The sequence below is a fragment of the Kerstersia sp. genome, assembly GCF_052103615.1.
In the GTDB taxonomy this organism is placed as follows: Bacteria; Pseudomonadota; Gammaproteobacteria; order Burkholderiales; family Burkholderiaceae_B; genus Kerstersia.
Window position 1 is genome coordinate 1 of record NZ_JBQEKA010000002.1, and the last position, 56,326, is coordinate 56,326.

Here is a 56,326-nt window from a genome sequence, read left to right on the forward strand (position 1 = left end):
TGGCCGTCACCGACTATTGGCTAGGCCTGGAAGATGCCCGCCAGAAGGGGCATGAGGCGGGGGTGACATCAGGCCGGGAAACGGGCTTGCGCGAGGTTTTGCGGCGTATGCTGACGCGTAAGTTCGGGGAGGTGTCGGCGGAAAGCCAGCGGTGCCTGGCAGGCGCCGATGCGCTCAAGCTGGAACAGTGGGCAGAGCAAGTGCTGGATGCCGCGACCGAGGGAGAGGTATTTCGTTAAGGCCTGGCGAGCGAGTCTGCCAGGGCAGGGCAGCCCTGGCAGGATTGTCTGCTGTCAGACCAGGAAAATAGTCGCCAGGCCCAGAAAGATGAAAAAGCCCAGGCTATCGGTCGCGAAGGTCAGGAGCACGGAAGACCCCAGGGCAGGGTCTTTGCCGAAGCGGGCGCGGACCATGGGAACGAGGACGCCGACGCCGGCGCCGACGAGCATATTGCAGACCATGGCGCCCATCATCACCAGGGCAATGGAAATTTCACCGGAAATGAACCAGGCGAAGCCGCCGGCGACCAGGCTGCCGCACAGGCCGACAAGCAGGGTGACGCTGAGTTCTTTCTTGATGAGCCGCCAGACGTTGTCAGGCGTGACGCGCCCGACCGCCAGCGCCCGGATGATCATGGTCATGGTCTGATTGCCCGAATTGCCGCCGATCCCGGCGACGATGGACATCAGGAAGGCCAGAATGACGATATGGCTGACAGTGTCTTCAAAGCGCGAGGCCACGATGGAAGCGATGGCGGCGGTACAGAGGTTCAGAAGCAGCCATGGGGCGCGGTTGCGCATGGCGGCGCGCATGGGCGCGAAGATATCTTCTTCCTGCATCCCGGCGCGTGACAAAGCCTGTTCATCGGAGTCTTCGCGGATGACGTCCACGACATCTGCGATGGTGACGCGGCCAATGAGCCTGCCCTGGTCATCCGTCACCGGGGCCGATACCAAGTCATAGCGTTCAAAGGCGCCGGCCGCTTCGGCATCGGAATCGGTCGGGCTGAGCGCGAGGAAATCTGGGCTCATGACGTCGCGCACATCGGTCTCGGGTTCTGAAACCAGCAGCCGGGTGAGCGGCAGCGTGCCTTGCAGTCTGTCCTGGCGGTCAACGACGAAGATTTGATCGGTGTGATCCGGCAGTTCCCCCAGGCGGCGCAGGTAGCGCAGGACGACCTCCAGCGTGACGTCCTCGCGCACGCGCACCATTTCGAAGTCCATGATCGCCCCGACGCTGTCCTCGGGGTAGCCCATGGCGGTCAGCAGGCGGGCGCGCTCTTCATCGGTCAGGCCCTTCTGGACTTCAGCAACGACATCCGGCGGCAGGTCGGGAGCAATGTCCGCCAGTTCGTCGGCGTCCATGTCGCTGGTCGCCGCCACGAGGTCCTGGCGGTCCATCGCTTCGATCAGCGATTCTCGTACCCAGTCGTCCACTTCCAGCAGCACGTCAGCGTCGTGGCTGTGGTCCACCAGGCTCCAGATGATCTGGCGTTCATCCTTGGGCAAGGATTCGAGGATGAAGGCGATATCAGCCGGATGCAGCTCATCAACCAGCTGCTTGATTTCCGCATCATGCTGCCGATGCAGCAGATTTTCCATCAAGCCGGCCCGGTCATTCTCCGCATATTGGCGGTGGGCCAGTTCGGACACCAGCTGCTGCCGGCGCAACAAGTCCTGTACCTGGCGCAGGGCAAGCTGTGCATCCTCCGGATCCAGGCGGCGCGGCGCGGGGGGCATACTGGGGGCTGTCGTCATTAAGAGGGTTCCTGCTACGCGGGTTCAGGCCGTGGGCAGCTTGCGCTTTTTGCCAGCTTCGTCCATGGCGACATAGGTTAACGTCGCTTCCGTGACCTTGACGATATCGCCGATGAGACGCCGTTGTGCGAAAACATCGACGCATACCGTCACGGAAGTGCTGCCGATACGAGTGATCTCGGCATAGAAGGCAAGCAGGTCGCCGACCCCCACAGGCTGGCGGAACTGCATGGCGTTCACGGCCACGGTTCCGACCCGTCCCTGCGCCAGTTGCGCCGCGACAATCGCGCCCGCCACGTCGATATGGGACATGATCCAGCCGCCGAAGACGTCGCCATGGTAATTGGCGTCTGCCGGCATGGGGACGACGCGCAGCGTGGCGTGCTTGCCTTCAGGCCAGTCGGGCAGCGTTTCCACGCCAGGGTTGGGGGCTGCCGGTTGCTGGGAGGGGGTAATGCTCATGATGCCAGAGATCCTTCTCGACTCGTTTGAAAAAATGGCGCTTGGGCGGCAAGGGGCATAGGCCGTCCGCGCCGTCCCAAGGCCTGGGACAGGGCGCGCGGCATGCGCCCGTGATTCGCGCCCGCGATTAGCCTGGCCAGTATGGTCACGCCATGGCAGGCGCCGCTATCCTATTTGCCTGCAGGAAGTGGCAGCCTTGCGGGAAAACCATGATGATAGCCCCCATGGGCGTTCAGGGGCGAGAGGAACCGTGATTCCTGCAGGTGTGACAGTCTTGAGTGACGGGCAGGCGTCAGCCGGCAGCGGCGGGCGTCAGCCGCTGTTGCGCCAGCGCGACCCAGGCCGACGCCCCGACGGGGATGAGATCATCATTGAAATCATAGCTGTCGTTGTGCAACAGGCAGGGGCCTTCGCCGTGACCGTCGCTGCGGTGGCTGCCGTCGCCCGCGCCGAGCCAGAAGTAACAGCCCGGGCGCGCCCGCAGCATATAGGCAAAATCTTCAGAGGCCATGGAGGGGCGTACCGCGTCATTCACGCTGGCTGCCCCCGCGACGCTCTTGAGCGCCTGAGCGCAGAAGGCGGTTTCCGCCGCGTCGTTGATCGTGGCCGGGTAGGTGCGGTGAAATTTCAGCCGGCCAGCGCAGCCGAAAGCGGCTGCGATCTGCTGGGTGATGGCCTGCATGCGTTGCTCCACCATATCCGTCATGCTATCGGCATAGGTGCGCACAGTACCGCTGATCATGGCATGCGTGGGAATGATGTTGTCGGCGCTGCCTGTGTGAATCTGCGTAATGCTGAGCACGGCGGTATCCAGCGGATTGCGGTTGCGCGAGATGATGGTTTGCAGCGCCTGGGCAATTTGCACGGCCGGCATGATGGGATCTACCCCCAGATGCGGCATGGCGGCGTGGGTGCCCTTGCCGTCGATATGTATCTGGAACTCGGCACAGGAGGCCATAATGGGCCCGGCGCACAGGCCGAATTCACCGGCAGGCAGGCCGGGCCAGTTGTGCATGCCGAAGACGGCTTCGACCGGGAAACGCTCGAACAGGCCGTCTTCGATCATGCGGCGCGCGCCGGCGCCGCCTTCTTCCGCCGGCTGGAAGATGACATGGACGACGCCGTCGAAATTGCGGGTGTGCGCCAGATAGCGCGTGGCCGCAAGCAACATGGTGGTATGGCCGTCATGGCCGCAGGCGTGCATACGGCCAGGGTGGCTGCTGGCATGGGCGAAGCTATTGGCTTCCTGCATGGGCAGCGCGTCGATATCCGCGCGCAGGCCGATGGCCCGCGTGCTATTGCCGAGTTTGCCGCGGATGGTGCCGACCACGCCGGTAGCGGCCAGGCCGCTGGTGGTTTCCACGCCCCACTGCTGTAGCAAGGACTGGATCAATGCCGAGGTGCGCGTTTCTTCGTAGCTCAATTCCGGGTGAGCATGGATATCTTGCCGGATGGCACGGAATTCGTCGTGCCAGGTTTGCAGCTCGGGAATGATGTTCATGGCTGAACCTGGTGGTAAGCGCCAGGGCCGGATGCCGGCTTGGCGTGGTCAAGGTGAGGCGCAATGAGTGCTTGCAGGCTGCCGGCGACGGCCTTGTTGCCGGCAACGATATTGCCGCTGCGGGCCCAGGGCTCTTGGCCGTACATATCGTTTGCCAGCCCGCCTGCCTCGCGCACCAGCAAGGTACCGGCAGCGACGTCCCAGGGGGCCAGGCCCATCTCCCAGTAACCATCGAAACGGCCGCAAGCCGTCCAGGCCAGGTCCAGCGCGGCTGCGCCGATGCGGCGGATGCCGCGTGTGGTGTGGATGGCGTCGTGCAGCATGGGCATGTACTGCGCTTCGAAGGAAAAATCGCGGAACGGAAAGCCAGTGGCCAGCACCGACTGATCCAGGGAAGGAGAGCGCGAGACATTGATGCGCCGCCCATTGAGCCAGGCGCCTATCCCTTGCACGGCGGTGAACAGCTCTTCGCGGTTGGGGTCATAAACGACGGCAACAATAGGATTTTCCTGGGTGCCGGTGGCGGTGTCGCTATGGGCGATCAGGGCAATGGAAACGGCGTAGTGGGGAATGCCGTGCAGATAATTGGTCGTGCCATCCAGCGGGTCTATGCACCAGGTGGCCGTGCCTTCCGGGCGGCCGCCGGTTTCTTCGGCCACGATACCGAAATCGGGGGTACGCTCGCGCAGCACGCTGATAATGGCCGCTTCGGCTTCGCGGTCGGCTTGCGATACCAGATCGTTCTGGGCTTTATGGTCGATGACCAGATCGCTGCGGCGGTGCGAGTAGGCCTGCAGGATCGCTGCGCCTGCGTGCGCGGCGCTGACGGCAGTATCTATGGCTTCGCTCAGGGCGCGCAGCGAGAGGAGATCCGGCAGGTCGGGAAAGGAGGTCTTCATGCTTCGCTCATCCAGGAAAGGCGGCCGGCGCAGTGGCTGGCAGTAATATTCATTATTCCATGCGGAAGTCTATCTCTTTTACATGTCTTCTTCGTATCAAGCATTAAAGCCGGCGCAGCCAGACCTGGATTCCTCAGGTCTGCCCTATAGCACCGACTATGGCGATATCTATCACGCAGCGCAAGGGTCGCTGGCCCAGGCGCGGCATGTCTTTCTGTCGGGCAACCGCCTGCCGCAGCGCTGGGCCGGGCGTGAGCGCTTTGTCGTGTGCGAAACCGGGTTTGGGCTGGGGGGCAATTTTCTGGCGCTGTGGCAGGCATGGCGCGCAGACCCGGAGCGCTGCCGGCGTTTGCATGTCGTATCGCTCGAAGCCCATCCTTTCACGCGTGCAGGCTTGGCAAGCATGTGGCGCGCCAGTTTGGCGCTGGAACTGAGGGCCCTGGCCGATACCTTGCTGGCGCAATGGCCAGAACCTCTGCCGGGATTGCATCGCCTGGAGTTCGAGGGTGGGGCACTGACCTTGACGCTGGGCTTCGGCGAGGCGCTGACATTGGCGCCCAGGCTGGAAGCGCGGGTGGATGCCTATTTCTTTGATGGCTTTGCGCCTGCGCGTAACCCGGAAATGTGGTCTGCGCACTTGTTCCGCCGGCTGGCGCGCATGGCGGCGCCAGATGCGACGCTGGCGACCTGGTGCAGCGCCGGGCATGTCCGCCGGGCCATGGAAGATGCGGGCTTTCTGGTCGAACGCTGGCCGGGGCTGAATGGCAAACGGCATATGGTGGCAGGGGTACGGCGCGCTTTGCGCACCCCTGGCAAGGCCGTGTTGCCGCAGGCGTATCCGGGGCCGCGCACGGCTCTGATTATTGGCGGCGGCCCGGCGGGCGCCGGCATGGCGCAAGCCCTGACGCTGCGCGGCTGGCAGGCAGTGGTCGTGGACCCGGCGCCGGTGCGGGCGGGCGGGGTGCATCAAGGGCACGCAGCTGCCGCTTCCGTGCCCTTGATTGCCCGGGATGACAATCCGCGTGCCCGCCTGGCGCGTGCCGGGAATCTGCGCAGCTGGGCCCGCTGGTCCGGGCTGGCTGGCGATGCCGCGCCGTTGCGCTGCGGAGCGCTGCAAATGCAGCGGCCCGACGGGCGGGCTGGCGATCCCAGGGAAGCGCTGGCTGAACTGGCTTTTCCGTCAAGCTGGGTGCGTTGGATGGATCGAGACGAGGCCAGCCAGCATGCGGGTCTGAGTTTGAGCCAGGGCGGCGTGTATTTTTCTTCCGGCATGCTGGTCAAGCCCCCGGAACTGCTGGGCGCTTTGCTGCGCACGCCGGGCGTCACCCATATTCAGGCCAGCGTGGCGGGTTTGCGGCATGGCGCGGCAGGCTGGCAGGCACTGGGGCATGACGGGCAGATATTGGCGGAAGGGGCGGTGCTGGTGATGGCAGGGGCGGGCGCTTCGTGGCCATTGTTGCAGCAGGCGGGCTTGGATGGGCGCGAAGTGCCCCGCCTGGCCGCGCTGCAAGCGACAGGCGGCGCGATCGCCAGTTGGCCCGCCGCGCGGCTGCATGGGGGGCCGGCCTGCGTACTGGGGGCCGAGGGCTATTTGCTGCCTGCATTGGCTGGCCGCTGTGTAGTCGGCAGTACCTATGAAGAAGGGGGGGAGGCTTGGGATACCCAGGCCAGGCGCTGCGCCATGGCTGAAAAAATGCCGGCCATGCTGGCGGATGCCGCCCTGGGCAGGGCCAATGGCACGGAGGCCTGGTGGGGCGGGGATTGGTCAGGTTGGCGGGCAGTCGTGCCGGGACGCTTGCCGGTATTCGGCCCTTTGCCGCAATTGCCCGATGCCTGGGTTGCGACAGCCTTCGGTTCGCGCGGATTTTCATGGGCGGCGCTGGCTGGCGATGTGCTGGCAGCCACTCTGGAAGGCGAGCCCTTGCCCTTGGAAAGGGATTTGCTGGAAATCGTCAAACCCTGAATAGGCGGTCTTTCTATTTGGCCAGGGCAACAACGGCCATGTCTCAAGCGGCCAGGGCGTGCCGGGAGCAGAAGAGACATGGTGGAGGGGAGGCACTGCGGGGGAAAGGCAGGAAAACGGCTTTATCGCCTCATTGAAAGTAACTAATTGTATCTTTTGTGAATGAGGGGCGTGACGCGTGGGCCGATCACGCTTAGTGCCGGAGATAATGGGCTTTTCCTGGGAGGACAGGACGAAAAAAGCGCTAGCCGGACTGAAAAAAGGCCAGGATTTTAGTTCGAAAATATCGAGGTGAGTTTATTTCGCCGCGCAAATCCGTCAGAATAGTGACTTTTGAAGCTATTTAGGCCTTCGGGCGAATGGTCGGGCGCGCGGAATCCCTCCCGGGAAGCAGCGTCTGGCCGTTTGCGCGTGGCCGGGGGATGCTCAGTGCCGTCAACGTACGACTCCGTCCATACGATACAACTGGATCATCTCGAAACCAGTCAGTCCTCCGCCAACCGCATCGAATTCGATGCGGGGGCGGGGCATGTGCTGGTGATCGAGCCGCATGCGCCAGGCGTTTTTCGTCTGCGTGCCGGGCCGCAGGAAAAGATCGCCAGCGATAAACCTCGTACCCAGCGTGCGCGCGCCGTCGCGGAAATGCTGCTGGCGCGCGAGGAAGCTGTTGGTGAAATGGAAGTCCAGACCGACAGCGATGCCGGTATTTGGCGCCTGCAGCAAGGCGAGGTCGAGCTGGAAGTGGCTCACCACCCGTGGCGGCTGGTGCTGCGCCGTGGCGACCGTGTTCTGCTGAGCGCGGATTCCGCGCAGCAAGGCAGCTGGCATGGCGCTGCCGGCGAAGATGAGCCGTACTGGGCGCTGGCCTTCGGGCTGGAAGCCGGTGAGGCCGTATATGGTCTGGGTGAAACCGCAGGCGACCTGGATCGCCGCGGTGAAACCATCGTGTCCGATGATCCGTCTCACCGTGCGCTGCCGCTGGCCTGGAGCGTGCGCGGCTGGGGGGTGTATATCAATAGCGCCGAACGCGTTGTGCACGCGGTCGGCGACAGCGAATTCCCCGATGACTATCGTATCGGCATCGACAACGGCGTGCTGGACCTGTTCCTGTTCGCTGGTGAGCCGAGTGAAATACTTAACCAATACACACAGCTGACGGGCCGTGCAGGCCAGCCCAGCCTGTGGGCCATGGGTACCTGGCTGCAAACGCCGGACACCCTGTCCGTGACCGAAGCCGCCGAACTCGCGGCAGCGTTCCGTGAGCACGGCATGGGCCTGGATGTCGTGCAACTGCCTGAACCGGCAGCGTGTCTGGTGCGCGAAGGCAAGCTCAATCTGGAATGGGATGCGCAGCGCTTCCCCGATCCCAAGCAGGCCTTGGCGCTTTTCAAACAGCGTGACCTGCATGTCAGCGCCAGCGTTTTTCCTGGCGTGCTGGCGGGATCCGAAGCCTTCACGGAGCTGGAAGACCGCGGCTGGCTGCTGGCCGAAGAGTCTGGCGATGCCAAGGTCTTCCCCGGGGTTGCTGCGACTGGCGGGCAAGCCTATGCCCTGCTGGATCTGACCAACAAGGACGTTTACGCTCAATGGCGTGACCGTCATCATCAACTGTTTCAGGACGGTCTGGAAGCGCCTTATTGCAGCGTGCCCGCCCACCTGGAAGACGGTCTGGTCTCGCGTGGTGATGACAGCGGCGCAGCTTTGCGCACGCTGTACCCGCTGCTGGCGCGCCGTTCCCTGTTTGATGCGGTTGCCGGTCACAAAATTCCGCCTGAAGGCGTGGCGCCAGGCACCGACCTGTTCCCGGCGGCGCAGCGCCTGCCTTGGCAGGCGGCGCCCGAAGTGCCCAATAACTGGGCCGGCTTGGCTTTCAGCCTGCGCACGGCGCTGGCGCTGGGTGGCAGTGCCGTGCCCTTGCAAATGCACGCGCTGGGCAACGTCCGCGCGCCGCTGGACGCTGTGACGCCGGAGCTCTATGTGCGCTGGCTCACGGCGCTGACCTTCTCCGGCAATTTCATCTTCCAGGGTGTGCAAGGGCTGTTGCCCTGGCAATTCGGCGAAGAGGTTGAAGCGGCGGCGCAGGTCTGGATGCGCTGGCGTTACCGGCTCATCCCCTACGTGCTGGGTGCCATCGAAGATGCGGCGCGTACCGGGCTGCCGGTGCAGCGCTCCATGGCTTTGTCTTTCCCGAATGATGAACGTGCCCAGCAATGGCAGACCCAATATCTTCTGGGTCCTGCGCTGCTGGTCGCGCCCATCCTCGAACCGGGCAAAACACAGACCATCTACCTGCCTGAAGGCGAAGCCTGGTGGGATCTGAACACCGGCTGGCGCTATGAAGGCGGCACCGTCCTGACCATGGAATGCGGCTTGGACCAATACCCGGTATTTGGCCGTGAAGGCCACATGCTCTGTTTGGGGCCGGCAACCTTGCACACCGGGGAATTCAACTCCGCCCGTCTGCTGGACGAAGTGTGGATGTTCGGAATGCCGGTCAACAACCCTGTCGTCATGCGCAACAAAATCCGTGTCATGCAAATGCAGGGGTCGAGCTACATCAAGGGCCTGGAAGGCCTGCGCATCCTGCCCTCGCAAGGCCTGGAAGTTAAACGCCGCGGCGCGGAAGTACGCATCTCGCGAGCCCGTTAAGGTCAGCTTGCTTGGGCAAGCTTGGCTTGTCCGCAAGGCCTGGTTCAGGTGCTGCTGAGCATGGCCTGGGGCAGGAAAAAAGGGCGCCATAACCGGCGCTCTTTTTTTCAGCGTTTTTTTGACACACAGCATTATTTGCGTCATAATCACTTTCTTCACCATTTCTATATTTTTGGTGAAGCCCAGCAGTTAAAGGGTCTTTAGCTCAGCCGGTAGAGCAGCGGACTTTTAATCCGTTGGTCGCGGGTTCGAATCCCGCAGGACCCACCAATATTTTCAAGCACTTAGGCCAATCCTTCGGGGTTGGCCTTTTGCTTTTCTGGGTCTGTGTAAGCAGTTTGTAAACACTTTTGGCGAGACATGGCAGGTCGTCTGATGACGCGTCCCGGGCGTATGCGTGTCTGGCCGGATTATCGGGCGTTGATGATATGGCCTGTTGGCGGTGACGAGCGATCACTTTCGACGGTTTCCGTTTCCAGTTCTCCTCGTTCCCACATGGTGGCGATTGCCACGATATGCTGTTGAACTCCAGGGCCTTGGAGGCTACGCCAGGCTTGGTGACCAAGTAGGCGGGAGATCAGCAGCATGCGAATGAAGGGGGATAGTTCCATGGCGGCATGGTCAGCCAGTTCTACCAGCTCTCTTTTCAGTCGTGTGGGTAAGTACAGTTTGATTGCGCAAAGATTCTTGCCCAAGCCACGGAGAACTTGATAAGGCACCACTGGTTGGGGTGCGACGCTGTAGCGAACGCCAGAGGTTTGATACAGCCCTGTTTGCAGCGTCCTCATCCTCATCAGTTCATGCTCCCCGAAAGTATAGGCAACAAAATACTCCCGAAGCCAGCAGGCCATGGTCATTTCATGGGCTTTGCGGGTTTCGTCTAGCGCGGTCTTGCAGGTCTCTGGCAGCCAGAACCTTAGTTCGTCATCATTGACGTGCAGATACGTCAGATCACCATAGTCGATCAATTGCGTGAAGGTGGGGAGAGCGGGCCGAGAGGCTGTGCCGGAAGATGTGTCTACCGGGCGCTTTTTTTTCGAGAAAGACCACATACGTATTCCTTGTAAGGCTGCCTGGTGGAACCAGGTTGCCACGCATCGTAATGTATAAATTTAGGCAGGTCTAAAAGACCCTACGCAAAAATTTCCCCTACGAATTTTGTGGTGATTTCACGGTGAATACCGTAGCCTTCCGCTGCATTGATCGCGTTGATGAGTGACGCTGAACGATACAGCGTAGAGATCAACATCGGTTGTTTGGCTTTGGATAGTGAGGAAGCGGGTGTGAGGGTCGAGAAATACATCACCAGGCAGTGGGCTTCCCGGCTTGAAAAGCTGGTCGTCCTGCGTGCTAAACGGTCCTTGCGGCAGTTGGACGGGAATTACATGCTGTCTGGTGACGACTCGCCGCTGGACAATGTCTGGGAAGAAATCTGCGTACAGAGGCAGGGGGAGAGGGCTTTGTACGGGGGCGCCTACGAAGAAAGGATAGACGGCTTTTTGTGCGGATTGCTGGAGTCGCTAGAGTGCGCCAGCCGTGCTGGTGCGATGGTGCAGACAGATACGGGATTCGAATGGCTGCACGAGATTACGCCGACGAGGATGATCCGAAACAGGCTACGGTGGATCAGGACGCGGTGATTGAGCATTTACGAAGCTGGTTGCTTGTTGACGCGCTCAGCGAAGATAACGATCGCGTTGAGAGGTTCCTGTGTCCCGATGATTATGGCGGGGAGTATGAGGACGAAGAAGAGGATAACGACGATGGCGAAAAATAGCCTTGCCACCCAGCCTCAAAGGTTTTACGAAGAAGTAGCAGCTTTAGCCTGTGCTAAGAGGATATTTTTTTGGTCGTTATCCAGACCGGCAAACGCAAGGATCATATCCGCCATGATGTCGTCGTCTGTATAGAAAAATGGTAGTGGCGTGCTAAGGACCTTGGCGATTCGTCGCATAGTCCCGAGGTCAGGTTCATGGACGCCGACTTCATAGCGGTTGATTCGCGTGCTAGCGACAAACTCATCCAGGCCGATGTTGATCCCCAGCTGCTTCTGCGACAGGCCCGCAGCCTTGCGCGCTGTTTTGAGGCGCAAACACAAAAAAGAAGGGTCTTTGATCTGGGGCATCCGTAGCTCGACATAGTGAGCTACGAGATTCGTTGTTTTTGGTTGATTGATATACTACGATTAACGTAGTTTATTTTGTTCTTATTTGTTGGGAAAAAATAGAACCTGCAAATAGGATGAGCGTGACCAGACAGGTGGGTGCTTGTTGTGGTCTCTATTTTTAAGTCGAAATTCGCGCTATAGGTGTATGAATGGGATTTCTTTACTTTTTTTCGGTGTTGACCTGCCTGATATTCGTGGTGGATTGTGGCCGACAGTTTTTGCTCGAACGTGATAACTATCGTCCACAGTTTCAACTCATATTCATGGTACTGACCGTACCTTGCGGAATTGGCCTGCTGGCCTGGGGGATATACGGCGTTCTGCAGCTTCCTTGGTGGCAAGCGCTGCTCGGATTTATTGCTGCGAGCTTTTTGTCAGCGCTGGCGCGTATGTTGCTGAGCACCAGTCTTTGGGTGAACCTGTGGGCGATCGCAGCTTCGCTGTTTGGTTTGATCTTGATGGCGATTCAGTTTTTGGCTTAGTTCTCGCAGGTTGCTGCGTTGCTGTTTTTTGTTTTGGGTTGGGATGTTCGTGATGAAAAATCGTTGTCCCGCGCTCATGCTCGCGACAGGCGTTGCCGTACTGGCTGGCTGTGCACAATCCCGTGGTGTTTTCCAGCTTGGACCAGACACGTATACGGTGTCAGTTCACGCGTCGCCGGTGCGGGGCGGCGAGTCTGGTGCGCGTAAAATCGCCTTGAATGAGGCTGGGAAGCAGTGTTGGTCGATGCGTCGAGAGATTTTTGTGACGAACATCACTTCCGAGCGCTCCTTACCCGTGCCTGGTAGCACGGTCGAAGTGACGTTCCGCTGTCTTCACTCTGGTGACTCTGGTTTGCAGCGGCCCGTGTACGAGTCGGTGCCAGAAGTGGTGATTCAGTATAAACATTGAGCGTCAAGCATTAAGAGACGGGCGCAAGGAGCATGAGATGACAAAGCGTGTGTTGATTGCCAGCACGCTGGGAGCCATGAATAGTCATCCCGATTACGCTGCTGCCAAAGGTGGCGACGTTGTCTCCTCCTTGAAAGTCGCCAAGGCGATGTTGACTGATGATTTCATGGCTCAGATAGGTGCCGTTCTCGGACGCTTGAGGCCGCTCGTGTTGCCGGTAATTTCGGAGGAGGTCTCGGGGCGCAACAAGATTCCCCTGGCTGCTGCAGAGTTGCTGGCGTTTCGGTTGGGGCTGCAGACGGAAACCCGCATCGTTCAGGCCAACAAGCCGATGCGGACGGCCTTGTCAGGATTGGAGCGGCTATTTTCATCTCCTGTTTTCAGTGGCCCTGTCGTACTTGGCCAGACTTATTTGATGCTGGACGACACGCTCACTCAAGGTGGCACATTTGCGGCTTTATCCAGTTACTTGAAAGCGCACGGTGGCAGGCCGATTGCCGCCGTGGCCTTGAGTGGCAAGCGGTACAGTGCCGACTTGGCGATTACCCCAGTCACACTCGACAGTTTGAGGAATAAACATGGCGATCTCGAACCTTCCTTCGTCGCGGCAACCGGCTACGGGTACGACGAACTCACCGAGTCTGAAGCGCGCTACCTGTCGAATTTCAAACCCGTTGAGCGCATGCGAGATCGAATCGTTGCGGGAGGACGCGGAAGTGGCAAGCCTGTTGCTGAAGGCAGCCCTGCATGACGATATGGAATTCCAGCGACGACGGAATAGCACTTGAAGACGTTGTTAGAAGAGGATTTTTCTTGCCGGTATACTCTTATCCAACATGGATTTAAAAGCCGCGTGGGCAATGTGGTCGTGGCGTTGCGTCAGGCACAGGAAGGTGCGAAAGTGCATCCCCTTAGGTTTGTCGCCATTCGCGTTGGCAATGCCGGCAGGTGAAGAAGCCTTGCCCGTTCAGGAACAGACTGGCGACTCGTTTGCCGCAGCCTGGTGCAGGGCAGGAGAACCAGGCGCGCTGTCCGCCAAAGTGGTTGGGAGTGTGTGCCAGATCGACTGCATAGCTTCGTTCTTGTCAGCCAGCCTGGGGGAAGCTTGATGCGATACGACTGCTCCAGGATGCCAGACGTGTGCTAACTGCCGATGTTGGCGGCAGCTTGCCCCTCATTTTGCCAGCCCCATGAAATGCAGGAATCCTGATTTAGCAGGCCGCTGCGGCGCAGCCGATTGATGTTGAGTTCTCGGCGCGAATTCGTCGTGCTGCGCATGCTGTCAGGCCTGCGACCGCTACCTTGGCCACCCATGGATGCTCATCGTCACGGTTTTCTCGAAATCATCTGGAATCTCTACATTTCCCGGCGAATATCCGGCTTTGAGGTGGGCTGATGGCCACAGGTTCGAATCCCGCAGGACCCACCAGAATACGAAGGGCCTACGCATTTGATGCGTAGGCCCTTTTTGTTTTCAAGTCTATTTGACTACCTAGAAAAAAGCGGATGACGGGAAAATAGTGCCGCACCGGTCCGTATCACCCTTATTCACGTGTTGCTCTGTCTGGGGTGTGCTGCGGGCTTCAATCACTCATCCGTAGCGTAGCCTGGGCTGTCGTCATGTGCCATGTGCCCTGTGCCATGCACAGCGCCATACGCCATACGCTCCAGTCGCCCGCATGAGCGGTTTAGCGCCGTTCCCCGACATCAATCCGGTTGCCATCGGGATCGGCAAAGACAAAAGCCCGTTGGCCGTAGTCTTTGTCTGTCAGGGATTTGATGATGCGTACACCTGCGTCAGTGCAGTGCTGGTAAAGCGTGTCGATGTTGTCAACGAACATGTGCATGACATTCATGTTCGCCGGCGTGTGCGCTTTGTTTTGGCTGAGATGGATTTCTGCCGCGTCTTTTTTCAGAACCATGAAACCGACAGGGTCGCCGTTTTCGAAGGTTTTCTGAAAGCCGAGTATCTGGGAGTAGAAGGCGCAGGCTGTCTGGATGTCGCGTACGGCAAGGCAGGGCGCGGTACGGCCGTAGGTGACGGTGTTGATGCTGGATTGGTTCATCGCATGATCCCAACGAATGGCGGCAGGGGCGGCGGTGCGCGTGCCGGGTCAGGAGCGGTGTCCGTGGCGTTAAGTTAGCACGGCGTTTGCGGGACGCAAAGCGCCGGGATTACGCGATGCCGCGCTGTGGCCCGGGGCGGGCTGCGCGGCCCGTCTGGCCGTCAGCGCAGGGCTTCGGTCGGCAGGCCTTCGGTGTTGTCTGCGGGCGTGGCGGCGGCTTCTTGTTTCTTTTGCCCCGGCAGGGTGAAGATCGTGTCGAATACCAGGGTGAAGATAAAGGTGTAGAAGAGGAAGAACAGCAGCAGCGCGGCTTCCATTTTGATGGCTTCCCAGGGGCCGACGTGGTACCAGGCCATGTATAGCGGAAGCGTGAACAGGAACAGGCCGCCTTCGAAGCAAATGGCATGCACGGAGCGCAGGATGAGGCTGCGGCTGGTGCGTTGCGTGCGCCGTTCCCAGGCTTCGAAGAGCGTATTGAAAATGTAGTTCCAGGCGACAGCGATGGCGGAGACGGCAGCGGCGACAGGCAGCGAGTCATGTGCCGGCCCGCCGCTGAGCAGGCTCAGCAATAGTGTGGATGCCGCAATGGCGATGATTTCGAAGGTGGAAACATAGACAATGCGGCGGGTAAGCGGTTTGAGAGATATCATTTTCGGCTCGCGAGATAGCGTGGATCTCGTTTCGATAGAGCCGGTCCGTCCCGGGTCTTTCTGTCAATGAAGGGCGTGTTAGCCCGGCTGGCCACGGTTTCCGCCAGCCCAGGGATGATAGCCCGTCGGGCGTGGGGGCGCAATTTTGAGCGTCGTGCGGGTGCCACGCCTGTGATGTGAGCGCCATGGAAGATGGCAGGAGGGTTGTTCATGAATCATGTTCAGGGCGGTGTGCCGGGCGCGACTGGGGGCGAGCCGTCTTTGCGTACGCAGCGCTTGTTGTTGCGCCCATGGCGGGATAGTGATCTTGAGCCTTTCGCGGCCTTGAATGCCGACCCGCAGGTCATGCGGTTTTTTCCGTCGGTGCTGGCGCGCAAAGAGAGTGACGTGCTGGCTGGCCGTTTGCGTGCCGCGTTTCTGGATCAGGGTTATGGCATTTGGGCGGTCGAAGTGCCAGGCCAGGCGGCATTCATTGGTTTTGTCGGGCTGGCCATTCCGCAGTTCGATGCGCATTTCATGCCTTGCATGGAACTGGCCTGGCGTTTGTCCAGCCGGTGGTGGGGCCAGGGTATGGCGCCAGAGGCAGCGCGTGCCGTGCGGTCCTATGCTTTTGATAGGCTGGGCCAGAAGGCCTTGGTGGCCTATACGCTAGCGGAAAACCAGCCGTCTCGAAGAGTGATGGAAAAGCTGGGCATGACGCATGATCCGGCGGAGGATTTCGATCATCCTTTGCTGCCGGCCGGGCATCCGATGGCGCGGCATGTGTTGTATCGCCAGACGGCGCCAGGAGGATGAGGGTTCGCCCCGCAAGGCTTGTTGCGGCAGTCCGGCCGGGCGGCAAGCAGAAAAAACCGCGCCACGGCTGAGCGTGGCGCGGCGTGTGCCATTGGATCAGGGCGGCATGCTTCCTGAACCGCAGGCTAGTGTTGTTGGCGCTGGATGACTTTTAGGCCTAGCGCGGCGTCATAGCCATGGATTTCCTTGACGTCGAGTTTGCGCATGAATTCGATGACATCCGTGCTGATCAGCTGGCCGGGCACCAGAATCGGGAAGCCCGGCGGGTAGGGGATCACGAAGTTGGCCGAGACTACGTTGGCGTCTGAAGCCAGGAGCTGGTCTATTTCCTGGCCATTGAGCGCCAGGTAGCTGCATTGTTCATCATCATAGGCATCGAAGAAGGCGGTGCGTATGTCGCCATGGATGGTGGCGTCATCCGGGTGGTCGCGGTAGCGCGGGTCGAAAGCGCTGAAGTTCGGCAGGTGCGGGACATCCTGTATCAGGGCTTGCACACGCTGGCCGAATTGCGCCTGTTCCGCCGGATCGGCCAATTGTTTTTCCAGATCCATCGAAATTTCTATCAATACGCGCAGCAGCATGGCGATGTCGCTGCGCGTATTGTTGATGTTCGATTGCAGCAGGATGCTGTTGCGCGATGTCTTGTTGACTTGAATGCTGTATTTATCGGCCAGCAGTTTCTTGAACGAGGTGCCATCGAACCCTGCGGTGCCGCACAGCAAGGTCAGCCGTGTGGGGTCGAGCAGGAATTCATCCTGGCGTATGGCTTGCGCGGCGTCGGCCCAGGAAAGATCGTGGGCGGTGTACTCGTTGATGCCGGAATCACGGTATGCCGCCGGTACCAGGTTCTCATTGGTCAGGATGCGGAAGTACTTGGAGATCAGCGGGTGGTGGTTGACTGCCCGGCGAATGGAGAGGGCGATCTGGATGGCATTGGTGACCAGGCCATACCCTTCCAGTTCCATCTGGCGCCGGGCCAGGTCCAGTGTGGCGATGATTTGTTGGTTGGGGCTGGTGGTCGAGTGCGTGAAAATGGCTTCGCGGAAGCGTCCCTTGACCTTCTCATGCCGTTCGTCATGCGCCAGGACGATAGAGCCCTGGCGTAGCGCCGACATGGATTTGTGAACCGAGTTGGTTTGATAGACGCGCAGGACGACTTTGTCCGGGTCGGGTACCAGGCGGGTTGCCAGCAGCAGCTCGTCGTCCGGGGCGTCGCCTAGCGTTTGGCACTGCTTGGCATAGGCGTCACGCGCGGCGTCACTGCGTAGATGCTCGGTCAGCGCCGCCGCCGCGCCCATGGCGGTGCGTTGACGCAGCAGCGGCGACCAGTGCGCGAAACCGAACCAGGCTTCATCCCACAGGAAAATGAGATCGGGCTTGATGGCGAGGCATTCTTCCATCACGCGCCTGACGTTGTAAACATGGCCGTCAAACGTGCAATTGGTCAGGTCCAGCATTTTCACTTTGTCGAGCTGGCCTGCGGCTTTCAAGGTCAGCAGGGCGCGCTTGATGGTCGATAGCGGCACTGCGCCATACATGGAGTATTCAGTCAGCGGATAGGCTTCGACGTAGTAGGGCTGCGCCCCGCTCAGGACGCAGCCGTAATGGTGCGATTTATGGCAATTGCGGTCGATGATAACGATGTCGCCAGGGGCGAGCAGCGCCTGCAGCACGATTTTGTTGCTGGTGGAAGTGCCGTTGGTGACGAAGTAGGCTTCCTGGGCGCCAAAAGCGCGGGCGGCTTTTTCCTGGGCGACTTTGATGTTGCCCGTGGGTTCCAGCAGGCTGTCCAGGCCGCCGGTGGTGGCTGAGCTTTCCGCCAGAAAGAGATTGGTGCCGTAGAACTCCGCCATATCGCGAATCCAGTTCGATTTGAAGATGGATTTGCCGCGCGCAATGGGCAGGGCGTGAAAGGTGGCAATCGGGCGCCGGGCATAGCGCTTCAGGTTATCGAAGAAGGGCGTGCTGTAACGGTCGCGTATGCCTTCCAGAATGGAAAGATGAAGCTCCAGCGCTTCTTCCACTTGATAGAAAATCCGGCGGAAGGTCAGGTTGCTGGCATCGGCGGCCAGTTTTTCCACCGATCGGTCGCTCAGCAGGTAGATGTCCAGTTCCGGGCGAATGCGATGAATCAGGGCTGCCAGCCGCTGAGCGTATTCTTCTTCGTCGTTGCCCAGATCCATGGAAACGGAGGCCTGGATGGCATCGACAATGGGATTTTCCGTCGCGCCTTTGGCGCTGAAACCTTCGTACAGCACCACGGCATTGATGTGGTGGTTGAGCACAACGGCCGTCAGGGCATCTTCGGCATTGCCGGTGACCACAACGTCATAGATGAATTCATCTTCGGGACGGCGGACGGAACGTGATTCCTGCACGATATGCGACCAGCGCGAAGGGGCGTGCGGCACCACGCTGAGTACTTCGAAATAGGGGCGGTGCGTGCTGCCGCTCAGGGAGGGCGGCAGGCGGTCTGCTGGCGTGGCGTTGTCGCTGTCCGCATGTTCTGCCAGGTCGGGATCCTGCGCATATTTTTGCGCGATGATGGCTGTGGCCGTGCTTTGCGTCAGGCGCAGCAGGCCTTTGATGTCCTGCTCGCCCAGCAGATGCGGGAGCGCGTCGAGCACGCCCGTGCCGGGGTACGCGAAATACTTTTCCGCCTGCATGATTTTGTCCAGCAGTTCGGAGAATTTGCGGGTGTCCAGCGTTTGGCCGGGTTCATGGTTGGCCAGGCTGCGTGCCTGGGCCAGCAGCTCCAGCCAGAGATCGGCTCGCAAGGACGGGGCGGCCATCAGGCTGCCCAGAGAGTAGGCCTTTTGCTCGGATACTGTCATCGCTACTTCCTTTTCTCAAAGGTGGTGCATTGCAGGGGAGTAAAACCATGTGCCGGCAGGCGGCAATCGACATTGTCCAGATGCGCCTGTTCTAGTTCATTTCGTCCTGATGTTTCAGGGGATTGTGTTTCCGGGTGTTGCTGCCTTGGCGGTAAGCAAGGCAGACCGCCAGGCGCTGCGCGGCGGCGGACAGAGGTCATATCGCTGTCATCGGCCCTGGCTAAGCTGGCGGTCTTGCCTGTTTTTCCCGTCCTTGTTTTTCCCGTCGTTAGATCCCGGAGTCATCATGATTATCAAACAAGTTTCTTATGTGGCCGCGGCGCTGGTCTCGGCTGTTGCATTCGGCGCGCAGGCGGAAACCCTGGTGCTTTACACCAGCCAGCCCAATGCCGATGCGCAGGCAACGGTGGATGTATTCAGCAAGGCCAACCCCGATATCAAGGTGGAGTGGGTGCGTGACGGGACGACGCAACTGATGGCGCGCCTGGAAGCGGAAATCAGCGCTGGCGCCGTCAAACCCGATGTGCTGCTGATCGCCGATAGTGTCACTATGGAATCCCTGAAGCAGCGGGATCTGCTGCAGCCTTACCTGAGCCCGGAACGCAAGGCGTATGACGGCGCGCTGTATGACGCGGATGGCCATTACTACGGCACCAAGCTGATTACGACCGGTATTGCGCATCACAGCCAGGCCGGTGTCAAACCGGCGAGCTGGCAGGATCTGCTGGATCCCAAGCTTAAGGGCCAGGTTTCCATGCCTAGCCCGCTGTATTCCGGCGCGGCGCTGATTCACCTGGCCAGCCTGACCAGTACCCCTGGGCTGGGCTGGGAGTACTACGACAAGCTCAAGGCCAATGATGTCAGCGCGCAGGGCGGCAATGGCGCGGTGCTGAAGGCGATTGCCAGCGGCACCAAACCTTATGGCATGTTGGTGGATTACATGGCGATCCGTGAAAAAGCCAAGGGCGCGCCCATCGAATTCGTGTTTCCCGAGGAAGGGGTCAGTATCGTGACCGAGCCGGTGGCGATTCTGAAGTCGGCCGCGCATACCGAAGCGGCCCGCCGTTTTGTGGATTTCGTGCTGTCCCAGCCGGGCCAGGAACTGGTGCGTGAGCAGGGGTATGTGCCGGCGCTGGCTTCGGTGCCGGTGCCTGAGGGTTTCCCGGCGCGCAGCGAAATCAAATTGCTGCCTTTTGATGCGGCGCAAGCGCTGCGTGATGCGGACAGCAACAAGCAGCGCTTTGGCGAGCTGTTCGGCACGAAATAAAACGCGGGTATCTGGCGCGTGGGGATAGGCATGGCCGGCGGCGGGGCAAGGTTGCCGGCCATTGCCGTGACAAGGGATAGAGACCGTGTCCGAAATATCAAGAAAGATAGGCGCCATGCCGGTTCCGCCCAGCCTGGCGGCAAGACTGCCATCGCAGGCCGCGCCTCCTGCGCAGCGCATGGGGGCGGCGGCTGGCGGTGACGCCGGGATGCGCCGGTTTTCTTTCCGCCGCCAGGCCAGCACTGCTTGGTGCTATGCCGGCATGATGCCAATGCCGGTGTGGGCGGGGCGTGCTTCCGTCTGGGGGGCATATGTGCTCATTGGCCTGGTCGCCTTGCTGGGGTTGCTGCCCAGCGCACGCCTGATCTGGGAAGCGTGGGCAGGCCTGACGGCTGGCGGTCATTCTGTGCTGGTGCGTGTGCTGGCGGAAGCCGGCACCTGGAAAGCCTTGTGGCACAGTTTTTATACCGGCATGCTGGGCACGGCGATCGCGCTGGTGCTGGGGGCCGGGTTTGCCTGGGCGGTGGTGCTGACGGATATCAAGCGCAAATCGTGCTGGGTGTTTCTGTTCATGTTGCCCATGATGATTCCGCCGCAGGTGACAGCGCTGGCCTGGCTGCAACTGTTTGGTCCATCCAGCGCGCTGTTGCAAACCTTGGGGATTGCGCCCGCCATGGGCAGCCCTCAGCCGCTGTATTCGGCTGAAGGCATCGCGCTATTGCTAGGCGTGCAGCATGCGCCGCTGGTGTTTCTGGCGCTGCGCGCCAGTCTGCTGACCTTGCCTGGGGATTTGTGCGAAGCGGCGCGGCTGGCCGGGGCGACGCAGGCGCAGATGCTGCGCAGCATTATTTTTCCCTTGGCGCGTCCGGGGCTGGTGGCGGGCGCCGCCATGGCGTTCGTTTCTTCGCTGGGGAATTTCGGTATCCCAGCCATGCTGGGCATTCCGGCTGGCTATTATGTATTACCCACTTTGATCTATCAGAAGATGGCGAGTTTCGGCCCGGCCATGTTGCAGCAGGTCGCGGCATTGTCCATGCTGGTCGGTGTGCTGGCGGTTGCCGGGGTCTGGCTGCAAGGCCGTTTGCAGGCCCGGGCTTCCTATCGGCTGATCGGAGCCGGGCGGCGCATGGCGGCGTTGCCGCTGGGGCGCAGCCGCCGCTGGGTAGAGACCGGTATGGCAGCGATCATGCTGCTGATTCTGCTGGCGCCGCTGGGGGCCTTGCTGGCCGCATCGCTGGTGCCTGCAATGGGAGTGCCGCTGGCGCAGGAGACGGTGACGGTATCGGCCTATGTCGAAATGCTGACGCGGCAGGGCGCAACCTGGCGCGCGGCCTGGAATAGCAGCTTGCTGGCCGGCGGCGCTGCCTTGGCCTTGATGCTGTTGAGTTTGCCGCTGGCCTGGCTGATGGCGCGCCAGCCGGGGCGGTGGTCGCGCTGGCTGGAGGCGGTGATCGAAATTCCCTATGCCTTGCCGGGAACGGTGCTGGCCGTGTCGTGCATCCTCTTGTTTGCCAAGCCGCTGCCATGGCTGGAGATCAGTCTCTATGGCACGTTGGGAATTATTTTCTTTGCCTATATGGCGCGTTTCTTTACCGTGGCGCTCAAACCGGTGCAGGCGGGCATGCGGCAACTGGATCCAGCATTGGAGGAAGCGGCCCGGCTGGCGGGGGCGGGGCCGCTGCGCCGGTTGCGGGATATGGTGCTGCCCATGCTGGCGCCTGCCGCGTTTGCCGGGGCCTTGCTGGTGTTTCTGACAGCCGTCAATGAGCTGACCGTTTCCGCCCTGTTGTGGAGCGCGGGGACGGAAACCCTGGGCGTCCTGATTTTCAATTTCAGCGAAAGCGGCGACAACGTGCTGGCCTCCGCTGTATCCGTTGCCATTGTGGCGGGTGTGGCGCTGCTGATGGCGTTGCTGTCCCTGTTTGGCGGGCGCTTGCCCCCAGGAGTCATTCCATGGCGGAATTGATGTTGTCCGTGGTGTCGCGCAGCTACGGCAGCGCGACGGTGGTCGATGGATTGAGCCTGTGCATTCCTCAAGGGGCTTTCGTGGCTTTGCTGGGCCCCAGCGGCTGCGGCAAGACAACCACGTTGCGCATGATGGCCGGCTTTGAAAATCCGGATGCGGGTGAAATCCGCCTGGGCAACCGTATCCTGGCCAGCCCGCGGGGCAGTGTGCCGCCAGAGCAGCGCGGCATGGGCATGGTCTTTCAGTCCTACGCTTTGTGGCCGCACCTGAGTGTGGCAGAGAATGTTGGCTATCCCTTGAAACTGCGCGGAGTGCGGGGCGATGCCTATCAGGCCAGAGTGCGTGAAGCCCTGGCGCTGGTGCAACTGGAGGGGCGGGCTCAGGCGTCGCCGCAGGATTTGAGCGGCGGCCAGCGGCAGCGGGTGGCTTTGGCGCGCTGCCTGGTGGCGGAGCCGGAGGTCATTCTGCTGGATGAGCCGCTGGCCAACCTGGACCGGCATTTGCGTGCCTCCATGGAAGATACCTTTCGAGAGTTTCACCGCCGTACCGGCAGCACTTTTGTGTATGTGACCCACGATCAGGCGGAAGCGATGTCGCTGGCAGATTATGTGGCGGTCATGAATCGCGGCCGTCTCGTGCAGTGGGCCAGCCCTCAGGAACTCTATGCCAGTCCGCGCAGTGAGTGGCTGGCAGGTTTTGTCGGCCAAGGCAGCGTGTTGCGTGTCGGCGGCGCGGAGGCGGGGCGGGTTCTGGCGGGTATCGACTTGGCCCAGGCGGTCAGCATGGGCGGCAATTGCCCGGTGCTGGTGCGTCCGCAGCATGTGCGCTTGCACCAGCGGCCGGCGGAATGGGGAGAGCTGGCCGCGCGGGTTGAGGATTGCGTATTCCGTGGCGAGCGCTATGAGGTTCAGCTGACGCTGGCCGGCGGCCAGCGCCTGCTGGCCTACCATGAGGCAGGCCTGGCGCCAGGCGCGGCAGTGGCGGTTGAGTTGATGCAGGCCTGGGGGCTGGAGCAGGGGTGAGGGAGAGGTAGCGGGTAATGACGGTAATACAGGCGGCAGCCACACAGGCGGCGGAGCGGCGTTTCTATTTTATGCGGCATGGGCAGACGGCCTGGAATGCCGCTGGTCTTATATGCGGCCGCCTGGATCCGCCGCTGGATGACACCGGCAGGCGGCAAGCTGAGGCTGCTGCGCCAGTCTTGGCTGGTCTGCCGTTTGATGGACTGGTGGTCAGCCCGCAGCTGCGGGCCAGGCAGACGGCCATGCTGGCCGTGCCGGATAGGTGCTGGCGCACCGATGAGGGCTTGCGTGAAAGGGATTGGGGCGTGCTGGAGGGCAAGCCGCTGGCGCAGCAATGCGGCTATCGCGACACGCCTGGCGGCGGCGAGCCCTGGGCGGATTTCCTCGCGCGGGTGAGGCAGGCCTTGCAGCAAGCGCTGGCCGGGTATGATAGGCCGCTGATCATCGCGCATTCTGGTGTGTGGCGCGCCTTGCGTGCGCTTGCAACCGGGGCGCCGGAAGGCCCGCGTATGGCCAATGCCATGCCAGTCGAGGTGGTGCTTTCCGTGGCGGTGCAGGGAGCCTTGGAGGGCGGGGCGCGCTTGGGTCGGAACGGAGCGGCGGCGCCGGGGGGAACCCGGGAGCTGGCGCCTGCTCAGCTTGGTGTTTGCCCAGTTTTTTTATCTTTAATTGATTGAATTTATTGGTTTTTTGTAATTTCATGCCTGGGCGGGTTATGGTGCTTGCCGAGGCTGGATTTGGGGGCGGATGTTGTCTTAAACCAACAATAATCCTGTTCCTGTGCTGTTTTCCGCGAGGGAACGTAGCCGAATGCAGCGATTTTTGATGCAATAGCTACAACTTCCCTTAGCGGAGTTAGGGGAGCGGTAGGCCGACAAACGGATACGCTGCTCTTGTCACTCAAATATTCGGAGATTTCTTAAATGAAAAAGACTCTGCTTGCCGCCGCTCTGCTTGCTGGCTTTGCTGGTTCCGCTCAAGCGGCGAACTCGGTCACCCTGTACGGTATCGTTGACACCGGCCTGTCCTACCAATACGCCAAGATGAAGGATGCTGCTGGTGAAACGCATTCGACCAACCAGTTTGGTCTGCGTGACGGCGTGCAAAGCGGCAACCGCTGGGGTCTGCGCGGCACGGAAGATCTGGGTGATGGCCTGCGCGCTGTCTTCACGCTGGAAAGCGGCTTCAGCATCAACAATGGTAAGCAAGGTCAAGGTGGCCGTCTGTTCGGTCGTCAAGCTACCATCGGTCTGGCTAGCGATGCTTGGGGTCAAGTTGACTTCGGTCGCCAAATCACCACCGTTAACAAGTACGTTGGCGGCATCGTGAACTTCGGCAGCATCTACGCTCCGGTTAACGGCACCTTCTTCGCTTCGGGCGATACCACCCGCTACGACAACCAAATCCAATACCGCAGCCCCAGCTTCGGCGGCGTTGAATTCGGTGTTGGTTACTCGTTCAACGGCGACGGCGTCAGCCCGGGCAACAGCTCCGTGACCGGTGCCAAGAACTCCAACTTCGATCGCGAGCTGAACGCCGCCATCAAGTACGCCAACGGCCCCCTGGCTGTTGCCGTCGGTTACGACCAGATCTACCTGAAGAAAGATCAGGTCACTGGCGCCAAGGCTGGCAGCGATCCCAAGGCTTTGATCGTCGGCGCGTCGTATGACTTCGAAGTCGTTGCTCTGCAACTGGCTTACCAGCACGTCAAGCACGGTGCTCCGTTCGCAGACCTTAACAGCAGCAACCCCGGTCTGCTGGATGCTGAAAGCGTGAACTCCTACCTGGTCGGCGTCGGTGCTCCTCTGGGCGCCAACGGCAACATCTACGGCCAATGGAGCCTGTCGGATGCCAAGGACAAGGAAAAGAAATCCAACGCATTCACCGTTGGCTACACCTACGACCTGTCCAAGCGTACCAACCTGTACGTCTATGGCAACTACACGCAAGACTACCTGTACGTGAAGGACCAGAAGGCTGCTCAAGCCGGTATCGGTCTGCGTCACCGCTTCTAATCACGGCTTACGCCGCTGGTGGATCTCATGATCTGCTGGCGGGGTAGCAGCCGGCAGTTATGCCGGTGTGATACGCGAAAAAAACCGCCCTTCGGGGCGGTTTTTTTTTCGTCATTTTTCTATAGATTTGTCTTTTGCTGGGATTTCATCCGGGCTCAGTGGCGTGAATTTCCGGGGAAATGTTGCGCTGCACTGGGGAAACATTGTGTGTAATTGAAAATGGTTCGCTTTAACCAGATATGCGCGGTGATAGGGGTTTAAAGGGCGCTGTAAGGCGCTCGAATGCTACAATAGGAAAGTTTGCATATAGGCGGGTCGGTTATGAATCTGCAACAATATTTTCCCGTGCTGCTCTTCATTTTGGTGGCAACCGGTATTGGTTTCGCACTGATCGGAGCGGGTTCCCTTTTAGGGCCTCGGCGCCCTGATGCGGAGAAGCTGTCACCGTATGAGTGCGGCTTTGAAACGTTCGATGACGCGCGTATGCGGTTTGATATCCGCTACTACCTCGTTGCCATTCTTTTCATCCTCTTTGACCTTGAAATCGCGTTCCTGTTCCCGTGGGCGATGGCTCAAGGCGCAGTGGGGATGGTTGGCTTCTGGACGGTCATGGTCTTCCTGGCGGTGCTCACCGTCGGTTTTATCTACGAATGGAAAAAGGGAGCGCTGGACTGGGAGTAATCCTGGAATGGCTTTCCTGACGAGGCAATCATGGCGATAGACGGCATACTCAAGCAGGGTTTTATTACGACCAGCGCCGATAAGGTCCTGAACTGGGCCAAGACGGGGTCCATGTGGCCCATGACTTTCGGTCTGGCCTGTTGTGCGGTCGAGATGATGCACGCCGGCGCGGCGCGCTACGATCTCGACCAATTCGGCATTATCTTCCGCCCCAGCCCGCGCCAGTCCGATCTGATGATCGTGGCCGGCACGTTGTGCAACAAAATGGCGCCGGCGCTGCGCAAGGTTTATGACCAGATGCCGGAACCGCGCTGGGTGCTCTCCATGGGCTCCTGTGCCAATGGCGGCGGTTATTACCAGTATTCGTACTCGGTGGTGCGTGGCTGTGACCGCATCGTACCGGTTGATATCTATGTGCCGGGCTGTCCGCCGACTGCGGAAGCGCTGGTCTATGGCCTGCTGCAGATGCAGGGCAAGATCCGCCGCACCAACACGATTGCGCGCTGAGTCATGGCGCAACGCAAGACTGACATCCAGGATTGAATGACATGACCAGGCTGGAAACCCTGAAACAAAATCTGCTCCAGACGTTTGGCGAAGATGCCGCGCTGACTGAAGCGCTGGGCGAGCTGACGCTGGAACTTCCCGCAACGCAATGGACAGCCGGCTGTGCGCGGCTGCGCGACGAAACGTCGCTGCGTTTCGATACCTGCATCGACCTGACCGGTGTCGATTACCTGACCTACGGCGTGGGCAAGGTGGGCGAGCCTTCCGGCCAGTCCTTCCCGGCACGCTTCGCGGTGGTGATCCATCTGCTGTCGGTCACGCATAACTGGCGTTTGCGTGTGCGTGCATGGCTGGAATCGGACGAGTTCCCGGTGGTCGATTCCCTGATGGATGTCTGGCCCGCGGTCGGTTGGTCGGAGCGGGAAGCCTTCGATATGTATGGCATCGTTTTCGAAGGCCACAACGACCTGCGCCGCATCCTGACCGACTACGGTTTCATCGGCCACCCGTTCCGCAAGGATTTTCCGCTGTCCGGTCACGTTGAAATGCGTTACGACGAAGCCGAAAAGCGCGTGGTCTATCAGCCTGTCACGATCGAGCCGCGTGAAATCACGCCGCGCATCATTCGTGAAGATGCATACGGAATGGGGCGGTAAGCATGTCCGAAATCAAGAATTACACTCTGAACTTTGGCCCGCAGCACCCGGCTGCACACGGTGTGTTGCGTCTGGTTCTGGAACTGGATGGCGAAGTCATCCAGCGCGCCGATCCGCACATCGGCCTGCTGCACCGCGGCACGGAAAAGCTGGCGGAATACAAGACCTATCTCCAGGCACTGCCTTACATGGACCGCCTGGATTACGTGTCGATGATGTGCAATGAGCATGCATATTGCATGGCCATTGAACGCATGCTGGGTATCGAGCCGCCGCTGCGCGCCCAATACATCCGCGTGATGTTCGACGAAATTACGCGCATCCTGAATCACTTGATGTCGGTCGGGACGCACGCGCTGGACGTGGGCGCCATGGCCGTCATGCTGTACGCCTTCCGTGAGCGTGAAGATCTGATGGACTGCTACGAAGCGGTCTCGGGCGCACGCATGCACGCGGCCTACTATCGTCCCGGCGGCGTGTATCGCGACCTGCCGGACAGCATGCCGCTGAACGAAGGCACCAGCAAATACCGCACTGAAAAGGAACTCCGCGCGCTCAACGAGACGCGTGAAGGTTCCTTGCTGGATTTCATCGAGGCCTTCACCAACCGCTTCCCCGCCTGTGTGGACGAGTACGAAGCGCTGCTGACCGATAACCGTATCTGGAAGCAGCGTCTGGTCGGTATCGGCGTGGTCGATCCGGATCGTGCCAAGGCGCTGGGTTTCACCGGCCCGATGCTGCGCGGCTCTGGTGTGGTTTGGGACTTGCGCAAGTTCCAGCCGTACGAAGTCTATGACTTGATGGATTTTGATATTCCCGTGGGCGTGAACGGCGACTGCTATGACCGCTATCTGGTGCGCGTCAATGAAATGCGCCAGAGCAACCGCATCATCCAGCAGTGTATTGAGTGGCTGCGCAACAACCCCGGTCCCGTCATGGTGGACAACCACAAGGTTGCCCCGCCCAAGCGTACCGGCATGAAGAGCAGCATGGAAGAGCTGATTCACCACTTCAAGCTCTTCTCGGAAGGTTTCCATGTCCCGCCGGGTGAAGTCTATGCAGCGGTGGAGCACCCCAAGGGCGAGTTTGGCGTGCATGTGGTTTCCGACGGGGCTAACAAGCCTTACCGCCTGAAGATCCGCGCGCCCGGATTCACGCACTTGCAGGCGCTGGACGAGATGTCGCGCGGCCATATGCTGGCCGATGCCGTAACCATCATCGGTACGCAGGACATCGTGTTCGGGGAAATCGACCGCTGAGCGGCCGGTTTTCTCCCTTTACATACACGGATTCAAAATTATGCTGCTTTCCGAACAGGCATATCAGAAGATCGACAGGGAACTGGCCAAGTACCCTGGCGACCAGAGACAGTCTGCCATTATGGCAGCCCTGGGCATTGCGCAGGTGGAGAAGGGCTGGATATCGGCCGAGGTCATCGAAGACGTTGCCGGCTATATCGGCGTGCCTCCCATCGCAGTCCAGGAAGTTGCCACCTTCTACAACATGTTCGACGTGCGTCCGGTGGGGCGCATCAAGGTCACGGTTTGCACCAACCTGCCCTGTGCCTTGCGCGGCGGCGAGCAGGCTGCCGAGGTTGTGCAGCGCAAGCTGGGCGTCAGCCTGGGTGAAACCACGCCGGATGGCATGTTCACGGTGGTTGAAGGTGAGTGCATGGGCGCCTGTGGTGATGCGCCCGTCCTGCTGGTCAACAACCGGCACATGTGCGTGCGCATGTCCGAAGAACGCCTGGATGCCATGCTGGACAGCCTCAAGGTGGAAGCAGCCAAACTGCAAGGAGAATCGGCATGACGACGATGCTCGAAAACCCGCTGGCAGCGCTGGATCTCAGCAAGTTCTCGCAGGGCCTGACGCCCGATCCGCTGAACGATCTGAGCCAGTCCATGTGCTTTCATGACCGCCATATCGAACCGCAGATCCTGGCAGGTATCGACGGCAGCAACTGGCATCTGGAAGATTACGTCAAACGCGGCGGCTATGAGGCGCTGCGCAAGGTGCTAACTGCCGGCATGAAGCCGGAAGATGTGATTGCCGAAGTCAAGGCATCCGGCCTGCGTGGCCGTGGCGGCGCGGGTTTCCCCACCGGCCTGAAGTGGAGCTTCATGCCGCGCACCTTCCCGGGCCAGAAATATCTGGTCTGTAACTCTGATGAAGGCGAGCCTGGCACGTTCAAGGATCGCGATATCCTGCGCTTCAACCCGCATGTGGTGATCGAAGGCATGGCCATCGCTGCTTATGCCATGGGCATCAGCGAAGGCTATAACTACATCCACGGCGAAATCTTCGAAGTGTATGAACGCTTCGAAGCCGCGCTGGAAGAGGCTCGCAAGGCGGGCTTCCTGGGCGACAACATCCTGGGGTCCGGTTTCAACTTCCAGTTGAATGCATTCCACGGCTATGGCGCCTATATCTGCGGCGAAGAAACCGCGCTGCTGGAATCGCTGGAAGGCAAAAAAGGCCAGCCGCGCTTCAAGCCGCCTTTCCCGGCAAGCTTCGGCCTGTATGGCAAGCCCACGACCATCAACAACACCGAGACGTTCGCGGCGGTGCCCTGGATCATCCGCCATGGCGGCCAGGCCTACCTGGAAGTGGGCAAGCCCAATAACGGCGGCACCAAGATCTACTCCATCTCGGGTGACATCGAACGTCCCGGCTGTTACGAAATTCCGATGGGCACGCCGTTCAGCAAACTGCTGGAACTGGCCGGCGGTGTCAGCGGCGGTCGCAAGCTGAAGGCCGTCATTCCCGGCGGTTCGAGTGCACCTGTGCTGCCGGCCGACATCATGATGGAATGCACCATGGACTATGACAGCATTTCCAAGGCCGGCTCCATGCTGGGCTCGGGCGCTGTCATCGTCATGGACGAGCGCCGCTGCATGGTGAAGTCGCTGCTGCGCCTGTCGTACTTCTACCATGAAGAAAGTTGCGGCCAATGCACGCCCTGCCGCGAAGGCACGGGCTGGCTGTACCGGATCGTCAAGCGTATCTATAACGGCGAGGGCCGTCCCGAGGATCTGGAACTGCTCGATAGCGTGGCAGGCAACATCATGGGCCGCACCATCTGCGCCCTGGGTGACGCCGCAGCCATGCCGGTGCGTGCTTTCCTGAAGCACTACCGGCACGAGTTCATGCACTACATCGAGCACAAGCGGGGCGTCGTTGCCCCGTATCTGTGAGACAGAGGATTCAAAATGGTTGAATTAACCATAGACGGCCGGATCGTCGAGGTGCCGGAAGGCAGCATGGTGATGCACGCTGCCCACAAGCTGGGCGTGTACGTCCCGCATTTCTGCTATCACAAGAAACTGTCCATCGCGGCCAACTGCCGCATGTGTCTGGTCGAAGTGGAGAAGGCGCCCAAGGCCCTGCCGGCCTGCGCGACGCCTGCGACCAATGGCATGGTGGTGCATACCAGTTCGGAACGCGCTGTTGCCGCTCAGAAGAGCGTGATGGAGTTCCTGCTGATCAATCACCCGCTGGATTGCCCGATCTGCGACCAGGGTGGCGAATGCCAGTTGCAGGATCTGGCCGTGGGCTACGGCGGTTCGTCTTCGCGCTACAACGAAGAAAAGCGCGTGGTGTTCCACAAGGATCTTGGCCCGCTGGTGTCGGCCGAGGAAATGAGCCGCTGCATCCATTGCACCCGTTGTGTCCGTTTCGGCCAGGAAATTGCCGGCGTGATGGAACTGGGCATGATCAAGCGCGGTGAACACGCCGAAATCACCACCTTTGTGGGCCGTTCGATCGAGTCCGAGCTGTCGGGCAATATGATCGACCTCTGTCCTGTCGGCGCGTTGACCTCCAAGCCGTTCCGCTACCAGGCCCGCACCTGGGAACTGGCCCGCCGCCGTGCTGTTAGCCCGCACGACAGCGTGGGCGCCAATCTGGTGGTGCAGGTCAAGGATAACCAGGTGTTGCGCGTCGTGCCGTTCGAAAACGATGCCGTCAACGAATGCTGGATCAGCGACCGCGACCGTTTCTCCTACGAAGGCCTGAATACCGACGACCGTCTGACGGTGCCGATGCTCAAGAGCTGTGATGGCCGCTGGCGCGAGATTTCCTGGGCCGAAGCCCTGGAAGCGGTGGCCGAAGGTCTGGGCCGTGTGCGCGAAAGCCATGGCGGCAACGAGATTGGCTTCCTGGCATCGGATAACGCGACGGTTGAGGAATACGCCTTGCTGGCCCGCCTGGGCCGCGCGCTGGGTTCCGAGAATATCGACTTCCGCCTGCGTCAGACCGACGCAGGCCTGGATGCCGCCCTGGAAGGGACGCCCTGGCTGGGGATGCCGATTACCGATCTGGACAACCGCGATGTGGTCCTGGTGGTCGGTTCCTTCCTGCGTAAGGACCATCCCTTGTTCACCCAGCGCCTGCGCCAAGCGGCCAAGCGCGGCACCAAGGTCATTCTGGTTGACAGCGCGGCAGACGATCCTCTGCTGCCGGTGGCAGCGCGCATCACCGTGGCGCCGTCCGAGCTGCCGCGCGCACTGGCGGAAATCGCTGTGGCGCTGGCTGCTGCCAAGGAAGCTGCCGTGCCGGCCGCTTTTGCAGGCGTGCAGGCGGGCGAGCAGGCCCAGGCCATCGCTGCGCTGCTGGCTGGCTCGCAACAGGGCGCCGTATTGCTGGGCAACCTGGCTGTGAATTCCCCGGACGCCACCGTGCTGGCGGCCAATGCGCAATGGATTGCCGACAGCACCGGTGCCACGCTGGGTCATTTGACCGCTGGCGGCAATACGGTGGGCGGCTATCTGGCTGGCGCCGTGCCGGGTGCTGGCGGCAAGAATGCTGCTGCCATGCTGGCCGAAGCCATGCGTGCTTATGTGGTGCTGCATGCCGAACCGCAACTGGATACGGATAACGCGCCGCAGGCGCTGGCCGCGCTGCGCGGCTCCCAGTTCACTGTCGCGCTGACGTCCTATCGCAGCGCCGCTGAAAGCTGGGCCGACATCATGCTGCCGATCGCTCCGTTCACGGAAACGTCCGGCACTTACGTCAATGCCGCGGGCCTGGCGCAAAGCTTCAAGGGCACGACCGCGCCGGTGGGCCAAACCCGCCCGGCCTGGAAGGTGCTGCGCGTGCTGGGCAATGTGCTCAAGCTCGCAGGCTTCGATGATGAAACCTCCGAGTCCGTGCGTGATACGGCGCTGGCTGGCGACATTCCCGCCCGCCTGTCCAACCGTGTCAAGGCCGAACCTGGCCTGCCCGCGGCGCGTGCTGCAGGCACCCTGGAGCGTCTGGCTGATCTGCCTATCTTCCGTACCGACGCCATCGTGCGCCGCGCGGAATCGCTGCAGGAAGCGTCGGCTTCACGCGCGCCCAAGGCGCGCATGAATGCGCAGACGCTGGCGCAGCTGGGCCTGGAAGAGGGCGCCAAGGTTCGTGTGCGCTCGGCTCAGGGCGAAGCGGAGCTGACGGCTGTGCGTGATGACAAGGTGGCTGATGGCGCCGTGCGCGTCGCTGCCGGTTTTGAACAGACCGCAGCGCTGGGCAGCGCTTTCGGTGCAATTTCGGTGGAGCGTGTCTGACATGAGCTGGCTCGATGTGATCAATAGCCACGGTGAGGCTCTGCTGGGCCCGACAGGCTGGCTGGTGGTGTGGACGCTGATCAAGATTATCGTGATCGCGCTGCCCATCATTATCTGTGTGGCGTTCCTGACGTACTGGGAACGCAAAATGATTGGTTTCATGCACGTGCGCCGCGGCCCCAACCGCGTGGGCCCGCGCGGGCTGCTGCAGCCGTTCGCCGACGTGTTCAAGCTGTTGACCAAGGAAGTCGTTGTTCCCAGTCAGGCCAATAAGGTGCTGTTCATTATTGCGCCTGTCGTGGTCTTGATGCCTGCCTTGGCAGCCTGGGCGGTGGTTCCGTTCGGCCCGGAAGTCGTGCTGGCCAACGTGAATGCCGGCTTGCTGTACGTGATGGCCATTACCTCCATGGGGGTCTATGGCGTGATCGTCGCAGGCTGGGCGTCCAACTCCAAGTACGCGTTGCTGGCTGCCATGCGCGCCTCGGCGCAGATGCTGTCCTACGAACTAGCCATCAGCTTTGTGTTGCTGGTGATCGTGCTGGTTTCCGGCAGCATGAACATGTCCGACATCGTGAATGTGCAATTGCGCGGCACCTTCGCCGACATGGGGCTGACCTTCCTGTCCTGGAACTGGCTGCCGTTGCTGCCGCTGTTCGTCATCTACGTCATTTGCATGGTGGCGGAAACCAACCGCCACCCCTTTGACGTGGTGGAAGGCGAGTCGGAAATCGTGGCTGGCCACATGGTCGAATACTCGGGCATGGCCTTCGCGCTGTTCTTCCTGGGCGAATACGCCAACATGATCTTCCTGTCGGCGATGGCGTCGATCATGTTCCTGGGCGGCTGGTCTGCGCCGCTGGACTTCGCTCCCTTCACCTGGGTGCCGGGCTGGCTCTGGCTGGCATTGAAAACTTTCGTTGTAGTGTCCCTTTTCATCTGGTTCCGCGCGTCGTTCCCGCGTTACCGCTATGACCACATCATGCGTCTGGGCTGGAAGATGTTGATCCCCCTGACCGGGGTGTGGCTGGTAGTGGTGGCGATCTGGATGCAGACCCCCTGGAATATCTGGAACTGAAGCGGACGAGCAGAGGCAAGATATGGAAGCGATCAAGGATTTTCTCGGCAGTCTGATGCTGTCTGAGCTGCTCAAGGGCATGCGCCTGACCGGCAGGTATTTTTTCCGGCGCAAGATTACGTTGCGCTACCCCTTTGAAAAGACGCCGGCCTCGCCGCGTTTCCGTGGCCTGCATGCCTTGCGCCGCTACCCCAATGGGGAAGAGCGCTGCATTGCCTGCAAGCTGTGCGAAGCGGTCTGTCCGGCCATGGCGATCACGATCGAATCGGGCGAACGCGATGACGGCACCCGCCGCACGACGCGTTACGACATCGACCTGACCAAATGCATTTTCTGTGGCTTCTGCGAAGAGAGCTGCCCGGTGGATTCCATCGTCGAAACGCACATCCATGAATACCATGGGGAAAAGCGCGGCGATCTGTACTTCACCAAGGACATGCTGCTGGCCGTGGGCGACCGCTACGAAAATGAAATCGCCAAACGGCGCGCGGCCGACGCGCCCTATCGTTGATATTGGGGTGGCTGGCTCATGATCTTCTCTACCATTCTTTTTTATATTGTCGCGGCCGTGCTGGTCATCGCGGCTGTGCGCGTGATTACCGCGGGCAGCCCGGTGACTGCGGTGCTGCACCTCATCCTGGCGTTCTTCAATGCCGCCATGCTGTGGGTGCTGATCGGCGCTGAATTCCTCGGCCTGTTGCTGGTCGTGGTTTATGTCGGCGCTGTCATGGTGATGTTCCTGTTTGTCGTCATGATGCTGGACATCAAGCTCGACATGCTGCGTGCCGGTGTGCGTCATTACATGGTCATCGGCGGTGTCGTCGGCCTGATCATGGTGCTGGAAATGGCCTTCGTGCTCTGGGCAACCTGGGGCGGCGTCGGTGAACTGCCAGTGCAGCCGGGCGATTACAACAACACCCGCGCGCTGGGCGAGCTGATGTACACCAAGTATGTGTTTGGCGTGGAAGTGGGCGCCGTGCTGCTGCTGGTCGGCATGATCAGCGCCATTGCGCTGACGCTGCGCCGCCGCACCGACGTGCGCTACAACGATCCGTCCAGCGCCGTGAAGGTCAAGGCCAAGGATCGCTTCCGTATCGTCAACGTCAAGCCCCAGCGCGATGTGGCGCCGGCGGCACCGGCAGCCGATGCGGCCGGCGAAGGAGAAAAACAATGACACTCACTCTGGCGCACTATTTGGTGCTGGGGGCCATCCTCTTCGCCATCGGCGTTTTCGGGATGTTCCTGAACCGGCGCAATCTCATCATTCTGCTGATGTCCATGGAGCTGATGCTGCTGGCCGTGAACATGAACTTCGTCGCCTTTTCCTCCTGGATGGGCGATGCGGCAGGGCAGGTTTTCGTGTTCTTCATTCTCACGGTGGCGGCTGCCGAAGCCGCTATTGGTCTGGCGATCCTGGTGTTGCTGTTCCGTAACCTGAACACGATCAACGTCGACGATCTTGATCGCCTGAAAGGCTGATGGGGCCCGGAATCATGTCTGAAACCAATTTTTATCTGCTTATCGCACTGGCCCCGCTGGTCGGCGCCATATTGTCCGGCCTGTTCGGCACCGGCTTCCTGGGCCGTCCGGTCGGGCGCCGGGCTGCGCATTGCATCACCATTCTGGGCGTGGCGATTTCCGCCATCGGTTCGGTATTCGTGCTGCGCGATGTGCTCAACGGCCATACGTTTGACGGCACGGTCTATACCTGGACGCTGATCGGCACAACCAAGCTGGAAATCGGCTTCCTGATCGACTCGCTGTCGGCCATGATGATGGTGGTCGTGACCTCCGTGTCCCTGATGGTGCACATCTATACCATCGGCTACATGTCCGATGATCCGGGTTATCAGCGCTTCTTCTCGTACATCTCGCTGTTCACCTTCTCCATGCTGATGCTGGTCATGTCCAACAACATGGTTCAGCTGTTCTTCGGCTGGGAAGCGGTGGGCCTGGTGTCTTACCTGCTGATCGGTTTCTGGTACACGCGTCCGACGGCGATCTTCGCCAACATGAAGGCGTTCCTGATCAACCGTGTCGGTGACTTCGGTTTCGTGCTCGGCATCGGTTTGCTGTTCGCCTACACCGGCACCATGCATTACGGTGAAGTTTTCGCTCAGGCCGACAAACTGGATGCCCTGCAATTGCCCGGCACCGACTGGCAATTGCTGACGGTGGCGTGTATCTGCCTGTTCATCGGCGCCATGGGTAAATCGGCGCAGGTGCCGCTGCATGCCTGGCTGCCGGATTCCATGGAAGGCCCGACCCCGATCTCCGCGCTGATTCACGCGGCCACCATGGTGACCGCTGGTATCTTCATGGTGTCGCGCTTCTCGCCGCTGTTTGAACTGTCCGATACGGCGCTGTCGCTGATGATCGTGGTGGGCGGTATTGGCGCGCTGTTCCTCGGTATCCTCGGCATCATCCAGAATGACATCAAGCGCGTCGTGGCTTACTCCACGCTGTCGCAGCTGGGTTACATGACGGTGGCGCTGGGCGCTTCGGCCTACTCGGTGGCTGTGCTGCACTTGCTGACGCACGCTTTCTTCAAGGCCATGCTGTTCCTGGGCGCGGGTTCCGTCATTATCGGCATGCACCACGATCAGGACATCCGCAACATGGGCGGCCTGCGCAAGTACATGCCCATTACCTGGATTACCTTCCTGATCGGCACGCTGGCGCTGGTCGGCACGCCGTTCTTCTCGGGCTTCTATTCCAAGGAAAACCTGATCGAGGCTGCACACGCCGCCAACGTCTGGGGCGCGGACTTCGCCTACTGGTCGGTGCTGATCGGTGTGTTCGTCACGTCGCTGTACTCGTTCCGCGTGTACTTCCTGGTCTTCCACGGCAAGGAACGCTACCCCGAGCACGGTCATGACGGCCATGGCCATGATGATCACGGCCACGGCCATCACGGCGGCAAGCCGCATGAGTCGCCCTGGGTGGTGACGCTGCCGCTGATCCTGCTGGCGATTCCGTCCGTCATCATCGGCGCCATCGTGGTGGAACCCATGCTGTTCGGTTCCTTCTTCGAGGGTGTTATCACGGTGCTGCCGCAGCACCCGGCGATGGCTGATATCGCATCGACCTGGCATGGCTGGGTGGCTTATGGCCTGCATGCCTTCCAGACGCTGCCGTTCTGGCTGGTTGTGGCCGGTGCCGTCATTGCCTGGTACTGCTACCTGATCAATCCCAAGGTGCCCGCCGCCATCGAAGCCCGCATGGGCTGGCTGCTGCGCATCCTGGAAAACAAGTACTACGTCGATTGGTTCAACGAGCAGGTCATTGCGCGTGGCGCCCGTGCGCTGGGCCGCGGCCTGTGGCGCTACGGTGACCGCGGCCTGATTGACGGCCTGCTGGTCAACGGCAGCGCCCGCCTGGTGGGCTGGATTGCCGCCGTCAGCCGCAAGGTCCAGACCGGCTACATCTACCACTATGCGTTCGCCATGATCATCGGTGTGATGGTTCTGGTGACCTTCTATGTGCTGATTTACAAATGATGGCTAGCGACATGGTATCTACAACATTCCCCTGGCTGACCTGGGCCATCTTCACGCCCATCGTGTTCGGCGTGCTGGTCCTGGCGTTCGGGCGCGATTCCGCGCCCGGCCGCACCCGCTGGCTGTCGCTGCTTGGCGCCATCGTCAGCTTCCTGGTCACCATTCCGCTATATACGCGTTTTGATGCCACCACGGCCGATATGCAGTTCGTCGAGAAGTCGAGCTGGATCGAGGCGCTTGGCGTGAATTACCACCTGGGTGTCGATGGCATCTCGGTCTGGTTCGTGCTGCTGACTGCCTTCATCACCATCATCGTGGTGGTGGCAGGCTGGGAAGTCATCACCAAGCGCGTCGCGCAGTACATGGCGGCGTTCCTGATCCTGTCCGGGCTGATGATCGGCGTCTTCTCGGCGCTGGACGGCTTGCTGTTCTACATCTTCTTCGAAGCCACGCTGATCCCGATGTACATCATCGTCGGCGTCTGGGGCGGCCCGAACCGGGTGTACGCGGCATTCAAGTTCTTCCTGTACACCCTGATGGGTTCGCTGCTCACGCTGGTGGCCTTCATCTATCTCTGGAACGTCACGGGCACTTTCGACATCGCGACCTGGCAGCAGCAGCCGCTGGGCATGACGCCGCAGATCCTGATCTTCCTGGCGCTGCTGGCTGCGTTTGCGGTCAAGGTGCCGATGTGGCCGGTACACACCTGGCTGCCGGATGCTCACGTGGAAGCGCCTACCGGCGGTTCCGTGGTACTGGCCGCGATCATGCTGAAGCTGGGCGCCTACGGGTTCCTGCGTTTCTCGCTGCCCATCGCGCCCGACGCTGCGCATGAGCTGTCGTGGCTGATGATCACGCTGTCGCTGGTTGCTGTGATCTATATCGGGCTGGTGGCAATCATCCAGTCCGACATGAAGAAACTGGTGGCGTATTCGTCTGTCGCCCACATGGGCTTCGTGACGCTGGGCTTCTTCATCTTCAATACCGCCGGTATGGAAGGCGCGATTGTCCAGATGATCTCGCACGGTTTCGTGTCCGGCGCCATGTTCCTGTGTATCGGCGTCCTGTACGACCGTGTGCACAGCCGTGAGATCTCGGCCTACGGCGGTGTGGTCAATACCATGCCGAAGTTCGCCACCTTCTTCATCCTGTTCTCGATGGCCAACAGCGGTCTGCCCGCAACCAGCGGTTTCGTGGGTGAGTTCATGGTCATCATGGGCGCGGTCGAATACAACTTCTGGATTGGCTTGCTGACCGCAACGGCCCTGATCCTGGGCGCGGCCTACTCGCTCTGGATGACCAAGCGTGTCGTGCTGGGTGATGTTGCCAATGACAACGTGCGCAACCTGAAAGACCTGTGCAGCCGTGAATTCCTGATGCTGGGCATCCTGGCTATCGCCGTGTTGTTCATGGGTATCTATCCGAAGCCCTTTGTCGATCTTATCCACGTCTCGGTCGATGCGCTGCTGCAGCACGTTGCCATCTCGAAACTGTAAGGCTGGACCATCATGCAATCTTCGTTCAACTTTACCCTTGCGCTGCCGGAGATCATCCTGCTGATAGGCGGCCTGGCGATCCTGCTGCTGGACGCCGTCCGCAACGATCCCCAGCGCCGCTTGACGCATGCTCTCAGCCTCGTACTGCTGATCGTGCTGACGGTCGTCTCCCTGGTGCAGTGGTCTGATGGCGTGCGTGGTTCCACGTTCTCCGGCATGTTCGTGGTGGACCCGCTGGCCCACCTGCTCAAGGTCGCTTCCTATATCGCGGTGGCGGTCAGCCTGATCTACGGCCGTGCCTATGCGCAAGCGCGTGACATGATGAGCCGCGGCGGCGAGATCTATGTGCTGTCGCTGTTCGCGCTGCTGGGCCAGATGGTCATGATTTCGGCAGGCAACATGATCTCCATGTACCTGGGCCTGGAACTGATGTCGCTGGCGCTGTACGCGCTCATTGCCCTGCGCCGTGATCATGTTGTGGCGACCGAAGCGGCAATGAAGTACTTCGTGCTCGGCGCGCTGGCATCCGGCTTCCTGCTGTACGGCATGTCCATGGTCTATGGCGCCACCGGCAAGCTGGATCTGAGTGAAATCGCTGCGGTTCTGCGCGGCGGCGACTTCCAGCACATGGCGCTGGTGTTCGGCGTGGTGTTCGTGGTGGCTGGCCTGGCGTTCAAACTGGGCGTGGTGCCTTTCCACATGTGGGTGCCCGACGTTTACCAAGGCTCGCCGACGTCTTCGACGCTGCTGCTGGGCGCAGCGCCCAAGCTGGCTGCCTTTGCCGTCACGCTGCGTTTGCTGGTCGAAGGCCTGCACACGCTGGCCGCCGACTGGCAGAGCATGCTCATGATCATGGCCGTGCTGTCTCTGGCCATCGGTAACCTGACCGCGATCATGCAAAGCAGCTTCAAGCGCATGCTGGCTTATTCGAGCATTTCGCATATGGGCTTCGTCATCCTGGGCCTGCTCTCGGGCGTGGTGGATGGCAATCCTGGCGCTGCCGGTTCGGCCTATGGCGCTGCGCTGTTCTACATGCTGGTGTACGTGCTGACAACGCTGGGCGGTTTCGGCGTGGTCATGCTGATGTCGCGTGAAGGCTTTGAATGCGACAACATCAGCGACCTGAAGGGTCTGAACAAGCGCAGCCCGCTGTACGCGCTGGTTCTGCTGCTGCTGATGTTCTCGCTGGCCGGCATCCCGCCGCTGGTGGGCTTCTATGCCAAGCTGGCTGTGCTGCAAGCCGTGGTGCAGGCTGGCCATCTGTGGCTGGCGGTTGTGGCGGTGCTGTTCTCGCTGATTGGCGCGTTCTACTACATCCGTGTCGTGAAGGTGGTGTACTTCGACGAGCCGGAAGACAATGCGCCGACCATCAAGGCGGGCTGTCTGCCGCGCGCCGTCATGGCGATCAACGCCGCGCTGCTGTTGCTGCTGGGCATCCAGGAAAACGGCATCATTCAACTGTCGGTGGACGCCATCCGGGCATCGCTGGCATTCTGATAGGGCAAGCTTCCCGCCATCACGGCGGGAAGCTTGCCGGATGGCCTGCGCGCCGCGCCGCTTTTGCGGCATCGCGCAGGCCTCATAAAAAAACCCTCAGGGATGGCTTTTCAGCCAGCACCTGGGGGTTTTTGTTTTGCGGGCTAGGTTGCTGGACGAGACGGGGCCGGGCGATGGATTGGGGCGCGCGCTGCCGCTAGCCGGGCGCCGGTTCATGCGGCTTGCCGTGACAGGCAGCGTCGGGAACTGGCTGGCGTAGTGATAAATGTTCTCGCCTTTGATATACCGCAAACAGCCGGGCCGGCAAGCATTTACAGCGCATGGCGCCGCCGCAGACAATGAGCTCCAGGGCAGCGGTTTTTGCCGCTGCGGCTTGCTGAACAGGAGAAAGCAATGAAACGTCTGGAAGGTAAAGTTGCCATTGTCACCGGCGCTGCAGTCGGTATCGGCCGTGCCATCGCGCTGCGCCTGGCGCAGGAAGGCGCCAAAGTCGCCGTGACGGATGTGCAGGATGGCAGCGAAGTCGTGGACGCCATCAGCAAGCAAGGGGGGCTGGCCAAGTACTGGCGCGTGGATACGACGGACGAGGCGTCCGTGGCGGAATCGTTTATCGAGGTGGCGGAGTATTTCGGCCGGATAGATATCCTGGTCAATAACGCCGGGATTTCCGGGGTGAACAAACCCACGCATGAAATCACGGAAGCCGAATGGGACCGGGTCATGGACGTCAACGTCAAAGGCGTTTTCTTCTGCACCAAGCATGCGGTGCCGACCATGCAGGAACAAGGCGGCGGCAGCATCATTAACCTGTCTTCTATCTATGGCCTGGTGGGCGCAGCCGATCTGCCGCCTTACCATGCCTCCAAGGGCGCTGTGCGCCTGATGAGCAAGAATGACGCTTTGCTGTACGCACGCGATCATATCCGTGTGAACTCAGTACACCCTGGCTTCATCTGGACCCCGCTGGTCGAAGATTTGGCCAACAACGCGCCGGAAGGAGCCGCGGCATTCCGCGCCGAACTGGATGCGCGCCATCCGCTGGGGTATGTCGGAGACTCCGACGATATCGCCTGGGGCGTGGTGTATCTGGCCTCTGATGAGGCCAAGTTCGTCACGGGCAGCGAGCTGGTGATAGATGGCGGTTATACCGCCAGGTAAGTCCCGCGCCTTGGTGCGCCAGCGTCATGCGCAGGCCCGGTTTCCGCAAGGAGGCCGGGCCTGCGCGCTGATACGCGGGGCAATTCGGCTTAGTACAGCCAGCCCGCCGGTATGGTGATCAAAGGCGGAAAGAGGACGAACAACAGCAAAATGGCGAAGAGCGTGAAGATAAAGGGCAGGGCGCCGCGCGTGACCAAGTCTATTTTCATTTTGCTCACGCTGGCGACTGTACTCAATACCGTTCCCACTGGCGGGGTAATCAAGCCGATGGACACATTGACGACAAACAGAATGCCGAAATAGACGGGGTCGATACCGGCAGATTTGACGACAGGCAGCAGGACGGGGGCCAGGATCAGGATGGTGGGCGCCGAGTCCATGCAAGTGCTGATGACCAGAATCAGGAGCATGATGGTCAGCAGCAACAGGGTCGGATTGTCCATGACGGGGCCTAGCAAACCGATGATGCGTGAGGGCAGATCGGCGACTGTCACCAGCCAGGCTGCCACCATGGCGGAGGCGACCAGCAGCATGATGACGGCTGTTGTTCTGGCAGAGACCAGCAGAATGCCATATAGCTGAGACCAGCGCAGTTCACGGTAAATGACGGTCGCAACGAACAGGGCATAGGCTGCCGCTACCACGGCGGCTTCGGTCGGGGTGAACACGCCCATGCGCAAACCCACCAGAATGATGACCGGCAACATCAGCGCCCAGGACGACTCGCGGAAGGCGCGCCAGACATCCTGACGGCTTTTGCGCGGCGGCGTTTCCAGTTGTTCGCGGCGGGCCAGCCACCACCAGGTTGCCCACAGAGCCACGCCTATCATCAGGCCAGGGGCGATGCCGGCCATGAACAGCTTGGAGATGGACACATTGGTGGCCACGCCGAACAGGATGAGGGCAATGCTGGGCGGCAGAATGGGAGCAATAATACCGGTTGAGGCGATCAGGCCCGCGGCCCGGGAAGGATCATGCCCGGCGCGGCGCATCATGGGCAGCAGCATGGCCGTCAGCGCGGCGGCGTCGGCCACGGCAGAGCCGGACAGGGCGGCGATAAAGCAGCCAGCCAGAATTGTGACATAGCCCAGGCCGCCGCGGATGTGGCCGATGAGCGCCAGCGCCAGATTGACCATGCGGTGCGACAGGCCGCCGGCGTTCATGATCTCGCCTGCGAGCAGGAAAAACGGGACGGCCAGCAAGGGGAAGCTGTTGGCGCCGTTGATGACATTCTGCGCCAGAATCTGGGCGTCGAAGTAATCCAGGTGATACATCAGCCCGACGGAACTGGCCAGCAAGGCGAAGGCGATGGGGATGCGCAGCGCCATGGAGCCCAGCAGCGTGCCGACAAAAATCAGGATGGTCATTGGGAATCCTCAGGGCTGATGGCAGGCTCGTCTTCCAGATCGACACCAGTGTTGTGCAGCACGGCCAGGCAGAGGTCGCGGGCGATGAGCAGCAGGGCTGAGCTGCCGAAAATGACGCCAGTGGCATAGAAAATGCCCATGGACCATTCCGTTGTCGGGGCGGGAATATCTGCGTTGATCATCATTTGCTCCCAGCTGCCCGCCAGCACCAGCCAGGCGATATACAGCATGAGCAGACGGCCCAGGATAAACAGGGGTTTGTGCAGGACGCGCGGCAGCAGGGCGTAGAACAGATCACTGCCCAGGTGCGTGCGGTTGTTCAGGGCCACGATGGCGCCCAGGAAAACAATCCAGATAAAGGCCCAGCGCGCGACTTCCTCGGAGACGGTGATACCGGAGTTGAACAGATAGCGCAGGGCGACATTGACGAAGACCAGAACGGTCATGAAGGCCAGCAGTCCGACCTGTATATGGTCGAGCAAGCGGCAATAGCGGTTCAGTAGGGCTTGCATGATGAAAGTCCTTGGGCCGGGAAAACACGCAGGCCAGCGGATGCGGTTTTCCAGGCGCCAGCGAAACAGAAGGAGGTGTCCGGCGCGGCGCATGAGGCCGCGCGGCTAGGGACTCAGGAAGGGTTGCGCAGTTTGGCCAGTTCAGCCTGCACCTGTTCCAGTGTTTCCGGCCCCACACGCTGGGCGTGCTGGCTCACCACAGGCGCGACGGCGGCGCGGAAGCGCTCCATTTCTTGCGGGCTCAGTTCCGTGAGTTGCATGCCGCCATCCTGCAAGGCTTGCAGCGCCGCTTCTGCGCCGGCACGGGAACGCTCGCGCTGGTACAGCGATGCTTCCGCAGCCGCTTCGCGCAGGATGCGCTGCTCCTCAGCCGACAGCCTGTCCCAGAAGCGTTTGCTGATGATGAGTGCCATCGGGTTGTAGAGGTGGCCGGTACGGGTCACATATTTCTGCACTTCCTGGAAGTTGGAAGCCAGGATGGTGGTGAAGGGGTTTTCCTGGCCATCGACGGCATGTGATTCCAGCGCCGGGTAGAGTTCGGGAAAGGCCAGCGGCAAGGCGTTGGCGCCCAGGGCATTGAACAGGTCGATATAAATAGGCGACTGGATCACCCGCACTTTCAGGCCGGCAATGTCCTCGACTTTTTCCACGGGGCGGCGGTTATTGGTGAGATGGCGGAAACCGAGATCCCAGTAACCCAGGCCGATAATGCCTTTCTCGCTCAATTTTTCGAGCAGCGCGGTGCCGATGGGGCCGTCGGTGATGGCATCGACTTCCTCGGCATTGTTGAACAGGAAGGGCGTATCGAAGACGCCCAGCTCCTTGACGTGCGAGGTCAGGATGCCGGCGTTGAGGTTGGTCATTTCCAGCGTGCCGCCCTGCACCGCAGAGACGTTTTGCAGATTGCCGCCCAGCACGCCGCCGGGGAAGGTTTTGACCGTGAGTTTGCCGCCCGACTTGGCGGCAACCAGTTCGGCGAATTTGTCGGCCCCTTCGGCCTGCGGATGGCCGCGCTGGTTTTCAAAGGCAAAGCGGATGGTGCGGGTCTGGATATCATCCGCCTGGGCGGCGACGGCAGGCAGCAGGGCCAGCAGCGTGGCGCAGGCCAGTTGGCGTAGTGTGGATTTCATGGTGTTGTCTCCTTGTTATGAAATGAATAGGTACGGCAATCAGGCGGCCAGACCTTGCAGCAAGGCTTCGGTCTTGAGCCGCATGCGTTTGGCGCGCTCAACGGGGGCAACCGTGAGCGATAGGCCGGCCAGCGGCACTTCCAGCCCGATGGGGATATTGCCCGGCAGGCCCGCCAGAAGACTGGACAGGTTCAGCCCGCCGTCGCCAGGCATGAGCCGTTCCCTGCGTGCCTGGAACAGCAGCCCGTCCAGATCGGCTGGCCGTTCTGCCGGGGCGTCGCACAGTTGCACATAGGGGAAGCGGGAAGGCGCGATGGCGGCCAGCGTGGCCGGGGTTTCACCGGCGCGGTCGAAGTGCAGGGCATCTATGACTATCCCCGCCTCCTGGGCGCCGCTTTGCTGGATCAGCGCCTCGGCCTTGGCAAGGCTGGAAATGGCGACCCAGGGCACAGGTTCCAGGCAGGCCCGCAAACCGAGGGACGACGCCATTTCGGCAAACTGCCCGAAATTCTGGCTCAGTCTGGCTGGGTCGGGGTCCTGGCCGGAGACCAGCGCATGCCGGGCGCCCAGCCGGACGCCGGTTTCCAGGGCAGCGCGGTAATCGGCGACTTGCGTGTCCGGGCGCAGGCTGAATAGCTCGATATCCAGCAATTGCATGCCGGTATCGTCCAGGCGCCGGGCAATCTCGCGCACGGTGGGCGTATTGCCGATGGCATCGTGGCGAGTTTCCGTGGCGGTGGCTGGAATCAGGCGCAGGCCCAGGGCCTGATACCCGGCCAGAGCGGCGCACAGCACCATATCGGGCGGCGTCAGTTCCAGATGAGAGAGCGGCGCGAGGGCAAATGTTGTGCTGGGCATGGTTCGCATCGTCCTAGTAATTGGCGCGTCCGCCGGACAGATCAAAGGTAAAGCCGGTCGTGAAGGTGCAATCCGGCCCGGCGATCCAGGCCACCATGGCAGCAATTTCCGGAATACTGAGGAAACGTCCCATCGGAATCTTGGCCTTGGAGCTGGCAATATGCGCCGGCGTCATTTGTTGCAGCAATTGGGTTTCCGTCATGACCGGCGCGACAGCATTGACCAGGACGCCTTCACCAGCCAGTTCGCGCGCCAGTGATTTGGTCAGCCCGATGACGCCGTGCTTGGACGCGGAATAGGGCGTGATGCCCGGGACGGCTTCCTTGCCGGCGGCCGAGGCGATGTTGATGATGCGGCCGTGGCCGGCTGCCCTCATGAGCGGGACGATGGCGCGGCAGCAATAGAAGACGCCGCTGAGGTTGATATCCATGACCTGCTGCCATTGCTGCGGCGTGTATTCCCACATCGGCTGGACCGGGCCATTGATGCCTGCATTGTTGACGAGAATGTCGATCCGGCCCAGTTGGGCATGGGCTTCTGCCACGGCCAGATGGATGGCATCCGGGTCGCGGATATCCACGCGCTGAGCCAGGGCAGGTTCAAACCCGCTGTCGGCGAGCGGGGCCAGATCCATGTCCCAGATAACAACCTGGCAGCCTTCGCGGGACAACCGCCGGGCAATGCCAAGACCGATACCCCGGGCAGCGCCGGTCACAATGGCGACCTGTCCGGTCAAGGGCTGGGGTGTGCTTGCTTGATTCAACTGCGTGCCTCCATTCGAGAATGGAAAGCATCGTAAGAAAGGCGGGTCACATACGTCTATGCGATGTTTTTTATTAAAGATATCAAAATAATTGATAATCTAGGCAAATGGAAAACGCCAACCCGAAACCTTTGCTGGATGCCAAGCTCTTGCTGCTGTTTATTGCCCTGCACCATACCGGCAGCGTCAGCCGCGCGGCGGATCAGCTGGGGCAGAATCAGCCGACTGTCAGCATGTGGCTGGCGCGTCTGCGCGCTTACTTTGATGATGAACTGTTTGTCCGTACCGGCGGCACGATGGTGCCGACTGCCAGGGCAGAGACGCTGCTGGGGCCGGTACGCGAGGCGCTGGCGGCCTTGCAGCGGCTGGAGCAGCAGCCGGAAAGGGTGGTGCCGGCGCAGATGGAGCGCCGCTTCACGGTTTGCATGACCGATGCCAGCCATATGACCTTGCTGCCCCAGTTGCTGACGCTATTGCGGCGCGATGCGCCGGGCGTCAGTCTGGATGTGGAACCCATAGAGGCCGAGACCCCGGCCCGCCTGGCAGCTGGTTTGGCGGATCTGGCGCTGGGCATTATTCCTGGCCTGGAATCAGGCTTTTATCAGCAAACGTTTTATACCCAGAGCTTTGTTTGCCTGGCAGGCAGCCATTGGCATGATGGATCGGCGCTGACGCTCGCTGATTATCAGGCAGCAGCGCATATCGAAGTCTTGTCGGGCAGGACGCATTCGCTGCTGGATAGCGCCCTGCGGTCCCAGCGTATCCAGCGCAGGGTGGCATTACGGCTGCCCGGCTTTCTGGGCGTGGCGAATATTGTCGCCAATACGGATTTGCTGGCGACAGTGCCCAGCCAGATCGGGCGCCGTTTGGGCAGCACCAGTGGCGTCAGGTTATTGCATTGCCCTTTTGAAACCAGCATGTTCACAGTGAAGCAATACTGGCATGCGCGCATGCATAATGAACCGGCGCATCGCTGGCTCAGGCAGCAGTGCGCCTTGCTTTACCGTACCCAGGAGCTGGGTGTGGTGTATGACGATTAAAGGCGTGTCGTCTGGCCTTAGCCGGGCGTGCGGACCATGGTGATATGGGCGATGCCGGCTTCTTCAAAGGGGGCGCCGCGCACCTGGAATCCATGCCGCTCATAGAAAGCCTGGGCATGGCATTGCGCGTTCAGCACCAAGGCCGTATGCCCTTGGCGCAGCCCGGCTTCCACCAGCGCCTGCAACAGGCAGCCGCCCAGGCCCATGCCGCGCGCTTGCTGGCGCACCGCCATGCGGCCGATATGGCCGTCGGGCAGCAAGCGGCCTGTGCCCAGTGCCGTGCCTTGGGCATCATAGGCAATGGCGTGCAGGCATAGCGGGTCCATCTCGTCGAGTTCGATGTCTGGCGGGACGCCTTGTTCATCGACGAACACTTCGAAGCGGATAGGGGCCGCGTCGCTGCGCAGCGCTTCCCAGTTGTCCAGGCGCAAGCGGATGCCGGGCGGCAGGGCAGGAGGAGTCACGTGCAGATTCATGGCGCGGGCGTAAAAGAAGCGGCAAGGAGGGGAACGCAAGGGACGAGAAGCGCAAGGGACGGGAACCCAGGGCGCCCGCGGGGGGGAAGGCTGGCGCGGGGCCTGGGGCGCTGAACCTTGCGTGCGAAGCGTTCAGCTGGCGAACCAGTTCAGCACGCCATCCAGCCCAGTGTAATTCAGGGCATGGCTAGCTTGTTGCTGCACGACCGGTTTGGCACGGTAGGCCACCGAGATGCCCGCCAGCTTCATCATTTGCAGGTCATTGGCACCGTCGCCGATGACAATGGCCTGGCTGGTTTGCGCGCCATGACTGACGGCGAATTGCTGCACCAGGCTGGCCTTGGCCTGGGCATCGACGATATCGCCCAGCACCCGTCCGGTCAGCACACCGCTGTCATCGACTTCCAGGGTGTTGGCGTGGGCGGCGTCCAGCTGCAGGCGCTGGCGCAGGCGCTCCGTAAAGAAGGTGAAGCCGCCGGAAACCAGCAGAATCTTCAGGCCGGCGGCCCTGGCGGATTCCACCAGGCGTTCTGCGCCAGGGTTGAGCTTGAGGCGGTCGGCGTAAACTTCATCAAGCGCAGTGGCCGCCACGCCTTGCAGCAGCGCTACGCGGCGGCGCAGGCTCTCGGAAAAATCCTTGATTTCGCCACGCATGGCCGCTTCAGTAATGGCGGCGACTTCGGGTTTGCGGCCGACGGCATCGGCGATTTCGTCTATGCATTCGATATTGATGAGCGTGGAGTCCATGTCCATGGCCAGCACGCGGTAATCGGACAGCTTGGCCTGGCCAGGCACATAGGCATAGTCCATGTGACGGCTGGCGCACCAGGCGGCCAGTTCCTGGCGGCTGGCGTCATCCGCGGCAACGCCGGTCAGGCGCGCGGCGGTGGTGCTGATGCGGCGCACGCCATTGGCGCAGGCCAGGGCTGCGGCCTGTTCGATGCGGTCGGCGGACAGGTCGGGAGATTGCAGGATGAGGTGGGTGCTGGAATCGGTCATGGCTTGCGGGCCGGCGCCGGAGGCGCGCGGCAAGATAGGGAAAAGTCGCCGGGCAGCCGGTCAGGCGCGGCGACCGTGAATGGCCAGCAGGCATCATAGCCGCTAGCCGTGCAAACAGGATACGCTGGCCGCAGCGCTTAGCTCAAGGAACGCAGCAGGCCGCGAACGGCGTCGATGCGCGCGGTAATGTCGGGTTTGGAGATCTCCATGCGCAGCTTGTCCGGGCCGCTCAGGCGGATGTGGCGTTGCTTCTGAACCAATTCGATCAGGCGTACCGGATCTACTTTGGTATCCGTGCGGAAATGCAGCAAGGCCTGGGTTTCGCTGGCGTCCAGCTTCTGGATGCCCAGGGCTTCGGCGCGCAGGCGCAGGCGATGGCTGGCCAGCAGGGTTTTTGCGGCTTCCGGCAGGGGGCCGAAACGGTCTATCAGTTCTTCTTGCAGGCCCAGCAGGGTGTCGTCGTCCGGCGCATGCGACAGGCGCTTGTAGAGGGCCAGGCGGGCATGCACATCGGGGCAGTAATCGGAAGGCAGCAAGGCCGGGGCATGCAGATTGATTTCGCAAACGGCGTGCAGGTCGGCATCCAGATCCGGCTCCTTGCCGGATTTCAGCGCGCGCACGGCGGCATTGAGCATGTCCGAATACAGAGAGAAACCGATTTCCTGGATATTGCCGGATTGTGATTCGCCCAGCACTTCGCCCGCGCCGCGGATTTCCAGGTCGTGCATCGCCAGGTAGAAACCGGACCCCAGTTCTTCCATGGCCTGGATGGCTTCCAGGCGTTTTTTGGCATTGCTGGTGATGGCGTCTTCGCCGGGGGTCAGCAGGTAGGCGTAGGCCTGGTGGTGCGAACGTCCGACGCGGCCGCGCAACTGGTGCAGCTGCGCCAGGCCGAAGCGGTCGGCGCGGTGGATGATGATGGTGTTGGAGCTGGGCACGTCGATGCCGGTTTCAATGATGGTGGTGCACAGCAGCACGTTGTAGCGCTGCTGGTAGAAGCCCTTCATCACCTGTTCCAGTTCGCGCTCGGGCATCTGGCCGTGGGCCACGGCAATGCGTGCTTCCGGCACCAGCTCTTCGAGCCGGGCGCGGCGGTTGTGGATGGTCTCGACTTCATTGTGCAGGAAATAGGCCTGGCCGCCGCGTTTGAGTTCTCGCAGCAGCGCTTCGCGTATGGTGCTGCCATCCTCGCGGCGCACGAAGGTCTTGATGGCCAGGCGTTTTTGCGGCGCGGTCGCGATGACGGAAAAGTCGCGTATGCCTTCTAGCGACATGCCCAGCGTGCGCGGAATCGGCGTGGCGGTGAGCGTCAGAACATCAACTTCGGCGCGCAGCGCCTTGAGCGCTTCTTTCTGGCGCACACCGAAGCGGTGTTCTTCGTCGATGATGACCAGCCCCAGACGCTTGAAACGCACATCCTTGGACAGAATCTTGTGGGTGCCGATGACAATGTCTATGGTGCCGTCATTGATGCCGCCGATGGCCGTGCTGATTTCCTTGGCTGAACGGAAGCGCGACAGTTCCACGACCTTCACCGGCCATTCGGCAAAGCGGTCAGAGAAGGTCTGGGCATGCTGTTCGGCCAGCAGTGTGGTGGGGCACAGCAGGGCGACCTGTTTACCGTTGGCCACGGCGATGAAGGCTGCGCGCAGGGCGACCTCGGTTTTGCCGAAGCCCACATCGCCGCAGACCAGGCGGTCCATGGGGCGGCCCGAGGTCATATCGTCGATGACGGCTTCGATGGCAGCCGCCTGGTCGGGCGTTTCCTCAAAGCCGAAGCCTTGCGCGAAATTGCCGTAGTCGGCTGGCGTCAATTCAAAGGCATAGCCCTGGCGCGCGGCGCGGCGGGCATACAGGTCGAGCAATTCGGCGGCGCTGTCACGCACTTGTTTGGCGGCCTTGCGCCGCGCTTTTTCCCATTGCCCCGACCCCAGTTGGTGCAAGGGGGCGGATTCAGGGTCGGCGCCGCTGTATCGGGCAATGACGTGCAACTGCGATACCGGCACATAAAGCGTGCTGCCTTGCGCGTACTCCAGATGCAGGAATTCCATTTGGCCTTCGCCCAGATCCATGCTGGCCAGGCCGCGATAACGGGCAATACCGTGCTGCAGGTGCACGACGGGGTCGCCCTCACGCAGCTCGGCCAGATCGCGCACCATGGCTTCGACATTGCTGGCCTGTTCCTGGGCGCGGCGAGGGCGGCGCTGGCCGCCGCCGCTGTCAGGGTAAAGATCGTTTTCGGTTAGGAAGACCGTGCCATCGGCGTGGCGGATGAAGCCGGCGGTCAGCGGCGCCGTAGCCAGCGTGAAGGGGCCGCTTTCCAGCCAGGCGGCCGGCAGGCTGTCGGCCTGGGCGTGCGGCGCCAGGCCGTGCTCCTGCAACATCAGCAGCAGGGTTTCGCGGCGTCCGGCGGAGTCGGCGCACAGCACGATGCGGCGCGCGCGGTCGTGGCCGCCCTGGCCCAGCGTATGCACGCATTGCCGCAGCCGCGCCAGCGGATCATCAGCGCGGCGGGCGACTGCGACGTCGGGGGGCGCGGTGAAGTCCGGGTTGGCGTTATCTGTCAGGGCCAGGCGCGGCAGCGCGCGCAGATGCGCGTACAGGGCTTCCTGGTTCATGAAAAGGCGGTCTGGCGGCAACAGCGGCCGCTCACGGTCGCTTTTCAGGAACTGGTAGCGGCTCTGGGTATCGCGGGCGAAGCCCTGGATGGTGTTGTCGATGTCGCCGTGGGTAACGGCCAGCGTGCCGGCGGGCAGGTAGTCGAACAGTGTTGCCGTGTCATCGAAGAACAAGGGCAGATAGTATTCGACGCCGGCAAAGGCAATGCCGTTGCCGATATCGCGGTAGGGCAGGGCGCGGCTGGGGTCGCCTTCAAATTCTTCGCGGAAACGCGCGCGGAAACGCGTGCGGGCGTCTTCATCCAGCGGGAATTCGCGGCCAGGCAACAGCTCGATTTCACGCACCGGGTACAGGGTGCGCTGGGTATCGACGTCAAAACTGCGCAGCGATTCGATTTCGTCATCGAACAGGTCGATGCGGTACGGGACGGCAGACCCCATGGGGAAGAGGTCTATGATGCCGCCGCGCAGGCTGAATTCGCCGGGGGCGCTCACCTGGGTGACATGGCTGTAGTTGGCCAGCACCAGTTGGGCGCGCAGGGCGGCTTCATCCAGCTTGTCGCCCTTGCGGAACGAGAAGGTATAGGCCGCCAGGAATGAAGGCGGCGCCAGGCGGTAGAGCGCCGTGGTGACCGGGACGGTGAGAATATCCACCTGGCCCTGCATCAGGGCGTGCAGAGTTTTAAGTCTGGCGGAGATCAGGTCCTGGTGTGGCGAAAAACCGTCATAGGGCAGGGTTTCCCAATCGGGCAGCTGGCGTACTTGCCGTCCCGGCGAGAACAAACGGATTTCTTCGGCCAGCCGCTGGGCCTGCAGCGGATCCGCGCAGAGGATCAGCATGGGGCTGCCGGCGCGCTCCGAAAGTTCGGCCAGCCAGCAGGCATCGCCGGACCCGTGCGGGCGAGGCTGGGCGTGGCGCTGGCCTGGTTTCAGGGCGGCAAGAACGGCGGCGGTGGCAGGCGATTCTGGCAGTTGCGAGACGCCGGCAGAGGTGATGGATTCAGGCATGAGGACTCTGATTATAAAATCCCTGCCATGACAGAGAAACTGATTGCGATTGTGCCGGCCGCCGGGATAGGAAAACGCGCCAGCCGCCACGACGGCGATGTGCCCAAACAGTACCGCCAGTTGCGTGGTGTGCCGGTGCTGCGTTTGGCGGTGCAGGCCTTATTGGCCGACCCCAGGGTGACGCAGGTGCGGGTTGCCGTGGCGGCGGGTGACGTTTGGGCTGCCGAGGCTCTGGCCGGGCTGCCGCGTGTGGCATGCCGCGCCTGCGGCGGCGCGGAGCGTGCCGATACCGTTGCCAACGCTTTGGCGGATGCGGCAGCGCACGCCGGGCTGGGCGAACGTGACTGGGTGCTGGTGCATGACGCTGCCAGGCCGGGCTTGCCGGCGCCGGTGCTGGCAGGGCTGATAGATGCCTGCCTGGCCGATGAGGTGGGCGGCTTGCTGGCCTTGCCGGCCGCTGATACGGTCAAGCAGGGGCGCGAGCGCGTGGCCCGCACGTTGCCGCGTGAGGAAATCTGGCTGGCGCAGACGCCGCAGATGTTCCGCGCCGGTTTGCTGGGCCAGGCTTTGGCGCAGGCCCGGGCGCAGGGCAGGCTGGTGACGGATGAGGCCAGCGCGATGGAAATGATGGGCCATGCCCCCTTGCTGGTGCGCGGGTCGCCGCGCAATGCCAAGCTGACCTGGCGTGAAGATTTTGAATGGATGGAGAATTGGGGATGAGTATTCCGTTTCGTGTCGGACAAGGCTTTGATGTGCACGCGCTGGTTGAAGGGCGCCCGCTGATTATCGGTGGCGTAACGATTCCGCATACCCATGGGCTGGCCGGGCATTCGGATGCGGACGTATTGCTGCATGCCGTGACCGATGCCGTGCTGGGGGGCGCGGGTCTGGGGGATATCGGCCGTCATTTCCCGGATACCGATCCGGCTTTCCAGGGCGCCGATAGCCGTGTGCTGCTGCGCGAAGCGTATCAGCGCGTGCGCGCGGCGGGCTGGGAAGTGGTCAATGTGGATGCGACCGTGCATGCCCAGGCGCCGAAGATAGGGCCGCATGCGGCGGCTATGGTGGCAAATATCGCGGCGGATCTGGGGCTGGAACCCGGGGCGGTCAATGTGAAGGCCAAGACCAACGAGCATTTGGGCTATCTGGGCCGCAAAGAGGGGATTGCGGCCACGACGGTTGCCTTGCTGGCGCGCAGGCAGGCCTGAAGGCGCCAGAGCTGAACCCTGCCAGTACAGAGGGCGGGTTCAGCCGCCGATGGGGCGGTTGCAGACCGCCGGTTCGTCGGTCAGCAGCGCATCAAGCACCCGCAGCACTTCATCGGGATTGCGGCCGACTTTCAGGCCGTTGACCGAAATATGCTGGATGATATTGTCGGGGTCCACGATCAGCGTGGCGCGCAGGGCCACGCCCTGGGTGCGTTCGCGTATGCCCAGCTGGTCGATCAGCGAGCCGGAGGTGTCGGCGAACTGGTGGTGCTGAACGCGGGCCAGTTCGTTTTGCTCGCGGCGCCAGGCCAGTTTGACGTGCTCATTGTCGCTGGAGCCGCCCAGCAACACGGCATCGCGTTCTTCGAAGGCTTCGGTCAGCGCGTCAAAACCGATGATTTCGGTGGGGCAGACTGAGGAGAAGTCCTTGGGATAAAAGTAGATGACTTTCCATTTGCCGGGGAAGGTGCTTTCGGTGATGTCTTCGAAAGCGGAAACGCCATTTTCTTCTGCCAGAGTAAAGCCAGGCTTGACGCCGGTAATGCGGAACGAGTCGAGTTTATCGCCGATGGTTTTCATCAAAATCTCCCAGGAGTCCCTGAGCGCCACAATGACGCTCTCTGGAAGCATTCTACGCGAAGCCGGGCGCGTCTCAGCCGAGTTGCGGGCGGGGCAGTTCGATGCGGACCAGCAGGCCTGATGGCTCGTTTTGCAGCAGGTTCAGGCGGCCGCCGATCTGGCTCAGCAGGCGTTCGACGATGGACAGCCCGAGCCCCGCGCCGCTGACGCCGGTGCGCGCGCTTTCTCCGCGGGAAAAGGGGCGCAGCATTTTGGCGCTGTCAGACAGCGGGATGCCCGGGCCTTGGTCGGAAACGTCGATACGCATCCATTTTCCCTGGCTGCTGGCGGTCAGATGGATATGCGCCCGTCCGTCTTCGGACAGGCCGTAGCGCCTGGCATTTTCGATAAGATTGGTGATGATGCGTTTCAGATCGAAGTCCGAGATGCGCGCATACAGATCTGCTGCGATCTCGGCTTGCAATGTGCCGCCCAGGGCTTCGGTATGGCTGCGCTCGCGCTGATAGATTTCCTGCAGGACATCGGAGACCGAAGTCACTTCCTGGCCGGAGGTGCCGGCGGGACGGGCATAATCCATCAGCTGGCCGATGCAGCGTTCAATCTGGCCCAGGTCCTGGTCGATGTTTTGCAGCGTATCTTCGGAGACGCCGCTCATTTCAATTTCCAGCCGCAGCCGGGCCAGCGGCGTGCGCAGGTCATGCGATAGGCCCGCCAGCATCAGCTCCCGGTCCTCTTCGCTTTGGCGTAATTCGTGGGCCATGCGGTTGAAACTGGCATTAATGCGGCGCAATTCTTCCGGGCCGCCTTCGGGCAGCGGCAGAGGCGTTGAGCCCCGGGTCAGTTCCTGCACGGCCTTGGCGAGCCGGGAGAGCGGGCGGTTGACGAAGCCGACGCTGATGGCCGCGCCGATCAGCGACAGGATCAGCGCGGTGACGCCCCAGCCTATCCATTCCATGCCGCCTGTCAGGCCGAACTGATCGCGCTCGAAAACCAGCCAGTAGTCCTCGCCGTCGATGCGGAAGCTGACCCAGATACCGGGAATATTATTCACAGAGCTGGCCAGGCGGATGTCTTCGCCCTGGCGGTTGCGGATCAGGGTGGCGACACGGGTCCAGTAGTCATCGTGGGGCAGCGCCTTGATATCGTCTTGCTCGGTGCGCGGATAGACCTGCAGGCCTTCATTGGTGGCCAGATCGAGCAAGAGGCGGCTGCGCGAGTCCGGCGCTGAATAAATCAGCGCGGCGCGGGTGATGTTGACAGAAGTCACGACCCGCTGCGCCATTTGGTAGGCGCGCGGGCCGATTTCCATACTGAAGAAAACTTGCAGCCAGGCCAGCAGGCTGGCGATCATCAGCGTGCTGAGCAGCAGAAACGTGCGGCCAAACAGCCCGAGCCGGAACAGCCGCGTCCAGCGCGACTGTTCGGGGTGGCGGGTGTTTTGTCGGTGTGTATGGCTGGGGTCAGTTGCCGCCATCGGGGACGAAGACGTAGCCCAGGCCCCAGACCGTCTGAATGAAGACGGGCTTGGAAGGATTCGGTTCGATCAGCTTGCGCAGACGGGAAATCTGCACATCCAGACTGCGGTCGAACGCTTCATATTCACGGCCGCGCGCCAGTTCCATCAGCTTGTCACGCGACAGCGGCACCTTGGGATGGCGGGCGAACACCTTCAGCACAGAGAACTCACCTGTCGTGATGGGCACGGTTTCGCCGTTGCGCATCAGCGTGCGGGTGGAAAGATTCAGGGTGTAGGGGCCGAAAGCGACGGATTCATTTTCCTGGCTGGGCGCGCCGGGATGTTCTTCCGCGCCTCGGCGCCGCAGGATGGCATTGATGCGGGCCAGCAGTTCGCGCGGATTGAACGGTTTGGACAGATAGTCATCAGCCCCCATTTCCAGGCCCAGGATGCGGTCGATCTCTTCCGCCTTGGCCGTCAGGATAATGATAGGGGTGTTGTCATGTGCACCACGCAGCCGGCGGCAGATCGACAAGCCGTCTTCGCCAGGCAGCATCAGATCGAGTACCAGCAGGTCGAAGTGTTCGCGTTGCCACAGACGCGCCATTTCCTTGGAATCTTCAGCCACGAAAACATTGAAGCCTTGTTCCGATAGGTAACGGCGCAACAGATCACGCAGGCGGGGGTCATCATCGACAACCAGCAATTTGCGAGGAGTAGGAGGCGTTTGTGGTGTAGGCATGTCGTAAATGTAACAGCGGGCTAAAGGGGGGCCAAAGGGGCTTACTTCACGTTACACAAGTGTAAATTTCGCCACAAATGGCAGCTGAGCATATCCGTATAGAGAACGGTCGGCACACCAGCGGTTCCTTGCCTGCGCTTGTGTCTGGATAGACAACAGGCGCAGCGGCCCGCCCGGCGGGGCGATTCCATCCGCCCGTTTCCGGGCTGCATTCCTTACAATCCTGGCATGGACATCAATTTGATCAGTTTCGAAACCTCCGGGCCGCGTTGCAGCGTGGCATTGCTGCGTGCTTCTGCGGGAGCTATCCGTAGTATAGCGACGCGCAGCCATGATGGGGGCCGGGATCACGGCCAGCAGATTCTGCCGCTGGCCAGCAGCCTGTTGCGCGAAGAAGGGCTGACGGCAGCCAATCTGCACGGCGTGGCCTTTGGCCAGGGGCCTGGCGGGTTTACCGGCCTGCGGGTGGCGTGCGGCGTGGCGCAGGGGGTTGCATACACCTTGAATGTGCCTGTGTTACCGGTGGTGTCCAATCTGGCTGTGGCGGCTGCGA

Annotated in this window: 51 protein-coding genes and 1 tRNA gene (1 of these 52 cut by a window edge); 32 read left to right on the forward strand and 20 right to left on the reverse strand. The window is 61.3% G+C overall.

Translation table 11 applies throughout. The features are described from left to right. Positions 1-239 (forward strand): DUF4351 domain-containing protein (locus ACTJGZ_RS00720; RefSeq protein ID WP_441661043.1); only part of this gene is annotated, 239 nt, incomplete at its 5' end. A 54-nt stretch (positions 240-293) separates the two neighbouring features. On the opposite strand, the gene mgtE is transcribed toward ACTJGZ_RS00720, so the two are convergent. From mgtE to ACTJGZ_RS00740, 4 genes are all read right to left on the reverse strand, one after another. Further along, a complete protein-coding gene (mgtE, locus tag ACTJGZ_RS00725) occupies positions 294-1,757 on the reverse strand; it encodes a magnesium transporter (protein WP_441661044.1) in 1,464 nt (487 codons plus the stop codon). Between the two features lie 24 nt (positions 1,758-1,781). Beyond that, complete coding sequence (locus ACTJGZ_RS00730) at positions 1,782-2,219, reverse strand: acyl-CoA thioesterase (RefSeq protein ID WP_127775107.1); 438 nt, start codon at positions 2,217-2,219, stop codon at positions 1,782-1,784. Positions 2,220-2,511: 292 nt separating this feature from the next. After that, positions 2,512-3,720, reverse strand: a complete 1,209-nt coding sequence (locus tag ACTJGZ_RS00735; RefSeq protein WP_441661045.1) for a M20 aminoacylase family protein — start codon at positions 3,718-3,720, stop codon at positions 2,512-2,514. Then, a complete protein-coding gene (locus ACTJGZ_RS00740; protein WP_441661046.1) occupies positions 3,717-4,619 on the reverse strand; it encodes an inositol monophosphatase family protein in 903 nt (300 codons plus the stop codon). The genes ACTJGZ_RS00735 and ACTJGZ_RS00740 overlap by 4 nt, the downstream gene beginning before the upstream one ends. Positions 4,620-4,701: 82 nt before the next feature. Between ACTJGZ_RS00740 and mnmD the strand changes: the two genes are divergently transcribed. From mnmD to ACTJGZ_RS00755, 3 genes are all read left to right on the forward strand, one after another. Then, positions 4,702-6,582 carry a tRNA (5-methylaminomethyl-2-thiouridine)(34)-methyltransferase MnmD gene (gene mnmD, locus ACTJGZ_RS00745; protein ID WP_441661047.1) on the forward strand — a complete coding sequence of 627 codons (1,881 nt, stop codon included), beginning with the start codon at positions 4,702-4,704 and terminating at the stop codon, positions 6,580-6,582. Positions 6,583-7,011: 429 nt separating this feature from the next. Then, positions 7,012-9,231: a glycoside hydrolase family 31 protein gene (locus ACTJGZ_RS00750; RefSeq protein ID WP_441661048.1), complete on the forward strand. Its 2,220-nt coding sequence runs from the start codon at positions 7,012-7,014 to the stop codon at positions 9,229-9,231. 194 nt (positions 9,232-9,425) lie between these two features. After that, a tRNA-Lys gene (locus ACTJGZ_RS00755) sits at positions 9,426-9,501 on the forward strand. Positions 9,502-9,641: 140 nt separating this feature from the next. Here ACTJGZ_RS00755 and ACTJGZ_RS00760 read toward each other — a convergent pair. Further along, complete coding sequence (locus ACTJGZ_RS00760; RefSeq protein WP_441661049.1) at positions 9,642-10,283, reverse strand: hypothetical protein; 642 nt, start codon at positions 10,281-10,283, stop codon at positions 9,642-9,644. A gap of 521 nt (positions 10,284-10,804) precedes the next feature. Between ACTJGZ_RS00760 and ACTJGZ_RS00765 the strand changes: the two genes are divergently transcribed. Next, positions 10,805-11,008 carry a hypothetical protein gene (locus ACTJGZ_RS00765; RefSeq protein ID WP_441661050.1) on the forward strand — a complete coding sequence of 68 codons (204 nt, stop codon included), beginning with the start codon at positions 10,805-10,807 and terminating at the stop codon, positions 11,006-11,008. Positions 11,009-11,032: 24 nt separating this feature from the next. Here the strand turns inward: ACTJGZ_RS00765 and ACTJGZ_RS00770 are convergent, their stop codons facing one another. Continuing rightward, the gene (locus tag ACTJGZ_RS00770) at positions 11,033-11,356 is read right to left on the reverse strand and encodes a helix-turn-helix domain-containing protein (RefSeq protein ID WP_441661051.1); all 324 of its coding nucleotides are present in this window, start codon (positions 11,354-11,356) and stop codon (positions 11,033-11,035) included. 191 nt (positions 11,357-11,547) lie between these two features. On the opposite strand from ACTJGZ_RS00770, the gene ACTJGZ_RS00775 reads away from it, so the two are divergent. Continuing rightward, positions 11,548-11,880: a hypothetical protein gene (locus tag ACTJGZ_RS00775; RefSeq protein ID WP_441661052.1), complete on the forward strand. Its 333-nt coding sequence runs from the start codon at positions 11,548-11,550 to the stop codon at positions 11,878-11,880. A 446-nt stretch (positions 11,881-12,326) separates the two neighbouring features. Next, on the forward strand, positions 12,327-13,040 hold the full coding sequence (locus tag ACTJGZ_RS00780) for a phosphoribosyltransferase (protein WP_441661053.1): 714 nt from the start codon (positions 12,327-12,329) through the stop codon (positions 13,038-13,040). A 937-nt stretch (positions 13,041-13,977) separates the two neighbouring features. Here ACTJGZ_RS00780 and ACTJGZ_RS00785 read toward each other — a convergent pair. Then, entirely contained in the window at positions 13,978-14,355 is a 378-nt protein-coding gene (locus ACTJGZ_RS00785) for a bleomycin resistance protein (RefSeq protein WP_441661054.1), read from the reverse strand. A gap of 161 nt (positions 14,356-14,516) precedes the next feature. After that, complete coding sequence (locus tag ACTJGZ_RS00790) at positions 14,517-15,005, reverse strand: PACE efflux transporter (RefSeq protein ID WP_441661055.1); 489 nt, start codon at positions 15,003-15,005, stop codon at positions 14,517-14,519. A 210-nt stretch (positions 15,006-15,215) separates the two neighbouring features. On the opposite strand from ACTJGZ_RS00790, the gene ACTJGZ_RS00795 reads away from it, so the two are divergent. After that, on the forward strand, positions 15,216-15,800 hold the full coding sequence (locus tag ACTJGZ_RS00795) for a GNAT family N-acetyltransferase (protein WP_441661056.1): 585 nt from the start codon (positions 15,216-15,218) through the stop codon (positions 15,798-15,800). Positions 15,801-15,925: 125 nt separating this feature from the next. Here the strand turns inward: ACTJGZ_RS00795 and ACTJGZ_RS00800 are convergent, their stop codons facing one another. Beyond that, complete coding sequence (locus ACTJGZ_RS00800) at positions 15,926-18,634, reverse strand: aminotransferase class I/II-fold pyridoxal phosphate-dependent enzyme (protein WP_441661057.1); 2,709 nt, start codon at positions 18,632-18,634, stop codon at positions 15,926-15,928. 286 nt (positions 18,635-18,920) lie between these two features. Between ACTJGZ_RS00800 and ACTJGZ_RS00805 the strand changes: the two genes are divergently transcribed. The 20 genes from ACTJGZ_RS00805 to ACTJGZ_RS00900 all read left to right on the forward strand — a co-directional run bounded on the left by ACTJGZ_RS00805 (position 18,921) and on the right by ACTJGZ_RS00900 (position 41,017). Then, positions 18,921-19,901 carry an ABC transporter substrate-binding protein gene (locus ACTJGZ_RS00805; protein WP_441661058.1) on the forward strand — a complete coding sequence of 327 codons (981 nt, stop codon included), beginning with the start codon at positions 18,921-18,923 and terminating at the stop codon, positions 19,899-19,901. A 115-nt stretch (positions 19,902-20,016) separates the two neighbouring features. Next, complete coding sequence (locus ACTJGZ_RS00810) at positions 20,017-21,867, forward strand: ABC transporter permease (protein WP_441661059.1); 1,851 nt, start codon at positions 20,017-20,019, stop codon at positions 21,865-21,867. Next, positions 21,855-22,889 carry an ABC transporter ATP-binding protein gene (locus ACTJGZ_RS00815; protein ID WP_441661060.1) on the forward strand — a complete coding sequence of 345 codons (1,035 nt, stop codon included), beginning with the start codon at positions 21,855-21,857 and terminating at the stop codon, positions 22,887-22,889. Before ACTJGZ_RS00810 ends, ACTJGZ_RS00815 begins: the two co-directional genes overlap by 13 nt. 17 nt (positions 22,890-22,906) lie before the next feature. Continuing rightward, a complete protein-coding gene (locus ACTJGZ_RS00820; RefSeq protein WP_441661061.1) occupies positions 22,907-23,566 on the forward strand; it encodes a histidine phosphatase family protein in 660 nt (219 codons plus the stop codon). Positions 23,567-23,812: 246 nt separating this feature from the next. After that, entirely contained in the window at positions 23,813-24,904 is a 1,092-nt protein-coding gene (locus ACTJGZ_RS00825) for a porin (protein ID WP_441661062.1), read from the forward strand. A 321-nt stretch (positions 24,905-25,225) separates the two neighbouring features. Continuing rightward, complete coding sequence (locus ACTJGZ_RS00830) at positions 25,226-25,585, forward strand: NADH-quinone oxidoreductase subunit A (protein WP_441661063.1); 360 nt, start codon at positions 25,226-25,228, stop codon at positions 25,583-25,585. 30 nt (positions 25,586-25,615) lie between these two features. Continuing rightward, entirely contained in the window at positions 25,616-26,092 is a 477-nt protein-coding gene (locus tag ACTJGZ_RS00835; protein ID WP_441661064.1) for a NuoB/complex I 20 kDa subunit family protein, read from the forward strand. 41 nt (positions 26,093-26,133) lie between these two features. After that, positions 26,134-26,748, forward strand: coding sequence for an NADH-quinone oxidoreductase subunit C (locus ACTJGZ_RS00840; protein WP_441661065.1), 615 nt, complete (start codon positions 26,134-26,136; stop codon positions 26,746-26,748). Positions 26,749-26,750: 2 nt separating this feature from the next. Further along, complete coding sequence (locus ACTJGZ_RS00845) at positions 26,751-28,007, forward strand: NADH-quinone oxidoreductase subunit D (protein ID WP_441661066.1); 1,257 nt, start codon at positions 26,751-26,753, stop codon at positions 28,005-28,007. Positions 28,008-28,047: 40 nt separating this feature from the next. Continuing rightward, positions 28,048-28,557, forward strand: coding sequence for an NADH-quinone oxidoreductase subunit NuoE (nuoE, locus tag ACTJGZ_RS00850; protein WP_441661067.1), 510 nt, complete (start codon positions 28,048-28,050; stop codon positions 28,555-28,557). A gap of 20 nt (positions 28,558-28,577) precedes the next feature. Next, positions 28,578-29,942, forward strand: a complete 1,365-nt coding sequence (gene nuoF, locus ACTJGZ_RS00855) for an NADH-quinone oxidoreductase subunit NuoF (protein WP_441661153.1) — start codon at positions 28,578-28,580, stop codon at positions 29,940-29,942. Positions 29,943-29,957: 15 nt separating this feature from the next. Beyond that, complete coding sequence (gene nuoG, locus ACTJGZ_RS00860; protein ID WP_441661068.1) at positions 29,958-32,291, forward strand: NADH-quinone oxidoreductase subunit NuoG; 2,334 nt, start codon at positions 29,958-29,960, stop codon at positions 32,289-32,291. 1 nt (position 32,292) lies between these two features. Beyond that, a complete protein-coding gene (nuoH, locus tag ACTJGZ_RS00865; protein ID WP_441661069.1) occupies positions 32,293-33,366 on the forward strand; it encodes an NADH-quinone oxidoreductase subunit NuoH in 1,074 nt (357 codons plus the stop codon). 22 nt (positions 33,367-33,388) lie between these two features. Next, entirely contained in the window at positions 33,389-33,877 is a 489-nt protein-coding gene (gene nuoI, locus ACTJGZ_RS00870; RefSeq protein WP_415832529.1) for an NADH-quinone oxidoreductase subunit NuoI, read from the forward strand. Positions 33,878-33,895: 18 nt separating this feature from the next. Next, on the forward strand, positions 33,896-34,540 hold the full coding sequence (locus ACTJGZ_RS00875; RefSeq protein ID WP_441661070.1) for an NADH-quinone oxidoreductase subunit J: 645 nt from the start codon (positions 33,896-33,898) through the stop codon (positions 34,538-34,540). Continuing rightward, positions 34,537-34,845: an NADH-quinone oxidoreductase subunit NuoK gene (gene nuoK, locus ACTJGZ_RS00880; protein WP_068366885.1), complete on the forward strand. Its 309-nt coding sequence runs from the start codon at positions 34,537-34,539 to the stop codon at positions 34,843-34,845. Before ACTJGZ_RS00875 ends, nuoK begins: the two co-directional genes overlap by 4 nt. A 14-nt stretch (positions 34,846-34,859) precedes the next feature. Beyond that, a complete protein-coding gene (gene nuoL, locus ACTJGZ_RS00885) occupies positions 34,860-36,866 on the forward strand; it encodes an NADH-quinone oxidoreductase subunit L (RefSeq protein WP_441661071.1) in 2,007 nt (668 codons plus the stop codon). Then, positions 36,863-38,362: an NADH-quinone oxidoreductase subunit M gene (locus tag ACTJGZ_RS00890; protein ID WP_441661072.1), complete on the forward strand. Its 1,500-nt coding sequence runs from the start codon at positions 36,863-36,865 to the stop codon at positions 38,360-38,362. Before nuoL ends, ACTJGZ_RS00890 begins: the two co-directional genes overlap by 4 nt. A gap of 9 nt (positions 38,363-38,371) precedes the next feature. After that, positions 38,372-39,859: an NADH-quinone oxidoreductase subunit NuoN gene (nuoN, locus tag ACTJGZ_RS00895; RefSeq protein WP_441661154.1), complete on the forward strand. Its 1,488-nt coding sequence runs from the start codon at positions 38,372-38,374 to the stop codon at positions 39,857-39,859. Positions 39,860-40,252: 393 nt separating this feature from the next. Next, positions 40,253-41,017, forward strand: a complete 765-nt coding sequence (locus ACTJGZ_RS00900) for an SDR family NAD(P)-dependent oxidoreductase (RefSeq protein ID WP_441661073.1) — start codon at positions 40,253-40,255, stop codon at positions 41,015-41,017. A gap of 89 nt (positions 41,018-41,106) precedes the next feature. On the opposite strand, the gene ACTJGZ_RS00905 is transcribed toward ACTJGZ_RS00900, so the two are convergent. From ACTJGZ_RS00905 to ACTJGZ_RS00925, 5 genes are all read right to left on the reverse strand, one after another. Then, on the reverse strand, positions 41,107-42,384 hold the full coding sequence (locus tag ACTJGZ_RS00905; protein ID WP_441661074.1) for a TRAP transporter large permease subunit: 1,278 nt from the start codon (positions 42,382-42,384) through the stop codon (positions 41,107-41,109). After that, positions 42,381-42,896 (reverse strand): TRAP transporter small permease, encoded by a 516-nt coding sequence (locus tag ACTJGZ_RS00910; protein ID WP_441661075.1) that lies wholly within the window; start codon positions 42,894-42,896, stop codon positions 42,381-42,383. Before ACTJGZ_RS00910 ends, ACTJGZ_RS00905 begins: the two co-directional genes overlap by 4 nt. A gap of 113 nt (positions 42,897-43,009) precedes the next feature. Then, positions 43,010-44,026 (reverse strand): TRAP transporter substrate-binding protein, encoded by a 1,017-nt coding sequence (locus ACTJGZ_RS00915; RefSeq protein WP_441661076.1) that lies wholly within the window; start codon positions 44,024-44,026, stop codon positions 43,010-43,012. A gap of 39 nt (positions 44,027-44,065) precedes the next feature. Further along, positions 44,066-44,884 (reverse strand): sugar phosphate isomerase/epimerase family protein, encoded by an 819-nt coding sequence (locus tag ACTJGZ_RS00920; RefSeq protein ID WP_441661077.1) that lies wholly within the window; start codon positions 44,882-44,884, stop codon positions 44,066-44,068. A gap of 13 nt (positions 44,885-44,897) precedes the next feature. Continuing rightward, on the reverse strand, positions 44,898-45,647 hold the full coding sequence (locus tag ACTJGZ_RS00925) for an SDR family NAD(P)-dependent oxidoreductase (protein WP_441661078.1): 750 nt from the start codon (positions 45,645-45,647) through the stop codon (positions 44,898-44,900). Between the two features lie 107 nt (positions 45,648-45,754). Between ACTJGZ_RS00925 and ACTJGZ_RS00930 the strand changes: the two genes are divergently transcribed. Continuing rightward, entirely contained in the window at positions 45,755-46,687 is a 933-nt protein-coding gene (locus ACTJGZ_RS00930; RefSeq protein WP_441661079.1) for a LysR family transcriptional regulator, read from the forward strand. Between the two features lie 17 nt (positions 46,688-46,704). Here the strand turns inward: ACTJGZ_RS00930 and ACTJGZ_RS00935 are convergent, their stop codons facing one another. The 3 genes from ACTJGZ_RS00935 to mfd all read right to left on the reverse strand — a co-directional run bounded on the left by ACTJGZ_RS00935 (position 46,705) and on the right by mfd (position 51,788). Next, positions 46,705-47,151 carry a GNAT family N-acetyltransferase gene (locus ACTJGZ_RS00935; RefSeq protein WP_441661080.1) on the reverse strand — a complete coding sequence of 149 codons (447 nt, stop codon included), beginning with the start codon at positions 47,149-47,151 and terminating at the stop codon, positions 46,705-46,707. 144 nt (positions 47,152-47,295) lie between these two features. After that, positions 47,296-48,162 carry a phosphoserine phosphatase SerB gene (gene serB, locus ACTJGZ_RS00940; protein ID WP_441661081.1) on the reverse strand — a complete coding sequence of 289 codons (867 nt, stop codon included), beginning with the start codon at positions 48,160-48,162 and terminating at the stop codon, positions 47,296-47,298. 137 nt (positions 48,163-48,299) lie between these two features. Next, positions 48,300-51,788: a transcription-repair coupling factor gene (gene mfd, locus ACTJGZ_RS00945; RefSeq protein WP_441661082.1), complete on the reverse strand. Its 3,489-nt coding sequence runs from the start codon at positions 51,786-51,788 to the stop codon at positions 48,300-48,302. A gap of 27 nt (positions 51,789-51,815) precedes the next feature. Here mfd and ispD point away from each other — a divergent pair, with 27 nt between their 5' ends. Then, positions 51,816-52,508, forward strand: coding sequence for a 2-C-methyl-D-erythritol 4-phosphate cytidylyltransferase (ispD, locus tag ACTJGZ_RS00950; RefSeq protein WP_441661083.1), 693 nt, complete (start codon positions 51,816-51,818; stop codon positions 52,506-52,508). Beyond that, complete coding sequence (ispF, locus tag ACTJGZ_RS00955; RefSeq protein ID WP_441661084.1) at positions 52,505-52,996, forward strand: 2-C-methyl-D-erythritol 2,4-cyclodiphosphate synthase; 492 nt, start codon at positions 52,505-52,507, stop codon at positions 52,994-52,996. Before ispD ends, ispF begins: the two co-directional genes overlap by 4 nt. 39 nt (positions 52,997-53,035) lie before the next feature. Here the strand turns inward: ispF and ACTJGZ_RS00960 are convergent, their stop codons facing one another. From ACTJGZ_RS00960 to ompR, 3 genes are all read right to left on the reverse strand, one after another. After that, a complete protein-coding gene (locus ACTJGZ_RS00960) occupies positions 53,036-53,575 on the reverse strand; it encodes a peroxiredoxin (protein WP_441661085.1) in 540 nt (179 codons plus the stop codon). A gap of 73 nt (positions 53,576-53,648) precedes the next feature. Next, entirely contained in the window at positions 53,649-55,049 is a 1,401-nt protein-coding gene (locus tag ACTJGZ_RS00965; protein ID WP_441661086.1) for an ATP-binding protein, read from the reverse strand. Beyond that, complete coding sequence (ompR, locus tag ACTJGZ_RS00970; protein ID WP_068366864.1) at positions 55,036-55,773, reverse strand: osmolarity response regulator transcription factor OmpR; 738 nt, start codon at positions 55,771-55,773, stop codon at positions 55,036-55,038. Before ompR ends, ACTJGZ_RS00965 begins: the two co-directional genes overlap by 14 nt. A gap of 228 nt (positions 55,774-56,001) precedes the next feature. On the opposite strand from ompR, the gene tsaB reads away from it, so the two are divergent. Continuing rightward, positions 56,002-56,326, forward strand: the 5' end (the start) of a protein-coding gene (gene tsaB / locus ACTJGZ_RS00975; protein WP_441661087.1) for a tRNA (adenosine(37)-N6)-threonylcarbamoyltransferase complex dimerization subunit type 1 TsaB. The gene runs 908 nt beyond the window's last position; only the first 325 of its 1,233 coding nucleotides appear in the window; the start codon lies at positions 56,002-56,004; its stop codon lies off the right edge, out of view.

What these genes read in the sequence shown, in the direction of transcription:
- ACTJGZ_RS00815 (WP_441661060.1), top strand. Translation starts at nt 21,855, where the DNA reads ATGGCGGAATTGATGTTGTCCGTGGTGTCGCGCAGCTACGGCAGCGCG.
- ACTJGZ_RS00785 (WP_441661054.1), bottom strand. Translation starts at nt 14,355, where the DNA reads ATGAACCAATCCAGCATCAACACCGTCACCTACGGCCGTACCGCGCCC.
- ACTJGZ_RS00830 (WP_441661063.1), top strand. Translation starts at nt 25,226, where the DNA reads ATGAATCTGCAACAATATTTTCCCGTGCTGCTCTTCATTTTGGTGGCA.
- ACTJGZ_RS00930 (WP_441661079.1), top strand. Translation starts at nt 45,755, where the DNA reads ATGGAAAACGCCAACCCGAAACCTTTGCTGGATGCCAAGCTCTTGCTG.
- nuoL (WP_441661071.1), top strand. Translation starts at nt 34,860, where the DNA reads ATGTCTGAAACCAATTTTTATCTGCTTATCGCACTGGCCCCGCTGGTC.
- ACTJGZ_RS00735 (WP_441661045.1), bottom strand. Translation starts at nt 3,720, where the DNA reads ATGAACATCATTCCCGAGCTGCAAACCTGGCACGACGAATTCCGTGCC.
- ACTJGZ_RS00890 (WP_441661072.1), top strand. Translation starts at nt 36,863, where the DNA reads ATGATGGCTAGCGACATGGTATCTACAACATTCCCCTGGCTGACCTGG.
- mfd (WP_441661082.1), bottom strand. Translation starts at nt 51,788, where the DNA reads ATGCCTGAATCCATCACCTCTGCCGGCGTCTCGCAACTGCCAGAATCG.
- ACTJGZ_RS00900 (WP_441661073.1), top strand. Translation starts at nt 40,253, where the DNA reads ATGAAACGTCTGGAAGGTAAAGTTGCCATTGTCACCGGCGCTGCAGTC.
- nuoG (WP_441661068.1), top strand. Translation starts at nt 29,958, where the DNA reads ATGGTTGAATTAACCATAGACGGCCGGATCGTCGAGGTGCCGGAAGGC.
- ACTJGZ_RS00740 (WP_441661046.1), bottom strand. Translation starts at nt 4,619, where the DNA reads ATGAAGACCTCCTTTCCCGACCTGCCGGATCTCCTCTCGCTGCGCGCC.
- ACTJGZ_RS00845 (WP_441661066.1), top strand. Translation starts at nt 26,751, where the DNA reads ATGTCCGAAATCAAGAATTACACTCTGAACTTTGGCCCGCAGCACCCG.
- ACTJGZ_RS00790 (WP_441661055.1), bottom strand. Translation starts at nt 15,005, where the DNA reads ATGATATCTCTCAAACCGCTTACCCGCCGCATTGTCTATGTTTCCACC.
- ACTJGZ_RS00765 (WP_441661050.1), top strand. Translation starts at nt 10,805, where the DNA reads ATGGCTGCACGAGATTACGCCGACGAGGATGATCCGAAACAGGCTACG.
- ACTJGZ_RS00780 (WP_441661053.1), top strand. Translation starts at nt 12,327, where the DNA reads ATGACAAAGCGTGTGTTGATTGCCAGCACGCTGGGAGCCATGAATAGT.
- ACTJGZ_RS00770 (WP_441661051.1), bottom strand. Translation starts at nt 11,356, where the DNA reads ATGCCCCAGATCAAAGACCCTTCTTTTTTGTGTTTGCGCCTCAAAACA.
- ACTJGZ_RS00875 (WP_441661070.1), top strand. Translation starts at nt 33,896, where the DNA reads ATGATCTTCTCTACCATTCTTTTTTATATTGTCGCGGCCGTGCTGGTC.
- ACTJGZ_RS00805 (WP_441661058.1), top strand. Translation starts at nt 18,921, where the DNA reads ATGATTATCAAACAAGTTTCTTATGTGGCCGCGGCGCTGGTCTCGGCT.
- ACTJGZ_RS00920 (WP_441661077.1), bottom strand. Translation starts at nt 44,884, where the DNA reads ATGCCCAGCACAACATTTGCCCTCGCGCCGCTCTCTCATCTGGAACTG.
- ACTJGZ_RS00960 (WP_441661085.1), bottom strand. Translation starts at nt 53,575, where the DNA reads ATGAAAACCATCGGCGATAAACTCGACTCGTTCCGCATTACCGGCGTC.
- ispF (WP_441661084.1), top strand. Translation starts at nt 52,505, where the DNA reads ATGAGTATTCCGTTTCGTGTCGGACAAGGCTTTGATGTGCACGCGCTG.
- ACTJGZ_RS00840 (WP_441661065.1), top strand. Translation starts at nt 26,134, where the DNA reads ATGACCAGGCTGGAAACCCTGAAACAAAATCTGCTCCAGACGTTTGGC.
- ACTJGZ_RS00775 (WP_441661052.1), top strand. Translation starts at nt 11,548, where the DNA reads ATGGGATTTCTTTACTTTTTTTCGGTGTTGACCTGCCTGATATTCGTG.
- nuoK (WP_068366885.1), top strand. Translation starts at nt 34,537, where the DNA reads ATGACACTCACTCTGGCGCACTATTTGGTGCTGGGGGCCATCCTCTTC.
- ompR (WP_068366864.1), bottom strand. Translation starts at nt 55,773, where the DNA reads ATGCCTACACCACAAACGCCTCCTACTCCTCGCAAATTGCTGGTTGTC.
- ACTJGZ_RS00810 (WP_441661059.1), top strand. Translation starts at nt 20,017, where the DNA reads ATGCCGGTTCCGCCCAGCCTGGCGGCAAGACTGCCATCGCAGGCCGCG.
- nuoH (WP_441661069.1), top strand. Translation starts at nt 32,293, where the DNA reads ATGAGCTGGCTCGATGTGATCAATAGCCACGGTGAGGCTCTGCTGGGC.
- mgtE (WP_441661044.1), bottom strand. Translation starts at nt 1,757, where the DNA reads ATGACGACAGCCCCCAGTATGCCCCCCGCGCCGCGCCGCCTGGATCCG.
- serB (WP_441661081.1), bottom strand. Translation starts at nt 48,162, where the DNA reads ATGACCGATTCCAGCACCCACCTCATCCTGCAATCTCCCGACCTGTCC.
- ACTJGZ_RS00905 (WP_441661074.1), bottom strand. Translation starts at nt 42,384, where the DNA reads ATGACCATCCTGATTTTTGTCGGCACGCTGCTGGGCTCCATGGCGCTG.
- mnmD (WP_441661047.1), top strand. Translation starts at nt 4,702, where the DNA reads ATGTCTTCTTCGTATCAAGCATTAAAGCCGGCGCAGCCAGACCTGGAT.
- ACTJGZ_RS00910 (WP_441661075.1), bottom strand. Translation starts at nt 42,896, where the DNA reads ATGCAAGCCCTACTGAACCGCTATTGCCGCTTGCTCGACCATATACAG.
- ACTJGZ_RS00730 (WP_127775107.1), bottom strand. Translation starts at nt 2,219, where the DNA reads ATGAGCATTACCCCCTCCCAGCAACCGGCAGCCCCCAACCCTGGCGTG.
- ACTJGZ_RS00820 (WP_441661061.1), top strand. Translation starts at nt 22,907, where the DNA reads ATGACGGTAATACAGGCGGCAGCCACACAGGCGGCGGAGCGGCGTTTC.
- nuoI (WP_415832529.1), top strand. Translation starts at nt 33,389, where the DNA reads ATGGAAGCGATCAAGGATTTTCTCGGCAGTCTGATGCTGTCTGAGCTG.
- ACTJGZ_RS00915 (WP_441661076.1), bottom strand. Translation starts at nt 44,026, where the DNA reads ATGAAATCCACACTACGCCAACTGGCCTGCGCCACGCTGCTGGCCCTG.
- ACTJGZ_RS00835 (WP_441661064.1), top strand. Translation starts at nt 25,616, where the DNA reads ATGGCGATAGACGGCATACTCAAGCAGGGTTTTATTACGACCAGCGCC.
- nuoE (WP_441661067.1), top strand. Translation starts at nt 28,048, where the DNA reads ATGCTGCTTTCCGAACAGGCATATCAGAAGATCGACAGGGAACTGGCC.
- ACTJGZ_RS00760 (WP_441661049.1), bottom strand. Translation starts at nt 10,283, where the DNA reads ATGTGGTCTTTCTCGAAAAAAAAGCGCCCGGTAGACACATCTTCCGGC.
- ACTJGZ_RS00825 (WP_441661062.1), top strand. Translation starts at nt 23,813, where the DNA reads ATGAAAAAGACTCTGCTTGCCGCCGCTCTGCTTGCTGGCTTTGCTGGT.
- ACTJGZ_RS00800 (WP_441661057.1), bottom strand. Translation starts at nt 18,634, where the DNA reads ATGACAGTATCCGAGCAAAAGGCCTACTCTCTGGGCAGCCTGATGGCC.
- ACTJGZ_RS00965 (WP_441661086.1), bottom strand. Translation starts at nt 55,049, where the DNA reads ATGGCGGCAACTGACCCCAGCCATACACACCGACAAAACACCCGCCAC.
- ispD (WP_441661083.1), top strand. Translation starts at nt 51,816, where the DNA reads ATGACAGAGAAACTGATTGCGATTGTGCCGGCCGCCGGGATAGGAAAA.
- ACTJGZ_RS00795 (WP_441661056.1), top strand. Translation starts at nt 15,216, where the DNA reads ATGAATCATGTTCAGGGCGGTGTGCCGGGCGCGACTGGGGGCGAGCCG.